49 protein-coding genes (2 of these 49 running past the window's edge) are annotated in these 55,905 nt (G+C 74.9%); 28 read left to right on the top strand and 21 right to left on the bottom strand.

Going from position 1 to position 55,905, the window contains the following annotated elements:
• Positions 1–336, bottom strand: partial view of a Crp/Fnr family transcriptional regulator gene (locus J3A75_RS11490; protein ID WP_012318423.1) — the beginning only. The gene continues 396 nt to the left of window position 1, outside the view; 336 of the gene's 732 nt are visible here — the first part of the coding sequence; its start codon is at positions 334–336; its stop codon lies off the left edge, out of view.
• Between the two features lie 424 nt (positions 337–760).
• Between J3A75_RS11490 and J3A75_RS11485 the strand changes: the two genes are divergently transcribed.
• Genes J3A75_RS11485 through J3A75_RS11465 form a run of 5 tightly spaced genes read left to right on the top strand, consistent with a single transcriptional unit; the run spans position 761 to position 5,843 of the window.
• Entirely contained in the window at positions 761–1,693 is a 933-nt protein-coding gene (locus J3A75_RS11485; RefSeq protein ID WP_209650207.1) for an ABC transporter ATP-binding protein, read from the top strand.
• Positions 1,690–2,583 carry a branched-chain amino acid ABC transporter permease gene (locus J3A75_RS11480; RefSeq protein WP_012318421.1) on the top strand — a complete coding sequence of 298 codons (894 nt, stop codon included), beginning with the start codon at positions 1,690–1,692 and terminating at the stop codon, positions 2,581–2,583. The genes J3A75_RS11485 and J3A75_RS11480 overlap by 4 nt, the downstream gene beginning before the upstream one ends.
• Positions 2,584–2,590: 7 nt before the next feature.
• Positions 2,591–3,625: a branched-chain amino acid ABC transporter permease gene (locus J3A75_RS11475; protein ID WP_209650206.1), complete on the top strand. Its 1,035-nt coding sequence runs from the start codon at positions 2,591–2,593 to the stop codon at positions 3,623–3,625.
• Positions 3,626–3,659: 34 nt separating this feature from the next.
• Positions 3,660–5,027, top strand: coding sequence for an ABC transporter substrate-binding protein (locus J3A75_RS11470; protein WP_012318419.1), 1,368 nt, complete (start codon positions 3,660–3,662; stop codon positions 5,025–5,027).
• A gap of 18 nt (positions 5,028–5,045) precedes the next feature.
• Entirely contained in the window at positions 5,046–5,843 is a 798-nt protein-coding gene (locus J3A75_RS11465; protein ID WP_029360587.1) for an ABC transporter ATP-binding protein, read from the top strand.
• A gap of 15 nt (positions 5,844–5,858) precedes the next feature.
• On the opposite strand, the gene J3A75_RS11460 is transcribed toward J3A75_RS11465, so the two are convergent.
• The 3 genes from J3A75_RS11460 to J3A75_RS11450 form a co-directional block, all read right to left on the bottom strand.
• Positions 5,859–6,080 (bottom strand): hypothetical protein, encoded by a 222-nt coding sequence (locus J3A75_RS11460; protein ID WP_012318417.1) that lies wholly within the window; start codon positions 6,078–6,080, stop codon positions 5,859–5,861.
• A 99-nt stretch (positions 6,081–6,179) separates the two neighbouring features.
• Positions 6,180–7,430 carry a hypothetical protein gene (locus J3A75_RS11455; protein WP_076730330.1) on the bottom strand — a complete coding sequence of 417 codons (1,251 nt, stop codon included), beginning with the start codon at positions 7,428–7,430 and terminating at the stop codon, positions 6,180–6,182.
• A 55-nt stretch (positions 7,431–7,485) separates the two neighbouring features.
• Positions 7,486–7,761 (bottom strand): hypothetical protein, encoded by a 276-nt coding sequence (locus J3A75_RS11450; RefSeq protein WP_012318415.1) that lies wholly within the window; start codon positions 7,759–7,761, stop codon positions 7,486–7,488.
• A 597-nt stretch (positions 7,762–8,358) separates the two neighbouring features.
• Between J3A75_RS11450 and J3A75_RS11445 the strand changes: the two genes are divergently transcribed.
• From J3A75_RS11445 to J3A75_RS11430, 4 genes are all read left to right on the top strand, one after another.
• Complete coding sequence (locus J3A75_RS11445) at positions 8,359–8,565, top strand: hypothetical protein (protein WP_209650205.1); 207 nt, start codon at positions 8,359–8,361, stop codon at positions 8,563–8,565.
• A gap of 13 nt (positions 8,566–8,578) precedes the next feature.
• The gene (gene cysE / locus J3A75_RS11440; RefSeq protein WP_012318413.1) at positions 8,579–9,451 is read left to right on the top strand and encodes a serine O-acetyltransferase; all 873 of its coding nucleotides are present in this window, start codon (positions 8,579–8,581) and stop codon (positions 9,449–9,451) included.
• Positions 9,452–9,880: 429 nt separating this feature from the next.
• A complete protein-coding gene (locus J3A75_RS37025; RefSeq protein ID WP_209650204.1) occupies positions 9,881–11,320 on the top strand; it encodes a family 2B encapsulin nanocompartment shell protein in 1,440 nt (479 codons plus the stop codon).
• Entirely contained in the window at positions 11,307–13,301 is a 1,995-nt protein-coding gene (locus J3A75_RS11430) for a family 2A encapsulin nanocompartment cargo protein cysteine desulfurase (RefSeq protein ID WP_209650203.1), read from the top strand. Before J3A75_RS37025 ends, J3A75_RS11430 begins: the two co-directional genes overlap by 14 nt.
• 48 nt (positions 13,302–13,349) lie before the next feature.
• On the opposite strand, the gene serA is transcribed toward J3A75_RS11430, so the two are convergent.
• The gene (gene serA, locus J3A75_RS11425) at positions 13,350–14,573 is read right to left on the bottom strand and encodes a phosphoglycerate dehydrogenase (protein WP_209650202.1); all 1,224 of its coding nucleotides are present in this window, start codon (positions 14,571–14,573) and stop codon (positions 13,350–13,352) included.
• A gap of 235 nt (positions 14,574–14,808) precedes the next feature.
• Here serA and J3A75_RS11420 point away from each other — a divergent pair, with 235 nt between their 5' ends.
• Positions 14,809–15,828: a zinc-dependent alcohol dehydrogenase family protein gene (locus tag J3A75_RS11420; RefSeq protein ID WP_012318409.1), complete on the top strand. Its 1,020-nt coding sequence runs from the start codon at positions 14,809–14,811 to the stop codon at positions 15,826–15,828.
• Positions 15,829–15,876: 48 nt separating this feature from the next.
• Here J3A75_RS11420 and J3A75_RS11415 read toward each other — a convergent pair whose 3' ends face one another.
• Positions 15,877–16,104: a DUF1127 domain-containing protein gene (locus J3A75_RS11415; protein ID WP_041372544.1), complete on the bottom strand. Its 228-nt coding sequence runs from the start codon at positions 16,102–16,104 to the stop codon at positions 15,877–15,879.
• A gap of 219 nt (positions 16,105–16,323) precedes the next feature.
• Between J3A75_RS11415 and J3A75_RS11410 the strand changes: the two genes are divergently transcribed.
• Positions 16,324–17,081 (top strand): IS5 family transposase gene (locus J3A75_RS11410; protein ID WP_209650201.1). Its coding sequence is split into 2 segments (ribosomal slippage): positions 16,324–16,660 and positions 16,660–17,081, totalling 759 coding nucleotides; the frame shifts between segments, so codons are not numbered across the junction.
• 13 nt (positions 17,082–17,094) lie between these two features.
• Here J3A75_RS11410 and J3A75_RS11405 read toward each other — a convergent pair.
• From J3A75_RS11405 to J3A75_RS11375, 7 genes are all read right to left on the bottom strand, one after another.
• The gene (locus J3A75_RS11405) at positions 17,095–17,778 is read right to left on the bottom strand and encodes a helix-turn-helix transcriptional regulator (protein WP_209650200.1); all 684 of its coding nucleotides are present in this window, start codon (positions 17,776–17,778) and stop codon (positions 17,095–17,097) included.
• 70 nt (positions 17,779–17,848) lie between these two features.
• Complete coding sequence (locus tag J3A75_RS11400; protein WP_076730241.1) at positions 17,849–18,679, bottom strand: anti-sigma factor family protein; 831 nt, start codon at positions 18,677–18,679, stop codon at positions 17,849–17,851.
• On the bottom strand, positions 18,676–19,218 hold the full coding sequence (locus J3A75_RS11395; RefSeq protein ID WP_012318405.1) for a sigma-70 family RNA polymerase sigma factor: 543 nt from the start codon (positions 19,216–19,218) through the stop codon (positions 18,676–18,678). The genes J3A75_RS11400 and J3A75_RS11395 overlap by 4 nt, the downstream gene beginning before the upstream one ends.
• A gap of 173 nt (positions 19,219–19,391) precedes the next feature.
• On the bottom strand, positions 19,392–19,592 hold the full coding sequence (locus J3A75_RS11390; RefSeq protein ID WP_245297860.1) for a hypothetical protein: 201 nt from the start codon (positions 19,590–19,592) through the stop codon (positions 19,392–19,394).
• A gap of 243 nt (positions 19,593–19,835) precedes the next feature.
• A complete protein-coding gene (locus J3A75_RS11385) occupies positions 19,836–20,102 on the bottom strand; it encodes a GCG_CRPN prefix-to-repeats domain-containing protein (RefSeq protein WP_012318403.1) in 267 nt (88 codons plus the stop codon).
• 157 nt (positions 20,103–20,259) lie between these two features.
• Positions 20,260–21,264 (bottom strand): SDR family oxidoreductase, encoded by a 1,005-nt coding sequence (locus tag J3A75_RS11380; RefSeq protein ID WP_209650199.1) that lies wholly within the window; start codon positions 21,262–21,264, stop codon positions 20,260–20,262.
• Positions 21,265–21,305: 41 nt separating this feature from the next.
• Positions 21,306–21,518: a hypothetical protein gene (locus tag J3A75_RS11375; RefSeq protein ID WP_012318401.1), complete on the bottom strand. Its 213-nt coding sequence runs from the start codon at positions 21,516–21,518 to the stop codon at positions 21,306–21,308.
• Between the two features lie 244 nt (positions 21,519–21,762).
• On the opposite strand from J3A75_RS11375, the gene J3A75_RS11370 reads away from it, so the two are divergent.
• On the top strand, positions 21,763–22,326 hold the full coding sequence (locus J3A75_RS11370) for a hypothetical protein (RefSeq protein WP_209650198.1): 564 nt from the start codon (positions 21,763–21,765) through the stop codon (positions 22,324–22,326).
• Between the two features lie 202 nt (positions 22,327–22,528).
• Here the strand turns inward: J3A75_RS11370 and J3A75_RS11365 are convergent, their stop codons facing one another.
• Entirely contained in the window at positions 22,529–23,359 is an 831-nt protein-coding gene (locus J3A75_RS11365) for an outer membrane protein (protein ID WP_012318399.1), read from the bottom strand.
• 1,014 nt (positions 23,360–24,373) lie between these two features.
• Between J3A75_RS11365 and J3A75_RS11360 the strand changes: the two genes are divergently transcribed.
• On the top strand, positions 24,374–24,856 hold the full coding sequence (locus J3A75_RS11360; RefSeq protein ID WP_012318397.1) for a DUF2721 domain-containing protein: 483 nt from the start codon (positions 24,374–24,376) through the stop codon (positions 24,854–24,856).
• Positions 24,857–25,045: 189 nt separating this feature from the next.
• Positions 25,046–25,225, top strand: coding sequence for a hypothetical protein (locus J3A75_RS11355; RefSeq protein WP_024830557.1), 180 nt, complete (start codon positions 25,046–25,048; stop codon positions 25,223–25,225).
• A gap of 7 nt (positions 25,226–25,232) precedes the next feature.
• On the opposite strand, the gene J3A75_RS11350 is transcribed toward J3A75_RS11355, so the two are convergent.
• From J3A75_RS11350 to J3A75_RS11330, 5 genes are all read right to left on the bottom strand, one after another.
• On the bottom strand, positions 25,233–25,493 hold the full coding sequence (locus tag J3A75_RS11350) for a hypothetical protein (RefSeq protein WP_029360827.1): 261 nt from the start codon (positions 25,491–25,493) through the stop codon (positions 25,233–25,235).
• 249 nt (positions 25,494–25,742) lie between these two features.
• Entirely contained in the window at positions 25,743–25,955 is a 213-nt protein-coding gene (locus J3A75_RS11345; RefSeq protein WP_209650197.1) for a hypothetical protein, read from the bottom strand.
• Positions 25,956–26,061: 106 nt separating this feature from the next.
• Positions 26,062–26,427: an energy transducer TonB gene (locus J3A75_RS11340; protein WP_076730238.1), complete on the bottom strand. Its 366-nt coding sequence runs from the start codon at positions 26,425–26,427 to the stop codon at positions 26,062–26,064.
• Positions 26,428–26,578: 151 nt separating this feature from the next.
• Positions 26,579–26,821, bottom strand: a complete 243-nt coding sequence (locus tag J3A75_RS11335) for a hypothetical protein (protein ID WP_012318392.1) — start codon at positions 26,819–26,821, stop codon at positions 26,579–26,581.
• Between the two features lie 36 nt (positions 26,822–26,857).
• Positions 26,858–27,064 carry a hypothetical protein gene (locus J3A75_RS11330; RefSeq protein ID WP_209650964.1) on the bottom strand — a complete coding sequence of 69 codons (207 nt, stop codon included), beginning with the start codon at positions 27,062–27,064 and terminating at the stop codon, positions 26,858–26,860.
• Between the two features lie 176 nt (positions 27,065–27,240).
• On the opposite strand from J3A75_RS11330, the gene J3A75_RS11325 reads away from it, so the two are divergent.
• The 5 genes from J3A75_RS11325 (at position 27,241) to J3A75_RS11305 (ending at position 33,892) form a co-directional block, all read left to right on the top strand.
• Entirely contained in the window at positions 27,241–27,420 is a 180-nt protein-coding gene (locus J3A75_RS11325) for a hypothetical protein (protein WP_020095106.1), read from the top strand.
• A 231-nt stretch (positions 27,421–27,651) separates the two neighbouring features.
• Positions 27,652–28,692 (top strand): helix-turn-helix domain-containing protein, encoded by a 1,041-nt coding sequence (locus J3A75_RS11320; protein WP_209650196.1) that lies wholly within the window; start codon positions 27,652–27,654, stop codon positions 28,690–28,692.
• A 63-nt stretch (positions 28,693–28,755) separates the two neighbouring features.
• Positions 28,756–29,127 carry a hypothetical protein gene (locus J3A75_RS11315; RefSeq protein ID WP_012318388.1) on the top strand — a complete coding sequence of 124 codons (372 nt, stop codon included), beginning with the start codon at positions 28,756–28,758 and terminating at the stop codon, positions 29,125–29,127.
• A gap of 134 nt (positions 29,128–29,261) precedes the next feature.
• The gene (locus J3A75_RS11310; protein ID WP_209650195.1) at positions 29,262–30,641 is read left to right on the top strand and encodes an efflux RND transporter periplasmic adaptor subunit; all 1,380 of its coding nucleotides are present in this window, start codon (positions 29,262–29,264) and stop codon (positions 30,639–30,641) included.
• A gap of 11 nt (positions 30,642–30,652) precedes the next feature.
• Positions 30,653–33,892, top strand: coding sequence for an efflux RND transporter permease subunit (locus J3A75_RS11305; protein ID WP_209650194.1), 3,240 nt, complete (start codon positions 30,653–30,655; stop codon positions 33,890–33,892).
• A 29-nt stretch (positions 33,893–33,921) separates the two neighbouring features.
• Here the strand turns inward: J3A75_RS11305 and J3A75_RS11300 are convergent, their stop codons facing one another.
• Positions 33,922–34,065 (bottom strand): hypothetical protein, encoded by a 144-nt coding sequence (locus tag J3A75_RS11300; protein ID WP_209650193.1) that lies wholly within the window; start codon positions 34,063–34,065, stop codon positions 33,922–33,924.
• A 408-nt stretch (positions 34,066–34,473) separates the two neighbouring features.
• The gene (locus tag J3A75_RS11295; protein ID WP_012318383.1) at positions 34,474–34,755 is read right to left on the bottom strand and encodes a hypothetical protein; all 282 of its coding nucleotides are present in this window, start codon (positions 34,753–34,755) and stop codon (positions 34,474–34,476) included.
• A 631-nt stretch (positions 34,756–35,386) separates the two neighbouring features.
• On the opposite strand from J3A75_RS11295, the gene J3A75_RS11290 reads away from it, so the two are divergent.
• The 9 genes from J3A75_RS11290 to J3A75_RS11250 form a co-directional block, all read left to right on the top strand.
• Positions 35,387–36,496 (top strand): ATP-binding protein, encoded by a 1,110-nt coding sequence (locus tag J3A75_RS11290; protein ID WP_209650192.1) that lies wholly within the window; start codon positions 35,387–35,389, stop codon positions 36,494–36,496.
• A gap of 8 nt (positions 36,497–36,504) precedes the next feature.
• Entirely contained in the window at positions 36,505–38,805 is a 2,301-nt protein-coding gene (locus J3A75_RS11285; protein ID WP_245364334.1) for a DUF5682 family protein, read from the top strand.
• A gap of 47 nt (positions 38,806–38,852) precedes the next feature.
• Entirely contained in the window at positions 38,853–42,728 is a 3,876-nt protein-coding gene (locus J3A75_RS11280) for a DUF4132 domain-containing protein (protein WP_209650190.1), read from the top strand.
• A 14-nt stretch (positions 42,729–42,742) separates the two neighbouring features.
• A complete protein-coding gene (locus J3A75_RS11275) occupies positions 42,743–46,636 on the top strand; it encodes a DUF4132 domain-containing protein (RefSeq protein ID WP_209650189.1) in 3,894 nt (1,297 codons plus the stop codon).
• A complete protein-coding gene (locus J3A75_RS37240; RefSeq protein WP_053621397.1) occupies positions 46,633–47,763 on the top strand; it encodes a VWA domain-containing protein in 1,131 nt (376 codons plus the stop codon). The genes J3A75_RS11275 and J3A75_RS37240 overlap by 4 nt, the downstream gene beginning before the upstream one ends.
• A gap of 9 nt (positions 47,764–47,772) precedes the next feature.
• Positions 47,773–49,752 (top strand): hypothetical protein, encoded by a 1,980-nt coding sequence (locus tag J3A75_RS11265; protein WP_209650188.1) that lies wholly within the window; start codon positions 47,773–47,775, stop codon positions 49,750–49,752.
• A 186-nt stretch (positions 49,753–49,938) separates the two neighbouring features.
• A complete protein-coding gene (locus J3A75_RS11260) occupies positions 49,939–53,058 on the top strand; it encodes a hypothetical protein (RefSeq protein WP_209650187.1) in 3,120 nt (1,039 codons plus the stop codon).
• Complete coding sequence (locus J3A75_RS11255) at positions 53,055–54,719, top strand: SWIM zinc finger family protein (protein WP_024830568.1); 1,665 nt, start codon at positions 53,055–53,057, stop codon at positions 54,717–54,719. The genes J3A75_RS11260 and J3A75_RS11255 overlap by 4 nt, the downstream gene beginning before the upstream one ends.
• Positions 54,720–55,029: 310 nt before the next feature.
• Positions 55,030–55,905 carry the beginning of a reverse transcriptase family protein gene (locus tag J3A75_RS11250; RefSeq protein ID WP_209650186.1) on the top strand. Its footprint extends 1,023 nt past the window's final position, so 876 of the gene's 1,899 nt are visible here — the first part of the coding sequence; the start codon lies at positions 55,030–55,032; the stop codon falls past the right edge of the window.

The raw sequence follows: 55,905 nt of genomic DNA, 5'->3' as shown, positions 1-55,905 counted from the left end.
ATCCCGCATCGCGGGGCCGGAGATCTGGCCGAGGAGCACGGGCGTGATCGCGCCGATCGCGTGATCCATCTCGTCGAGGAGGAAGACGTGTGGGTCGCACGGGTCGCCCGGGAGCAGGAGCGAGACGATCTGGCGGCGCCCGTTGGCGAACTGCCGGTACCGGCAGGCCCAGCCCTCGAGGATCACGTTGATCGCGCGCGGATCGTCGCCCACGTGGATGATGTCGGTGCGGGCGGCGACCATGCGGCTCGGGCTCATGGCGTCGGCCAAGCACATCCGGTCGTCTTCGGAGAGCCGGACATAGCAATTTAGCTTGTGCGCGAGCGGGTTTGGCATGGCGGCGACTCCACGACGGCGTGGGGGCGCGAACCTACATTTTGTTTCAAGCCATGAATACTTATGCAGATTAGTTTATGCTACCGTAAGGTGTCTTTCCGCCCGCCGCGCCGGGCCGATCCGCCCGGATCCGGGCCCGTCACCGTCCCGGGGCGGCAAGATCTGGGTGGTGTGCGCGGACCCTCGGCACGACTAGGGAAGTGATCCCGCGCCGGCGCGTCCCGGAAGGAGAATGTTCGCGCGCCATATCGAAATTGAAAAGACTGTGCCTTTGACTTCGTGTGCGCCGCACAGCAGGATTTGACCGGCGGGAACATCGGAATGTTCGCCGGGGACGTGTCGTCGTCCTGTCTCTCGCCTTCTCTCAACGGGTGCCGCCGGTTCGCGCCGCAGCGGACGACCTATCGTGGACGGATCCTTGCCCATGCAGCCTGCGCTGCGCCTCGTCCGCCCCGTTCTGGACGGGCGGACCCCCATCCCCCGCCCCGCCGCTCGCCCGGCGGCAGGGCCCGGCGGCAGCCCGCACCGGGATGGGGCGGACGCGATCCTGTCGGTCGAGGGACTGTCCCTCGCCTTCGGCGGCACGGTGGCCTTCGCGGAGATCGACCTCGCTGTCGGGGCCGGCGAGATCCACGCCGTGATCGGGCCGAACGGCGCCGGGAAATCCTCGCTCATCAACGCGATCACCGGCCTCTACGCGCCGCGGGCCGGGCGGGTGCGGCTCGGCGCGGAGACCTTCGCCCGAGTGCCGGCCGGACGGCTCGCCGCGCTGGGCGTCGCCCGGACCTTCCAGAACCTCGCCCTGTTCGCGGGCCTGAGCGTGCGCGACAACGTCCTCGCGGGGCTCTCGGCCGCGCGGCGCGCCGGGCTCGGGGCCCAGATCCTGGGCCTGCCCTCCGCCCGGCGGGAGGCGCGCGCGCACCGCGCCGCCGCCGAGGCGGTGATCGGGCGCCTGGGCCTCGGGGCAGTGGCCGACCGCCCGGCCGGCAGCCTCCCCTACGGGCTCCAGAAGCGGGTCGAGCTCGGCCGAGCCCTGGTGGCCGAGCCGCGACTCCTGCTCCTCGACGAGCCGATGGCCGGCATGACGGCGACCGAGAAGGCCGAGATGACCGGCTCCATCCGTGCGGCGCGGGAGCGGTCCGGGGCCGCGATCGTGCTGATCGAGCACGATATCGGCGTCGTCATGCGCCTCTCCGACCGGGTGACCGTGCTCGACCACGGCCGCCGCATCGCCACCGGCACGCCGGCGGAGGTTCGGGCGGACCCGGCGGTCATCGCGGCCTATCTGGGGCTCGCGGACGGGGATGCGGAGGGAGATGCGGACGCGGATATCGACGCGGACGCGGCCGCCGCATGAGCCCGGACCTCGCCTTCCTGATCGAGGTCGTGGTCGGCGGCCTCCTCTCGGGCGTCATGTACGCCCTCGTGGCGATCGGCTTCGTGCTGATCTACAAGACCTCGGGCGTGCTCAACTTCGCGCAGGGCGCGATGGTGCTGCTCGCCGCCCTCACCTTCGTGAGCCTGACCGAGCGCGGGCTGCCCTTCCCGGCGGCCCTGGCGGCGACGCTCGCCGCGATGGTGGTGGTCGGCCTCGCGGTGGAGCGGGCGGTGCTGCGGCCGCTGGTCAACCAGCCGCCGATCACCCTGTTCATGGCGACGCTGGGCGTCGCCTACGTGATCGAGGGCGCGGCCCAGCTCGCCTGGGGCACCCAGGTCCATGGGCTGGACCTCGGCATCGACGACACGCCGATCGACCTCGGCGGCGTGCTGGTCAGCCGGTTCGACCTGTTCGCCGCCGCGGTCGCGGGCCTGATGGTGGCGCTCCTCTCCGCCTTCTTCCGCTACACCCGCACCGGCCTCGCCTTCCGGGCGGTGGCGGACGATCCGCTCGCCGCCCTCAACACCGGCCTGCGCCTGCCCCGGATCTGGTCGGCGGTCTGGATCGCCGCCGGGATCGTCGCCCTGGTGGCGGGGCTGCTCTGGGGCGCGCGGCTCGGCGTGCAGTTCTCCCTGTCGCTGGTGGTGCTGAAGGCCCTGCCGGTCCTCGTGCTCGGCGGCTTCGACTCCATCGCCGGGGCGATCGTGGCCGGGCTGATCGTCGGCGCGGCGGAGAAGCTGTCCGAGGTCTATCTCGGGCCGGTCATCGGCGGCGGGATCGAGGGCTGGATCGCCTACGTGGCGGCCCTGGGCTTCCTGCTGGTCCGGCCGTCGGGCCTGTTCGGCCTGCGCGCCGTCGAGCGGGTCTGAGGACACCATGGACGCCCTCCCCCTCGCCGCACCGCGCCTCGGCCTGTCCGCCCGCACCCTCGGTCTCGGCGCCCTGCTGGTCCTGGCCTACGGGATCGTGCCGCTCACCGGCACGAGCTACGTGTTCGAGGCGCTGCTGACGCCGTTCCTGGCCCTGGCGCTGGCCGGCCTCGGGCTCAACCTGCTCACCGGCTATGCCGGGCTGCTCTCCCTGGGCTCGGCCGCCTTCATGGCGGTCGGAGCCTACGCGGCCTTCAACCTGTCGCTGCGCCTGCCCGGCCTGCCCCTGCCGGTGTCGCTCCTGCTCGCCGGCCTCGTGGCGGCGCTCGCCGGGCTGGTGGCGGGGCTGCCGGCCCTGCGGCTGCGCGGCTTCTACCTCGCGGTCTCGACGCTCGCCGCGCAGTTCTTCGTCGCCTGGGCGCTGAACCGGATCGGCTGGATCTCCGACGACAGCCCCTCCGGCGTCATCACCGCCCCCCGGCTGGTGGTGGCCGGCCTGTCCTTCGACGATCCGCGCGGGCGCTACCTGTTCTCGCTGAGCGTGGTCACGCTGCTGACCGTCCTGGCGTGGCGCCTCGTGGCCTCCCCCACGGGCCGCGACCTCGTGGCGATCCGCGACAACGAGACCGCCGCCCGCCTCGTCGGCGTGAAGGTTGCCCGGACCAAGCTCCTGGCCTTCGCGGTCTCGTCCTTCGTGATCGGGATCGCCGGGGCGCTGTGGGCCTTCGCGTATCTGCGCACCGTCGAGCCGGCGGGGTTCAACCTCGACCGCTCCTTCCAGATCCTCTTCATCGTCATCATCGGCGGCCTGGGCACCCTGCGCGGCGCCTTCCTGGGCGCGGGCTTCATCGTGGTGCTGCCCCTGCTCCTCGCGCGCCTCGGCGCGGCGCTCCTGGGCGACGGGTTCGATTCCGGCACCCTGGAGATGGTCCAGCGCATCGTGCTCGGCGCCCTGATCGTCGCCGTGCTGATCCGCGAGCCCGCCGGCCTCGCCGCCCTCCTCGACCGGGCGGGCCGCCGCCTCGGCCGCCGCGCCGCCTGATCCCCCTTCCCGTCTGACCAACCCCAGGACGACCATGCCCCTGACGACCCGTCTCCGCGCCGCGCTCCTCGCCGGCACCGTCGTGCTCGCCGGCGCGGCCCCCCGGGCCGGACGGGCCGACGAGCAGTATTTCCCGCTCCAGAGCTACCGGGTCGGCCCCTACGCGGCCGGCGGGACCGGCTTCTTCGGCGGCTTCATCGACTATCTCAACCTGATCAACGCCCGGGACGGCGGGGTGAACGGCGTCAAGCTCACTTGGAGCGAGGGCGAGACCCAGTACGAGGTCGAGCGCGGCGTCGAGGTCTACGAGCGGCTCAAGTCCCGGCCCGGCATCGCTGCCTGGAACCCGCTCTCGGTGGGCATCGCCTACGCGATGATCGACCGCATCACCGCCGACAAGGTGCCGCTGATCACGATCAACCACGGCCGCACCGATTCCACCGACGGGCGCGTCTTCCCCTACGTGTTCCCGCTGCTGCTCAACCCCTACAGCGAGACGAGCGGCATCATCCAGTATCTCGGCACCCGCGCGGGCGGCCTCGACAAGCTGAGGGGCAAGACCGTCGCGGTGCTCTATCACGGCTCGCCCTACGGCAAGGAGACGATCCCGATCTACGCGCAGCTCGCCGCGCGCTACGGCTTCACCGTCGCGCAGATCGAGGTGCCCCATCCCGGCAACGAGCAGCAGTCGCAGTGGCTCACGATCCGGCGCCTGCGGCCCGACTTCGTGGTGCTGCGCGGCTGGGGCGTGATGAATCCGGTGGCCCTCAAGACCGCCCAGAAGACCGGCTTCCCGGCCGACCGGATCGTCGGCAATGTCTGGTCGAACTCGGAGGAGGACGTCATCCCGGCGGGCGACGCCGCCAAGGGCTACGTCGCCATCACGACCCAGGCCTCGGGCACGGCCTACCCGGTGATCCAGGAGGTCGTCGGCAAGGTCTACGGGGCCGGCAACGGCAACCTCGCCGACCGGAGACGCATCGGCAGCGTCTACCACAATCTCGGGGTGCTGAACGGCATCCTCAACGTCGAGGCGGTGCGGATCGCGCAAGGCAAGTTCGGCCAGCGCACGCTCACCGGCGACGAGGTGCGCTGGGGCTTCGAGCACCTGCGCCTCGACGAGGCCCGGGTGGCGGCGCTCGGCGCCAAGGGCCTGTTCCACTCGATCAACGTCACCTGCGCCAACCACGAGGGCGAGGGCCGCGTCACCTTCCAGCAATGGGACGGGGCGAAGTGGACCGTGGTGTCCGACTGGATCGCCCCCGACTGGGCGAGCCTGCGCCCGATCATCGAGGCGTCCGCGACCGCCTACGCCAAGGAGCACGGCATCACCCCGCGCGACTGCGCGGCGGAGGAGGCCGCGGACGCGGGCGGCAAGCACGCCGCCGCGGCGGCCCGGTGAGCGCCCGGTGAGCGCCCGATGAGCGCCGCGCCGACCCTCCTGGAGGTCGAGGCCCTGGAGGTCGTCTACGGCGGGGCGGTGCACGCCCTGCACGGCGTCGACCTCGCGGTCCGGGCGGGGGAGATCGTCGCCCTGGTCGGCGCCAACGGCGCCGGCAAGACGACCCTGCTGCGGGCGGTGTCGAACCTGCTGCCGGCCCTGCGCGGCCGGGTCACGGCCGGGCGCCTCGCCTATGACGGGCGCGACGCGACGCGGACCCGGACCGACGCCCTCGTCCGCGCCGGTCTCGTGGGCGTGCTGGAGGGGCGCCACTGCTTCCGGGGCCTGAGCGTCCAGGAGAACCTCGTCGCGGGCGGCCTCGGGCGCGGCTCGGGCCGCGGCGGCCTGCGCGCCGATCTGGAGCGGGTCTACGGCCTGTTCCCGCGGCTCGCCGCGAAGCGGGGCGTCGCCGCCGGCCTGCTCTCGGGCGGCGAGCAGCAGATGGCGGCGATCGGTCGGGCGCTGATGGGGCGGCCGCGGCTGCTCGTCCTCGACGAGCCGTCCATGGGACTCGCCCCCCGCGTGGTGGAGGAGATCTACCGGGTGCTCGCCGGCCTGAACCGCGCCGAGGGTCTGACCCTGCTGGTGGCCGAGCAGAATCTCCGCCTCGCCCTGCGCCACGCCCACCACGCCGTCGTGCTGGAGAACGGCCGCAGCGCGCTCGCCGGCACCGCCGCGTCCCTGCGAGGGCGGGACGACGTCCGGTCCCTGTATCTCGGCGGCGCCGATGAGCCCGACGCGGCGCTGCCGGAGACGCGCCGCCGCGCGCCCGCCTGACGGCGCCGGCCTGCGTCAGGACTCCCGGTCGGCGCGGCGCAGGGACCAGAGCAGGGTGCCGTGGGCGTCGACCAGCCACAGGGCGTTCACCGCGTCGTCCTCGATCGTCAGCGAGCGGCCGTTGGCGAGGCGGACCGCCTCCTTCGCGTCCGCGGCCGTGAGCACCTCGTCGACGCGGGGCGCGCCGATCTCGCCATCCTCGCCGCGGACCGCCCCGCGCAGGCGATAATCCGGCATCCGTCGAACCCCCGTCTCCCCGCGGCCGGCGCCCGTCCGGGGCGTGCCGCGGGTGCGAAGATAGGCGCCGGCGCGGCGTGTCGAGGGTCGGCGGCGTCGCTACGGTCCGGCGCGGCTCGCCAGGATCTGCTGCGGCTCCGCGAGGAACAGCGCCCGCAGCGCGGCAGCCGACGCGCGGGGCGGCAGGTCGAGGGCGTGCCGCGTCGCGGCGATCCGGGCGGCGCAATCGCCCGACGGGAAAGCCGCTTCGGCCGTCGACCGCGCGGCGCCCGGGCCCGTGGCGGGCGGGTCCGCCCAGACCGCTCCGTCCGGCCGCGCGGCCCGTGCCCGGGCGAGGAGCGGGGCGAGCCCGTGGGACGCGGGCTGCTCGGCCCGCAGGCGCGCGTCGAGCGCCACGAGGTCGCCGGCCGCGAGGAGGCCGCAGGCCGCCGCGTCCCCCCGCTCCAGCGTCGCCAGGATCCGCTGGCCCAGGGCGCGGACGACGCCGTCATCGGCCGCCCGGAAGCGCCGCTGCAGGTAGCCGGCGGCCATCCGCCTCAGGCCCGCGGCGGCCTCCGCCTCGGGCCGGCCGGCGGCGTAGCCGTCCCGGTACCACCGGGTGATCGGGGCGAGCCCCGCCGCCTCGGCCCGGCGCAGGATCGGCAGGCTCCGCAGGATCGCGGCCCGCGCCCCGGCCGCGCTCGGATCCGCGTCCAGGGTCGAGTCGGGGAAGCGGTCCGTTCCGACGACCTCGGTGACGATGCCGGCCGCGCGCAGCTCGCCGTCCGTCGGGATCCAGATCCCGGCCGGGGGCACCGCCAGCGCCCGCGTCACGAAGGCCGCCGGCAGGCCAGCGGCCCGGTAGGCCGCCCGCTCCGGCGCGGAATCCACCGGGCGCATCCGCCCCCGCGCCCCGATCTCGTAGGGCGCGTGGAAGCCGAGCCGCGCGCCGGTCGCGAGGTAGCGCGTCCGGCCGCGGACGAAGATCAGCGTGCAGGCCGAGGCGCAGGCGTCGGGGACGTAGGTGGCGAGCCCCCGCGCCGCCACGAGCGCCCCGATCGCCGCCCCCTCCTCCACGAGGCCGCCGTCGCTCGTGAGATGGATGCGCGCGATCCGCGGGTGCGCGGCGAGGATGGCGGCGGCCCGCGCGGCGACGCCCGCCGTGAGATCGCCCGCGAGCCGCAGGTCCCGGCCGCCCGGCCCGACCGTGAGCCGGGCCGGGACGTCCGGTCCGCCGGCCGCGGTGGCGGCCGCGGCGCGGCCCTTCGGCGTGTGTCCGGCCGCGGCCGGGCCGGCGGCACCGAGCGCCAGGGTGAGCGCGCAGGCAGCCGTCCCCGTCCGGCGCCTCCACCCGCGGGGGAAGACCGACATGACAGGTTCCCATCGTTCGTGGTCGGAGAGGCCGGCGCGGCCGGCAGCGGCGCGCCTACTGGAGGTAGGCGACGAACATCTCGGACACGGCCCGGGACGCGTAGGCTTCCGGGCTCTCGCCCCAGCGGATCGGGAAAGCCTCCGCCACCCGGCGGCCGGCGAGGATGCGGGCGACCTCGTCGGGCATCAGGCCGTCGTCGAGGGCGCTCGCGAGGGCGGCGCGTTCGTGGGAGGGATGGGAGCGGATGCTCCGGGACAGGGCTCGGCCGAGGGCGGCCGGTTCGGGGCTCAGGTCGGGACGGGTGTTCCGGGTCGTGTCATAGGTCAGCATCGATGGTCGCCTCTCGTGTCTGATATCGTGCGCTCTCCTCCTCCTGGACGCGGCAACACGGCAGACACGGCGCAATCATCCGGGCGATCCGTTCCTTGCTGGCGATCACGGCAAACCTCCGTTCGGCTCCGCTTCGACTGCGTGTCGGCGGGGCCACGACTGGGCCACGACTGGGACACGACTGCGCGTCGACACCGTCAATGTAGGGGGCGGTCCCGAGAATGTGCTGCCAAATTGGCGAGGACTTGCAGCGCAGGTTGTTCGTCGAAGCCGCGTCGCGGAGCAGAAGCACGGGGCCGGCGGGGGCGCGCCGGCGTCGCGGCCGCGATCGACGGCCCGTGCCGGCCGGGGTCTGGCCGCGCCCGGAGCATGCCGGAGACCGGGCTTGCCAAAGACGGGGCGATGCTTAAATATCGTTCTGTGACAGAGGCTTAGCGAAGACGATGCTCCGGTTTCGGGCCCGCGCGGCCGAAACCTTCTCCGGCAAGCCGGGGTGTCCGGAAAAGGCTTCTCGCCGGCGGCGCAGGCCCCGGCACAGGCGCCCCCCGGCGGCAGAATCAGCCCGCCACAGACGGCCGATCCAAGGGGAACGACACCATGGCCTCAGGGACGATGATGCAGGGCGACGCGGTCGTGTTCGCGCGCCCCGACCTCGCCGAGATCCTGGGAATCTGGCGGCACGCCCGGGGCCGGGTGGTGGGCGTCCACCGCGCGGGCGACGCCCCGGCGATTGTGGACGTGACGTTCCAGGGGCACGGCACCCTGGAGCGCTACCTGCCCAACCTGTTCCGCCCCGTGCCGTGATCGGCGGCGACCGATGCATCACGCCGCCCTGCCCGCCGCGGGTGCCACGATGGCCGTGGTCCAGCCGCCCCTGCGCATCACGAGCCGCGGCACGGGGGAGGCCGAGGTCTGGGCGGCCCTGCGCGCCGAGGCCGAGGCGGCCCTGATCGAGGAGCCGCTCTATGCCGGGATCATCCAGGCGACGATCCTCGACCAGCGCTCGCTGGCCCAGGCCTTCGCCTACCGGCTCGCCCACCGCCTCGGGGACGGCGACCTCGCCCGTCTGTCGATGCGCGACCTGTGCCTCTCGGCCTTCGAGGCCGACCCGCAGGCCGGCGCCCACGCGGTGCGCGACCTCGTGGCGATCCGCGAGCGCGACCCGACCTGCCGCCGCTACCTCGACCCGTTCCTGTTCTACAAGGGGCTGGCGGCGCTCGAGGCCTACCGGGTCGGCCACTGGCTCTGGCACCGGGGCCGGGCGACCCTGGCGCTGCACGTCCAGAGCCGGATCTCCGAGGTGTTCGGCTGCGACATCCACCCGGCGGCCCGGATCGGCTCGGGGGTGTTCATCGACCACGCCACCGGCGTGGTGATCGGCGAGACCACGGCGATCGCCGACGACGTCTCGATCCTCCAGTCGGTGACGCTCGGGGGCAACGGCAAGGAGAGCGGCGACCGGCACCCCAAGATCGAGCGCGGGGTGCTGCTCAGCGTCGGCGCCAAGGTGCTGGGCAACATCCGCGTCGGGGCGGGCGCCAAGGTCGCGGCCGCCGCGGTGGTGCTGCAGGACGTGCCGCCCCACACGACCGTGGCGGGCGTGCCGGCCCGGGTCGTCTCGCGCCTGCCCGTCGGCGAGGAGCCGGCGCTCAGCATGGACCAGTCCTTCGGCTACGGGGATGGCATCTGAGACGCGCGAAAGATTATTCCTGACAACAAAGTCGTCCGGCCGCCGCCGCGGCGCGCGGCGTAGTAAAATGAAATTCTCTGACCGGACGGTCTGAGGATGATCATGTCCTATGTGCCGTGCATGCCAGGGTGCCCGCTTCCAAGAAGGCGCGGAAAATAGGGATATCCTTTCGTTGACCATCGGGCGAATCAGACCTTATCCAGACCTCGCCGGAGAAGCGATGACGCGAGACCGGTTGAGCGGCCTGACGATGGCTGTCTGGCCGCGGAGAATGCGTGCTTTGATTGACGACTCGGTCGCTCAGGTCGCGGTCGTCGTCAGATCTTGATCGAAACGTCTTGCGCCCGCCTCGCACAACCTGCGGGGCGCACCGCCGCCGCGCGGAACGATGCGGCGCGCCTGCAATCTTGGATGGAGTGAGGACGAACGATGAGCGGACCGGGTCTGAGCGTGAGCGCCACGGCGGCACGCAATCTTGCGACGGCGACCGTCACCTCGGTCCAGAACGCGGCCAACACGCCGCGCTGGCTGCTCCGGCTCCTGCCCTTCGTGGACGTTGCGGGCGGGGTCTACCGCGTCAACCGCCGCGCCGTCGTGCTGGCCAAGCCCGGCCGGATCGATCTCGTCGCCGAGGACAAGGGGGATGGCAAGGGGGATGGCAAGGGGGATGGCAAGGGAGATGGCAAGGGCCGGGTGATCCGCCCGTCCTCCCTGCGCGCCGTGCCGCTGTTCAGCCGGCTGGGCGATGCCGAATTGGCCACGCTGGCGGCCAAGTTCACCGAGAGCCGGCACCAGGCCGGCGCGGTGATCCACGAGGAGGGGTCCGCGGGCCGCAGCCTCACGGTCGTGGCCGACGGCACGGTCGAGCTGACCCTCTCGGGTCCCTACAAGGGCCGCCTGCGCCAGGGGCTCGCCACGAAGGGCGACTATTTCGGCGATGCCGGTCTCGCCGGCGAGAGCGCGCCCGCCCCGGCCGTGAAGGCCCTGTCGGCCGTGACCCTCCTGACCCTCGATGCCGCCGCGGTGGAGAGCGAGGAGATCCGCGCCAAGATCGCGCAGTACCGCGAGGAGCGCGACCGCCTCAAAGGGCACACCAATTCCTACGGCGAGCAGGGCATCGAGCTGCTGGCGGTCCATACCGGCGAGCCGCGCCTGCCGACGACCTTCGTCGACTACGAGGTCGATCCGCGCGAGTACCACCTCTCGACCATCCAGACGATCCTCAACACCCACACGCGGGTCACCGACCTCTACTCCAACGAGATCGACCAGCTCCGCGAGCAGATCCGCCTCACGGTCGACGCCGTGAAGGAGCGCGAGGAGTGGGAGCTCCTGAACAACGCGCAGTTCGGCCTGCTCCACGAGGTCGGCCCGCGCCAGCGCATCCCCACCCGCGGCGGCCCGCCCACCCCGGACGACCTCGACGAGCTGCTGACCCTGGTCTGGAAGAAGCCCGCCTTCTTCGTGGCCCATCCCCGCGCCATCGCGGCCTTCGGCCGGGAGGCGACCCGCCGCGGCGTGCCGCCGGTCGTCGTCCACCTGTTCGGCGCGCCGTTCATCACGTGGCGCGGCGTGCCGCTGGTGCCGAGCGACAAGCTGCCGATCGACATCGACCCGGTGACCGGGGCCGAGACCACCGCGATCCTGCTGCTGCGCGTCGGCGAGGGCGAGCAGGGCGTGGTCGGCCTGCAGAAGTCGGGCGTGACCGGCGAGATCGAGCCCGGCCTGTCGGTGCGCTACATGGGCACCAACGACCACTCGATCGCCTCGCACCTCGTGACCCGCTACTTCTCGGCCGCCGTGCTGGTCGAGGACGCGATCGCCCGCCTCGATAACGTGCTGCTGGGCAACTACCATGACTACGCCTGAGGCCTTCGCCCTCGGGCTGCCCGGGGCGAGCCCGGGCGAGCTGGCCCACGCGGATCTCGTCGGGCGCCTCGCCCGGGAGATCTACCGGCAGGGGCAGGCCGCGAGCCAGCCGTTCGCGCCGGAGATCCCCGCCGGCCCCCAGGTCCCGCAGGCGCTCGAGGGCCTGCCCCAGGGCCCGGGCGGGGCGCCGCTGCCGGGCGCGCCCGTGGGCGTCCCCTCCGCTCCCGCGGGCGGCCAGCCCGCCGGGCTGCAGCCCGACGCGTCGGCGCTGCCGGCGCGCTCCTTCGGGGCGCCGCCGGTCGGCCTGCCGGGCCTCTCCGGCCCGACCCTGCCGAACCGCGCACCCGCGAGCCCGGCGTTCCCCGACGCGGCGGCGATCCCGCCTGTCCACCCCGCGAGCCCGCGCCCCGTCCTGCCCGATTTCTCCCTCGCCGGCGCCCCGGCGCTGGCGGCCGCCCTCCCCGGCGGTCCGGAGCTGCACCGCCAGATCGCCGCCGACCACCCCCGCGCCAACGCCTTCGCGCACGCCCTCGTCCCGGACCTCGTGCCCGCCGACCCGTCGAAGGCCGGCCGCGATGAGGCGCCGGAGAGCCTCGCCCGGACCGGTCGGCGGTCCCGGGCGCCCGAAGCGCCGGCTGGCGACTACTACTTCCTGCCTCTCGGCCCCGGGCCGGCCCGCGGGGCGGCGGCGAGCCCACGGGTCGAGCCGACCCGCTATCCCGGTCCGGCGCCGCGCCTCGCCGCCCAGGGATCGAGCCCGGTGGCGGCGCCCTTCGATGTGGAGCAGGTCCGCCGGGACTTCCCGGCCCTGCATCAGAGCGTCAACGGCCACCCGCTGGTCTGGCTCGACAACGCCGCCACCACCCACAAGCCCCAGGCCGTGATCGACGCGACCGCGGCGTTCTACGCCCGGCACAACTCGAACATCCACCGGGCCGCCCACACCCTGGCCGCGCGCGCCACGGACCTGTTCGAGGGCGGCCGCGAGGCGGTGCGCCGCTTCCTCAACGCCCCGTCGAAGGACGACATCGTCTTCCTGCGCGGCACCACGGAGGCGATCAACCTCGTCGCCAATTCCTACGGCCGGGCCCAGATCGGCCCGGGCGACGAGATCATCGTCTCGACCATCGAGCACCACGCCAACATCGTGCCCTGGCAGCTGCTGGCGCAGCAGACCGGGGCGACGCTCCGGGTGATCCCGGTGAACGACCGCGGCGAGATCATCTTCGAGCAGTACGCGGCGCTCCTGTCGGGCCGCACCAAGATCGTCTCGGTGACGCAGGTGGCCAACGCGCTCGGCACCGTGAACCCGGTGCGGGAGATCATCCAGCTCGCCCACGCCTACGGGGTGCCGGTGCTGGTCGACGCGGCGCAATCCTCGCCGCACATGCCGCTGGACGTGCAGTCCCTGGACGCGGACTTCCTGGTCTTCTCCGGCCACAAGGTGTTCGGGCCGACGGGCATCGGCGCGCTCTACGGCAAGACGCACCTGCTCGAGGCGATGCCGCCCTGGCAGGGCGGCGGCCACATGATCGAGGACGTCACCTTCGCGAAGACCGTCTACAAGGGCGCGCCCGAGAAGTTCGAGGCCGGCACGCCCGACATCGCCGGGGCGGTCGGTCTGGGGGCGGCGCTCGACTACCTCGCGGGCATCGGCATGCCGGCGATCGCCGCCTACGAGCACGACCTCCTGGACTACGCGCAGGGCGGCCTCGCCGACGTGAAGGGCCTGCGCCTGATCGGCACGGCCCGGGAGAAGGCGAGCGTGATGTCCTTCGTGATCGAGGGGCAGACGAACGAGGCGGTGGCGCACCACCTCGACGCGCACGGCATCGCGGTGCGCTCGGGCCATCACTGCGCCCTGCCGGCCCTGCGCCGGTTCGGCGTCGACCAGTCGGTGCGGGCCTCGCTCGCCTTCTACAACACCCGCGCGGATGTCGACGCCTTCCTGAGGGCGCTGCACACCCTGCCGCGGCCTTGAGCAGAGGGCGCCGGCCGCGCGCCGGCGCCCCGTTGCGGGCCGGGCTCTCTACCCCGCCTTCGGCCGCAGGTGCCGGGTCCTCACGGTGCCGTCGATGGCCCGCAGCGCGTGCAGGACCCCGTCCGCCTCGCCCGGCGGCACCGACGCGTCCACCACGACGTAGCCGAACTCGCCGTCCGTCTGCAGGTACTGCGCGTCGATGTTGAGCGACCGGCCCGAGAAGATCGCGTTGATCTGCCCGAGCACGCCGGGCACGTTCCGGTGCACGTGGAGGAAGCGCGCGCCGGACAGGCGCGGCGGCAGCTGGACCTGCGGGAAATTCACCGCGCCGAGCGTCGATCCGGTCTGGATGTAGTCGACCAGCTTGCGGGCCACCTCCGCGCCGATGCGATCCTGGGCCTCCTCGGTCGAGCCGCCGACATGGGGGGTGAGGATGACGTTCGGCAGGCCCTGCAGGGGCGAGACGAAGCGCTCGGCGTTGGACGTCGGCTCCACGGGAAAGACGTCGATCGCGGCCCCGGCGAGATGCCCGTCGCGCAGCGCCGCCGCGAGGGCGTCCAGGTCCACGACCGTGCCGCGGCTGTTGTTGATCAGGTAGGCGCCCGGCTTCATCGCGCGGATCCGCTCCGCGCCCATCAGCCCGTGGGTCAGCGGCGTCTCCGGGACGTGCAGGCTGACCACGTCGCTGGCGGCGAGCAGGGCCTCGAAGCTCTCGGTCGGCTCGGTGTTCCCGTGGCGCAGCTTGTCGGTGAGATCGTAGAAGATGACGCGCATGCCCATCGCCTCGGCGAGGTTCGAGAGCTGCGCGCCGATATTGCCGTAGCCGACGATCCCGAGGGTCTTGCCGCGCACCTCGAAGGCGCCGGTGGCCGACTTGTCCCAGCCGCCGGCATGGGCGGATTCCGAGCGCGGCAGGATGCGCCGGAGCAGCATCACGATCTCGCCGATCGTGAGTTCGGCGACGCTGCGCGTGTTCGAGAACGGCGCGTTGAAGACCGGCAGGCCGCGGGCGCGCGCCGTCTCGAGGTCGACCTGGTTGGTCCCGACGCTGAAGCAGCCGATGGCGGCGAGATTGGGCAGGGCGTCGAGAAGCGCGGCGGTGACCTGCGTGCGCGAGCGGATGCCGAGGACGGTGACGTCGGCCAGATCGCGGGCATCCTCGGGGCTGACCGCGCGCGGCAGTTGCCGGATGGCGCCGATCCCGGCCTGGGTGAAGATCTTGGACGCCGTTGGCGCTATGCTTTCGGTCAGAACGACGCGCTCGGTCGACACGGTGTGTCCTCCTTCCACGGACGGGATGCGATCCGTGACCTTGGCGCCGGCGCGGCACAGCGGCAAGGGCGGGAAGGGCTGCGGACGCCGGTGGCGGGCCCCTGTCGCGGGCCCTTGTCGCGGGTCCCTCCCCCGCACCCGCGGCGGACTGCTCCGCTCCGTCGTCTCGACGCGGCGCGCCGGGCCTGCCAGTGTCCGCCCCCGGCGGCCGAGGCCGCGGAGCGACAGGTGCGTCATGACCGGATCGACAGCCCGTGCCGTCATCGTCCAGCCCGGCGGCGGCTTCGACAAGGTGACCTTCGGCGAGCGGCCCGTGCCGGAGCCCGGGCCCGGCGCGATCACCGTCCGCCTGCGGGCGAACTCCCTCAACTACCACGACTACGCGGTGGTCAGCGGGATGTGGGGGCCGAGCGAGCCGCGCATCCCGATGTCCGACGGCGCCGGCGAGGTCGAGGCCGTGGGGCCGGGCATGACCGAATTCGCCGTGGGCGACCGGGTGGTCAGCACGTTCTTCCCGACCTGGCTGGAGGGCACCCCGCTCGTCGAGGGCTTCGCCACCGTGCCGGGCGACGGGGTCGACGGCTACGCCCGCGCGCGCGTCACCGCGCCCGCCACCGCCTTCACCCGCGCCCCGAAGGGCTGGGACCACGCCGAGGCGGCGACGCTCACCACCGCCGCGCTGACCGCGTGGCGGGCACTGCACGCCGATGCCGGTCTGAAGAGCGGCGACGTGGTGCTGGTGCAGGGGACCGGCGGCGTGTCGCTGTTCGGCCTGCAATTCGCCAAGGCGGCGGGCGCCACGGTGATCGCCACCTCCTCCAGCGACGCCAAGCTGGAGCGCCTGCGCGGGCTCGGCGCCGACCACGTCATCAACTACCGCGCCGACCCGGCCTGGGGCGAGACCGCCCGGCGCCTGACCGACGGGCGCGGCGTCGACCACGTCCTCGACGTCGGCGGGCCGGCGACGCTGGAGCAGTCCATGGCCGCCGTGCGGGTCGCCGGCCACATCTCGGTGATCGGTATCCTCTCGGGCGTCGCGGGCGAGCTGCCGCTGGTGCCGGCGCTCCTGAAGCAGATCCGGCTGCAGGGCGTGCTGGTCGGCAGCCGGCGCCACCAGATCGAGATGATCCGCGGCATCGACGCCTGCGGGCTGCGGCCGGTCATCGACCGCCGCTTCCCCCTCGACGACCTCGTCGCGGCGTTCCGCCACCAGGAGAGCAACCGCCACTTCGGCAAGATCTGCGTCGAGATCTGAGCGTTCGGGCCGGGCCTGGGGCGTCGCGGCGGGCGGTGCGGCGGGCGTTCAGCGGAAGGCGATCCCGAGCGCTCCGGGCATCGCGACGACCCGGGGCGCCTCGGCCTGGCTCGGCGGCGGCGGCACGTGCGAGCAGCCGTTCTCGCAGAAGGCGCGGAGCGTGCGCCGGTCGAGGCCGATGTCGCTCAGCATCTCGTCGTCGAGGGCCGACAAAATGCGAAGATTTCGCGCCGCGATGCGGCTCTTTCGGGCAGATTTCAGGAACGAGAGGATCATGATCCAGTCTCCGTTGCGCCGAGAGATCCGTGTTTCGTCCACGATCGGCCGGATCAGCGTCGCTTTGTCGTGGACTGTGCGCATCCTCCGTTCGGATTAATCGTGGCTCGCGGCGCGAATATTTTTGCCGGATCGCGCTAGGGTGTGAACCGAACCAAGCCGTTGCGGGGTCTGTCGTTTTGTGATTCCAGGCGGCCGTTTTGCGGCCTGGAGGCGGTGATGGCGGACCTGTTCTGGCTCTCGGATGAGCAATGGGCGGTGATCGGACCGTTCATGCCCAAGGATCAGCCCGGACCCGAGCGCAAGGACGACCGGCAGATCATCTCTGGCATCCTGCACGTGCTGACGTCGGGCTGCCGCTGGCGCGATTGCCCGGCCGCCTACGGCCCGCGGACCACGGTCTACAACCGCTTCAACCGATGGTCGCGGCGCGGCTTCTGGAAAGCCATGCTCGCCGCGCTGGCCAAGGCCGGATGGACGGGCGATGCGGCTGCCCTCGACAGCAGCTACGTCCGCGCCCACCGCTCTGCCCATGGCGGCAAAGGGGGGCGACGGCGCAGGCCATTGGCCCATCGCGCGGCGGCCAGACCACCAAGATCCACGCGCTCACTGATGTCCTCGGCCGCCCCGGCGTCCTCCTGCTAACGCCCGGCAACGCCAGCGATGTGACCACCGCGCCTGCGGTGCTGGCCAAAGCGCCAGGCCGGATCCAACGTCTGGCAGCCGACAAGGGCTACAATGCCGACTGGCTGCGCGCTGACCTCCGCAAGAGCGGCATCACGCCGGTCATCCCGGGCAAGCGCGGCCGCAAGCGGAAGATCCGCCACGACAAGAGCCGCTATCGGGAGCGGTGGCGGATCGAGGCGACCTTCAACCGCCTCAAGGACTTTCGCCGGATCGCCACCCGCTACGACAAGCTCGCACGCAACTACGCCTCGGCCCTCGCTCTGGCCGCCGTCATCGCCTTCTGGTGCTGATCGAGTCCAAACCCTAAGCGTCCGCGATCGGCTGCGGGCACAGCAGGAGCAGCCGCACGAGCTCGGCCTGGCGGCGCGTCCCCGTCTTCTCGAACAGGTGGCGCAGGTGCACGCGCGCCGTGTTCCGCGTGATCCGGCGGCGCGTCGCGCTCGCCGCGAGGTCGTTTCCGGCCAGGATGTCGACGGCCAGGGCCGCCTCCGCGGGCGTGAAGCCGAACTGGTCCTGGAGAACGCCGGGATCCGGCAGGCGCGGGGTCCCGGGGTCCGTGAGACGCAGGAGAACCGCGCCCTCGGCGACCGTGCCGGGAAGCGCCGAGGCGGCGACCAGGAGCGTGCCGCCCGCGCCCTCCAGGCGCACCGAGCCGCCGCGATGGCCGGCGGCGCAGCGGGCGATGACCCGGCGCAGCGCCGCGCTGTCCTCGGGCGCCGCGCCGCGCAGGCCGCCCTGCTCGAGGCACAGCAGGCCGCGCGCGACGAAGGCCTGCGCGGCGCGGTTCAGGAAATGGGCCCGCCCGTACCGGTCGGTCACCGCCAGCCCCTGCTCGAGATGCTCAGCCAGGAGATGGAGCGCCGCCTCCACGAGGGACAGGTCCGGGAAGGCCGGGGCGGCGCCGGCCAGGGACCGCCGCTCCGGCGCGGGGCCGATCTCGGATCGTGCTTCGGCTCTGCGGGTGTTCAGGTGTGATTGACTGATCACGCTGGGATCCTCGCCGGATCGACATCACGATATCAGTAATAACCCGGCATTGACGGCCGTTATTCCCGCCTTATCCGGGCGGGGCCCCGGTCCGGGACTGGAACAGGTCGGCGAAAGCGCGCAGGTCGCGCCGGTTGAGATCCGAGACCGCCCAGTAGGTGAGGTCGCCGAGGCGCCAGCGCTCGATCGTCGAGCCGTCGCGCCGCTCCTCGCCGGCCCCGGGACCGTCGGCGGCCGGGATCACCGTGACGCTGATGACGTGCCGGTCGCGGCGATAGACCAGCGTCGGCACGGGCGCGCCGCCGACGATGTCGACCCGGCCGCCGACCAGCGGGAAGCCCTTGTCGGACAGGTCCGGCGCCTCGGGCGCGAGGGTGGTCCGGCCGTTGAACCAGGGCTTCACCACGTGCCGGTCCGAGGAGGCGATGTCGAAGGGCTGGGGGGCCGCGAGGCCGCGGAGGTGGCCGGCGAGCACGGCCGCGCCGGTATCCGGGGCGCCGCCGGGGCGGTCGAGATAGACGGCCCCGCCGCCGAGCGCGGCCCCGCCGACGAGACCGACGAGCAGCGTCGCGGCCAGTGCCTGCCGGGATCCGCGCCAGGATTTGAGCCAGGATTCGAGCCAGGTCTCGGGCCAGGACCCGAGCGCGCCTCCGAAGCGGCCGCGGGACGGGGGCGGGTCGGAGAAGCCGACCTGCTCGACCACGCGCGCCCGCAGGGATTCCGGGGCGGGCGGCCCCGCGAGGGTCTCGCGCAGGGTGCCGGACAGGGTGTGGAGGCGCTCCGCCAGGGCCCGCGCATCGGGGTCCGCCGCGAGACGGCGCTCCATGGCCAGGACCTCGCCGGGCGACAGCTCGCCGTCCGCGTAGGCGCTGAGGAGCAGGAGGGTCTCGTCGTCGGTCATCGCCCGTCCCTCGCGAGCCGTGCAAGCAGGTGCTGCCGCGCGCGGCCGAGGCGCGACATCACGGTCCCGATCGGGACCCCCGTCACCGTGGCGATCTCCCGGTAGCTGAGGCCGTGGTACTCGCGCAGGACCAGCGCCTCGCGGAAGGCCACCGGCAGGGCCTCGACGGCCCGGGCGAGCTGCCCCGCATCGTCGCGGGCGATGAGGGTCGCCTCGGGCGTCTCCGGAGCCTCGGTCAGGGCGCCCCCGATCTCCAGCTCGGCGCGGGCCTCGGGGGCGAGGTCGTCGGCGAAGACCACCGCCCGCGGCCGGTGCCGTTGCAGCCAGGAATAGCCGGTGTTGCGGACGATGGTCAGGAACCACGCCCGGGCATTGCCCTCGGCGAACCCCTCGATCGCCCGGTAGGCGCGCAGACACGCCTCCTGCATCACGTCCTCGGCGTCGGTGGCGTTGCCGGTGAGCCAGTGCGCGAGCCGGTAGCCCTCGTCCAGGCGCGGGAGAACGAGCTGGCTGAAGCGCGCCCGCGCCAGGGTCGTCATGCCGGCGGCCGGGCCGGGCCCGGCCCGTCGAGAGCCTGCGAAGCCATGGGGTCCCGCCCTGGTGCTCCTGCCTGCAGCCTTGTGCCACACAATCGGGAACCGGGCGGCGGCGGGCTTTATTCCCGCAGCCGGGCACGAGCACGTTCGCGCGCGTCTCGGCCCGTCGGGCGCCGCTAGCGGCCGCCGCGGGGCCGGACGGCGGCCCGGCGGTCCGGCCCCGCGGCCTTCATCCCGCTGGCCTGTCCGGTCGGCGATCGGGGGTCGGGCCCCGGCTCCGGGCAGCCGTCCGGGCCGAGGCGTTTGCGGGCGACGCGCTCGGCCGTCGCCCGCTCCGCCGCCGTGGGGTTCGCGCCGCCGCTCTGATCCTGGGCCATGGTCATGTCCAACCGGAGCGGGACCGTGCGCGGTCCCGGGCGTGGGGTCCCCGGCACCGCCGGAGGCCGGAACGGATGGGGGGCGGACGCGCCGTCCCGCCGCCCGATCCCGCCCGCCGCGCCGCCAACGGGAAGGGGCAGGCTGCCGCCTCCTCGGAGACGGGGCCTGCCCCTGGATCAACCCGCGGGCCGTGTCACGGTTCGGCGCCGGACCCTCGCGTCGGGACGCGTGCCTGCGCGTCCCTAGCGGCAGATGCGCCGCGGACCCCACGGGGTCGGACGGAAGAAGCAGCGCGGGCCGTAGAAGCGCGGCCGCCGGTACATCGGCCGGCAGCGTCCGTACGGGCCGGGCGCCCAGCCCGGGCCGCAGCCGAACGCGACCGTGCTGACCGCGGCGGGGCCGGTGATCGTATCGGCGCCGGCGGGCGCCAGGGGCGCCGCGCCGGCGGAGGCCAGGCCGAGGCCGCCGACGACAGCCGCGGCGGCCGCGATCATCTTCACGTGCATCATCATCAGACCTTCTGCTCGGTTTCGCGCCGGTTCGGCCCGGCGCAAGACCCGGCTAGGATGGTCTTCGGGCCTGAATGTGGGCTGACCTCCGCTATCATCGTCTAGAAACAAACAGTCCGGCCGGCGCCCGCGCGGGAGCGGGCGCCGCAGCGGCGTCCTAGCGGCGGTCGGCACGGCCCAGGAGCGCGGCCGCGGCGGCCGTGGCCCCCGCCAGCAGGATCCCGGTCAGGGCCGGGTTGATCGAGGCCCGGGTGTAGGCGCTGCGCATGACGTGGTGGGGCGAGCCGCCCCGCACGGCGCCGTCACGGCCGGCCGCGTGGAGGGCGCCGTCCCGCTGCCTGCCGGCCACGCCCGCGGTCTGGCTCCGCGACATCACCTGCGCGCCCATCCAGTCGGTCACCGCGGGCACCCGCTTGCGCATCGCGCTCATCAGCTTGCCGCCGCCGCCGACATAGAGGTCGCGGGGGCCGTGCTCCGCGGCGTACAGGATGGCCTCCGCGACGTCCGCGGGGGCGTAGACCGGTGGCGGCAGCTTGGGCGCCTGCGCCATGTAGTTCCGGGCTTGCTCGGGGAACGGCGTGTCGATCGAGGCCGGCTTGATGAGCGTCACCGAGACCGGGGCACCCTCCTCCTGAAGCTCCATCCGGAGCGCGTCCGTGAAGCCTTTGATCGCGTGCTTGGAGGCGGAGTACATGCCCTGGATCGGCAAGGCGAGGTCGGACGCGACGGAGCCCAGGTTGATCAGCGCGCCGCCGGCCTTCTTCAGGTGCTGCAGCGCCACGGTCGACCCGTAGACGATCCCCCAGAAATTGACGTCGAACAGCCGGCGGTGATCCGCGTCCGAGACCTCCTCGAGGCGGCCGAAGATCGAGAGACCGGCGTTGTTGACCCAGGTGTCGAAGCCGCCGTAGGCGCGCACGGTCTCGGCGGCCAGCGCCTCGACATCCTCGCGGCGGGACACGTCGGTCACCACGGCCCGGGCCTCGCCGCCGCGCTCCTGGATGTCGCGGACGATGTCCTCGAGGGCGGCGCCGTTCCGGGCCGCCAGCACGACGCGGGCGCCGCGGCGAGCGGCCGCCCGGGCCGTGGCGAGGCCGATCCCGCTGGAGGCGCCGGTGATGACGATCACCTGCTCGCGCAGGGGCTTGTGCCGGATCCGCATGCTGCGTCTTCCTCTCTCGTGGGCTGTCTCGTCGGCGGCGCTCAGCGCCCGCCGCCCGGCCGGTCGCGCTCCGCGCCGAGGCTGGTCCCGCCCCGGCGCGCCTCCTCCTTCTCGGTGCCGGCCCGCTCCATCGGGCCGTCCTGCGGCCTGACCGTGCCGGTGGCGGTGTCGCGGGGGCTCTCGGCTAAGCCCGCGCGCTCCGGTTCGCCGCGCGGCATCCGCTCGGCCTGGGTGTCGTCCGGCGCGTCGGCCATGCTGCATCCCTCGCGATGGACCTGGTTTCCGGGCGCCGCCGCGTGCCGCGACGGAGCCCCCGGCGGATCGGACCACGCGGCCGATCCCCTGAGGGCCAACCCGTCAGGCGCCCGGCGTATCCGGCGGCCCCAGTCGCGGCGGCAGCGGGCCTCGCGTGCGGGGCGGCGCGAATTGGGCGAACGCGCCGCAGGAACACGGCCGCGGGGCTCGTGTTGTCTGCCAAATCTTTTTCACGAGGCGCCGATGTCAGGAACCGCCAAGAAGACCGACCCCAAACTCTGGGACAAGGTGAAGACGCGGGTCACGAAGTCCGAGAAGGGCGGGAAGCCTGGTCAGTGGTCGGCGCGCAAGGCGCAGATCGCGACTGCCGAATACAAGAAGGAAGGTGGCGGCTACGCCGGCAAGAAGGCGGCCGACAACCATCTCCAGCAGTGGACCGACGAGGAATGGGGCACGAAGTCGGGCAAGGAGAGCGGCAAGACCGGCGAGCGCTACCTGCCCAAGAAGGCCCGCGAGAGCCTGACCGACGAGGAATACGCCGCCAGCACGGCCAAGAAGCGCGCCGATACCCGGAAGGGCAAACAGTTCTCGAAGCAGCCGAAGGCGGCCGCCGAGAAGGCCGCCGCGGCGCGCGACGACGGCAAGTCCGCCAAGGCGTCCGGCAAGGGCGGCAGCAAGGGGGGCGGCAAGGGGGGCGGAAAGTCGGAGACGACGAAGGCCGAACTCATGCGCAAGGCCCGGGCGCAGAACGTGCCCGGCCGGTCGCGGATGTCGAAGGCGCAGCTGGAGCACGCGGTCCACGCCTGAGGCGTGGCGCGGCGGGCCGTCGCCCCGACGCAAGACGTCCCGGGAATGGCTCCCGGGACGCTCCTCGGCTCAAGCGGCCAGTTTGATCGGGCTGGGGATGCTCAGGTCGAGAGAGGGTGCGGCCTGTCCAGAGGCTCGCGCGCCATCCCGGTGAGCGGGACGCAGCCCCCCGCGGCGCGGGGGGCGTCGACGCGCGGGCTTCTCAGTACGAGCCGAACTTGTAGTTCAGGCCGGCGCGGATGACGGCGAACTCGTCGTCGCGGCGGCCGATGTTGTTGTACACCACCGGGAAGTTGTTGGCGGCGTTGATGACGAACGCACCCTGGTTGCGGGTGTTGCGGTCGAGGTTGACGTACAGGCCTTCGACCTTGAGCGTCACGGCGTTCGAACGGAAGAAGTTCAGGAACGAGTCGGTGGGCAGGGCGTACTCGATGCCGCCGCCGACGGCGTAGCCGGTGCGGAAGCTGTCGTTACCGGCGAAGCCGCCGAAGGAGCGGTCGGCGCTGCCCGAGCCGTAGGCGAAGCCGCCGGTGCCGTAGAACAGCACGCGGTCGAAGGCGTAACCGATGCGGCCGCGCACGGTGCCGAAGAAGTCGAGGCTGGAGAGGCCGCGCGGGTCGGTCACGTAGTAGCCGGGAGCGAGCGGGCCGACGAGGAAGGCGTTGTTCCGGCTGCGGCCGAAGTCGAGGTACTGGGCGTCGGCCTCGACACCGACGACGATGCCGGAGCCGGGGGTGAACTGGAAGTTGTAGCCAACCTGGCCACCGCCGGTGAAGCCTTCCTGGTTGCGCTGGCTGAAGAAGGCGGTGGTGCCGTTGCCGTAGGGGGCGGGCACGCCGAAGCTGTTGGTGTTGTTGCTGCTGGCGTCGAAGGCGTAGCCGGCGTTGATACCGAAGTAGGCGCCGGTCCAGGTGAAGACCGGGACGGGGGTGAACACCGGCGGCGGGGCGGCGCGGCGCGGCAGGTCGGCGGCCGAGGCGGCGCCGGTCAGGAGGGCCGTGGCGGCGCTCGCGAGCAGAAGCTTCTTGATCATCTGGTCCTCTGTCTCCCGTTGGACGGGATGTGTGCGGGGCGGACAGAACGCCAGGATGCGCCGGGGCGATAGTGCATCGCTGCAACAGCCCGGAATCGGGTCCTCGGCGTCGAAACGGCCGGGTGCGCTGGAGCACATCGCGAAATCGACCGGTCAAAGCCAAGAAGAGGATTTGTATCCGAGTGTTTCCGGAAACAAAATGCCCCGTCGCGCGGGGGGCGGACGGGGCTTCAGTTTGTCGGTGAACGTTCCCAGGACCAACCAGGAAGCTTCGAGGTTTAATAAATCCTACCGGCCGGCGCCCCGCAAGCCCGCTCGCGATCCCGCGAGCGGTTAACATTAATTCACGGCCGTTCCCGCCGATGCCCCGGCCCGCGGCTGCGGGCTGTGCCGCAGATCTCGTGCGATCCGGTCCCGTATCGCAGAGGGTCTGGACGCGTCCGCGCACCTGCGCCGCGCCTATTCGCGATGCCGGTCGCGGATCCGCGCAGATGTATCCTGCGTCCGGTCCCGTCCGAGTCTTGATCCTGCGCCGCCGGGTCTTGTCGCCCGGCCCGTGCCGGATCGATGTCCTGGGGAGCGGCAGATCTCGCGGGGGAACGGCGCCGGCGCGGCGCCGTTCCCCCGGCCTGTGGAGAAGACGCCGCCACGGCCGGGCGGCGCGGCCGTCGCGGCTTTTCCGGTGCGCCGCGGGCCCTATGTGCCGGCCTCGTCGTCGGTGGAGATCTCAGGAGACGCGCATGCACCCCGTCGCGCTGCCTTCGATGCCGGCCCTCCGGGTCCGGATGGACGGTGTCGGCCCCGCGCCGGCCGGGAGGCCTCGATGACCGACACGCCGGCCCCGTATCTCGCGGTGGCGTTCCTCTCGGCGCTGTTCCTGCTGGTGGCCGGGCTGCAGGCGGAAGGCCTCCTGTGGTGACGCCCCGGGTCCGCATCGGTCGCGCCGCCGCGCGGCCGTCCGGCCCGGTCACCGGCGGGGGCGGCGCTTGACGCGTCCGCGCGCGTAGCCCGCCGATGTTCGGCTTCTCCCTCAGCGCCACCGAACCGGACAGCATCGCCCACATCATCCAGGTGGCGCTCGCGCCCGCCTTCCTGCTCTCGGCGCTGGCGACGCTGCTCAACGTGTTCTCGACCCGCCTCGGCCGGATCTCCGACAAGGTCGACAGCCTCTCGGCGGAGGCCGCCCGGGCGACGGACGCCGAGGCCGCTCGCCTCGCCCGCCGCCTGACCTTCCTGCGACGGCGCTCCTTCGTGCTGGACGTGGCGGTGGTCCTGGCCTCGCTGGCGGGCGGCCTGATCGGTCTGGCCGTGCTCACGCTGTTCGTCGGCGCGCTGCGCGATGCGGCGACCGCGTCCGTCCTGTTCGCCTGCTTCGGGGCGGCGCTGGTCTGCACCGTCGCGGCGATCGCGGCGTTCATGACCGAGATCCTCATGGCCGGCCGCGGCGTCCGCGACGCGGTCGACCGCCAGAAGGACCAGGTGGCGACGCCGCGGTGAAGCCCTCGAATCGCCCGGTCCTCCCGGAGATCGCGGGGGCGATCCTGCGGCGCCCGCTCGGGCGCGCCCGCGGTGCCGGTGGGGCGATCGGGACCGAACCGGCGGCGATTTCGATTGCGGCGCCCGGGAACCGGGCCTTAGTCTGCCGGTGGCCTGATTCCGCCGCCGGCCGCGCCCGAGTGTTCCGCCATGAGCATCGCGATCCTGATTGCCTTCGTCGCCGGCGCACTCTGCCTCGGAATCCTGTCCGCGCTCATCCCGTTCGGGCGGCGCGAGGCCGAGGAACCGGACGAGGCGCTCCCGTACGAGGACGAGTTCCTCGACCTCGGTGGCCCGGTGATCGATCTGGAGCCGCGCCACCTCACCTGACGGGAACCTACCGGGAGGCGGATCCCGCGGTGCCGGGCGTCGCGGCGTCCTGCCGGGCCGACCAGACGACGCGCCCGGCGGCATCCCGCAGGGCCGCCGAGCCCGCGCGGCCGGCACGCAGCGCCGCGAAGCGGGCCTTCGCGGCGGCGACCGCCGCCTCCTCGAGGGGGCCGGCAATCTGCTCGTCGTGGATGATGATGCCGCCAGCGCTCTCGCGGTGGATCATGCATTGCAGCCGGTAGGGCGCGGTGGTCTCGGGCGGAGCCATGGCGCTGTCCCGTCCGGTCACGGGGCCGGCCCTGTGCCGGTTCGGATGGCGGGCACGCCGCGAAACATCCGGCCCTCCTCGGTTCGACGCGTCGAGCGCGATCCATACCAGATTCGTCCGGCCCGGGGCGATCTCGCGCGGCGCCTCGCGCGCGGCGCCTCACGCGTTTGCCCCGAGCGCCCCCGTGGGCCGCCCGCGCGGCGTGCGCGGGCGGCCGTCGTCCGGCGGTCGGAGCCGCCCGCGCTCCGCTCAGGCCGCCTCGCCCTCCGCGTCGTCGGCGTCCAGGATCGTCTCCAGGTCGCCCACGAGGGCGTCGAGCTGGTCGGCGGTCGCGACGAGCTTGAGCTTCGTGCCGTCCTGCGCCTCGACCGCGATCTCGATTTGGTCGGCCACCTTCGCGGCCAGGGCCTGCTTCACCGTGTAGGTCGTCACGTTTGACGTGTCGGCGGACTTGTCGGCCATGCTGATCTCCTGAGTGGCTGCGGGCAACGCGGGGAGACCGGGATCGGCGGTGCGGCAGAAGCTCGCGACCGTGGCCGACAGCCAAGCGGGGCGTGTTCGACTGCGGCTAGCCGCGCCTGCGCGTGTAGCGCTCGACCACGCGCTGCCGGTGCGTCGGAACCTCCGGCAGCCGGGCGAATCCCGCCGGGGCGCGGTCCCGGGCCGCCGCGGGACGCGGTGCGGGCAGAAGCTCCGGCGGTGACCGGGGTGTCTCGACGACGACCGCCTCCAGCACGATGGGCCGCCTCGCCGGCGCGGGCCGCACCGGGCGCTCCGACCGGGCCGCGAGGGTCCCGAGGGCCCAGAGCCCGAGGCAGAACAGGCCGATCAGGATCCCGTCCCCGGACGGCTCGGTCCGGCACATCAGGATCCCGGTGCCGGTGAGGGCGGCCGCGGCCGCGAACAGGCGCGGGGTCGGATCGGCGGAACGCATGCGGCACCTTCGGTGCGGCGCCCCTAGGGACCCGTGAACGGCGTCGCTCCAATTGTCCGCACCGCCCGGTTCTCCCCGCTTCTCGCCACTTCTCCCCGGTCCACACCGGTTCAGGCGGCCGGGATGGGCTGGGCGGCCCGGGGGGCGCGTCTCAGCCCGCCAGGCTGGACGGGGCCTGCCACGCGACGCCGGGATGCTCGCGGATGTCCCCGGCCCGGGATCCGGTATCGGCGTCGCTCGTCCAGTCGCCGGGCTCGGCGACGTGGGCGATCTCGGCCTCCGGATAGGCGGCCGACAGGAACAGGCGCGCCTCGCCCTCGGCCTCGGCCCGGACCGTCACGAGCGGCCGCTCGCCGCCCCCGTCGCGCACCTGCGCGATGAACAGCTTGGTCATGGTCTCCCTCCGGATGGGTCCGCCGGCGCGGCGGGATCAGGCCCGCAGTTCCTCGACGTGGAGGCCGCCGGCCCGCAGGTGGTCCGGGATCCGGGTGCGGTCGCGGAAGCCGGCGGCGCGCGCCATCGCGTCGAGGGCCGCCAGGGGATCGAGCGCAGCGCCGCTCCAGAGAACTGCGCCCGTCGCCGCCTGCATGATCCGGAACACCTTCACGCCACGCCCCCAGTCTCGACTCTCGGACAAGCTCGGGGGAGTCGCGGGTGTTCCCGACGAACGGCCGTGGGCGGCTGCGGCCGATTCGCGCCGGCTCTGCCCCGGCGGGAACGGGGGCGCCGGGCGGCGGTTCTCCAGCCAACGCCGGCACGGGCCGGCACGGCGAGAACCCACGTCGAGAACCCGATCGGGATACAAGGAGAGCCATGACCAGCCGCACCGTCCAGTCCGCCCTGCTCGCCCTCGCCCTCGTCGCCGGGAGCGCCGGGATGGCCGCCGCGCAGAGCACGCCCAATGGCAACACCTCGTCCCCCGGCGCTCCCGCGGGCGACAACAGCACCGGCAACGGCGCCACCGGCAGCGGCGCGGCCCCGAGCGGCCGGTAACGGTCGGTTAACCGTCAGGATCGAAGCCCCCGATCCTCACAACCGTGCAACTCTCCGTCCCGCGGCCACCCGGCCTGCGGGACGTTCTGTTTCCGGGCCCTTGCCGACCCCGCCGGGACGGGGCGCGGCCCAGAGTCCGGTGATTGGAACGGAGTGCCACTTTTCTGGGCAGGCAGAATCGCCATACTGTCGGCGTGACCGGGCCGCGCCCGGTCGGGACCGACACGGGCGATGCGACCGAAACCGATCCTGGAGCTCACGGGCGAGAGCCCGGGCCCTCGTCAGGCCGACGACTGGCGCGACGCCGTCGCGCCGTTCTGGGATTTCACGATCCGCCGGGAGGACCTGTCCGATTTCCGCGGGCAGTCCCGGGTCCGACACCTCGGCACCGCGATCGTCTGCAGCGCCCGCGCCTCCGGGCTCCAGTTCGTGCGCGCGCGGGCCCTGACCGCCCGGATGGGCGTCGATCACATCGTCGCCCACATGCGCGTCTCCGGGCAGTCGAGGGTCACGATCGGCGGCCGGGAGCGGGACTGCGCCCCCGGCGACATCTGCCTGTTCGACCTGTCGCAGCCGCTCTCCGCGGCCTCCACGGATTACGAGGCGATCACGGTGGTGCTGCCGCGCCCGCTCTTCGGAGCCCGGCAGAGCGCCCTCGACGCCCTGCACGGGTCGGTGATCCGGGGCGCGACCCCGTTCGGCCGGATGCTCAACGACCACCTGCGCTCCCTGAGCGCGCACGCGACGGGGTTCTCGGAGCCGGAGGCCGCGGCGGCGGCCGAGGCCACTGCCGCACTGCTCGGGGCGGCGACCCTGGGCCTGCCGCAGGACGAGGGCGGCACGCAGCCGCCCGAGCGGGCGCCGCTGCTCGTCGCGATCCGGCGCTTCGTCGAGGCCGAGCTCGCCTCCGCGGACCTGTCCGCCGAGACGATCGGGCTGCGGTTCGGCGTCTCGCGCAGCGCCCTCTACCGGCTGTTCGTCCCCCTCGGCGGCGTGTCCGGCTACATCCGGCAGCGCCGGCTCGCCCGCGCCTATCGCGACCTCGCCGCCGGCGACGGGCGCTTCGCCCGCATCTCCGAGGTGGCGTATCGCTGGCGCTTCGAGAGCCCCGCGCACTTCACCCAGGCCTTCCGCGCCGAGTTCGGCTGCGCCCCCCGGGATGTCCGCGCCCAGGCCGCGGCCGAGCCCGCCCGGTTCCCGGCCGCGGAGCCGCCGGCCCAGGCCGAGACCTGGACCGACTTCTACCAGTGGGTCCTCAAGCTGGCGGCCTGAGCGGGTCCGGGGCCGGAACCCGGACCTTGTGCCCCCGGCGTCGGATGGACCATAAGGGCCGCGATGACCTTCGGGGTTCGGCATAGGCGCCCGGCCGGGGCGCGGCGCTGGTGGGCGCTCGTCGCCCGCACGCTCGCGCTCGTCCTGGCGCTGACCGTCGCCGCCCCGGGCGTCGGCCTCGCGGCGGATCTCGCCTTCCACGCGGGCGGCCATCACGATCGGAGCCAGGGCCCGGCCCTCGACGCGCCGGCGGCCCCCGCGACCGTCGATCCCGGCCTCTCGGAGCACCTCCATTGCGGCTGCCATCAGGCGGCCCGCCTGGAGGCGACCGAGATCGCGCCCCCGGCCGCCCCGGGCCGGTTGCGGCCGGGCGCGCTCGCCCAGGGCCGCCCCTCCGTGAGTCCCGACCGGCTGCCGCGGCCCCCGCGCGCGTGAGCTGACGCCGCCCGCGGGCGGCGCTCCGCCCGGATTCCGAACAGGCTCCGGGTTCGCCCTCACGTGTCACCTGAACGGGACCTCCCGGGACCGCCGCGCGCGGCACCCCGCCGTCCCGGCCGAGCAGCTTCCCCATGCGCATCGTCCCGTCCGTGGCCGCCGCCGCGGCACTTCTGGCCGCCGGCTTCGCCCTCGGCTCCGCCGTTCCCGCCGTCCCCACCCTGCCCGACCGTCTCTGGCAGACCCTCGCGGCCGCCGGGCTCGCCCGCCCTCCGGCCGACGATCCCGATCATCGCGCCGCGGCCGCCGCACCGGGCCGGCCGGAGGCCGCGCCCGATCCGCACGCGGGCGACGATCACGCCGACCACGGCCACGCGCACGACCACGCGCACGGCCACGCGCACGGCGCCGACGAGGCCCACGAGCGGGGCACGATCCGGATGCGGCCCGACCAAGTCGCCGGCCAGGACATCGTCACGCGGACGGTCGGGGGCGGCACGCTGGCGCGCCACCTCCTCGTCCCCGGCACGATCACGCCCGACACCGACCGGATCGCCCGGGTCCCGGCCCGGGTGGTCGGGACCGTGGCCGAGATGCGCAAGCGCCTCGGCGACGCCGTGCAGACGAACGAGGTCGTCGCCATCCTCGACAGCCGCGAGGTCGCCGACGCCAAGAGCGAGTACCTCACCGCCCAGGTCCAGGCCGAGCTGCAGACGATCAACTTCGAGCGCCAGCAGAAGCTGCTCGCCTCGCGCAGCGCCTCGGAGGCGGCCTTCGAGACCGCCCGCGCCGCCTATCTGGAGAACCGGCTCCGGGTCGACCTCGCCCGCCAGAAGCTGTCGGCGCTCGGCCTCGACGCCGCCGAGGTGGCGGCCGCGCAGAAGCGCGACGAGGCCACGCCGAACCAGTCGACCCTGCGCCGCTACCCCCTGCGGGCGCCGCTCGCCGGGCGCATCGTCGAGCGCAAGGTCGATGTCGGAACGGCGGTCGGCAAGGAGGGCGATCCGGCCGACCTCTACACGGTGGCCGACCTCTCCACGGTCTGGATCGAGCTGTCGGTGCCGACCCTCGACCTCGCCCAGGTGCGGGAGGGCGCCCGCGTGACGGTCACGCCCGGCCGGACGGGCGAGGCCGAGCGCCGGGCCGAGGGCCGGGTGATCTTCGTCAGCCCCTTCCTCAACCCCGACACGCGCTCGGCCCGCGTGGTGGTCGCCCTGCCGAATCCCGACCTCGCGTGGCGGCCCGGCACCTTCGTGACCGCCGAAGTCGAGATCGCGCAGGACGCGGTCCCGGTCCGGATCCCCAAGGCGGCCGTCCAGACCATCGAGGGCCGGAGCGCCGTCTTCGTGCGCACGGCCGAGGGGTTCGAGAAGCGGCCGGTCACCCTCGGCCGGTCCGACGACGAGGCCTACGAGGTCACCGCCGGGCTCCAGCCCGGCGCCGAGATCGCGGTCGGCAACGCGTTCCTGCTGAAGGCCGAGCTCGGCAAGGCCGACGCCGGCCACGACCACTGAGGAGACGGACGATGATCAGCCGCATCCTCGCCGTCTCGGTCCGCCAGCGCTGGCTGGTGCTGCTCCTCGTGCTGCTGGCCTCGGGGTTCGGCGCCGCCGCGCTCACGCGGCTGCCCATCGACGCGGTGCCCGACATCACCAACAACCAGGTCCAGATCAACACCCTGGCCCCGTCCCTGTCGCCGGCCGACGTCGAGCGGCAGGTCACCTACCCGGTCGAGACGGCCCTCGCCGGCATCAAAGGCCTCGAGTACACCCGCTCGCTCTCGCGCAACGGCTTCTCGCAGATCACCGCGGTCTTCGCCGAGTCCCTCGACATCTACTTCGCGCGCCAGCAGGTCGCCGAGCGCATCGCCCAGGTGCGGGAGGACCTGCCCTCCGGGGTCGAGCCGCGGATGGGCCCGATCTCCACGGGCCTCGGCGAGATCTACATGTGGTCCGTCCAGTACGCGCCCCCGGCCGCGCGCGCGACCGTGCCGGCGGGCCGGCCGGGCTGGCAGCCGGACGGGAGCTACCGGACCCCGGAGGGCCAGGCGCTCAGGACGGAGCTGGAGCAGGTCGCCTACCTGCGTACGGTGCAGGACTGGATCGTGCGGCCGCAGATCAAGTCCGTCCCGGGCGTCGCCGGCGTCGACGGGATCGGCGGCTTCGAGAAGCAGTACCACGTCCAGCCGGACCCCACGAAGCTGACCGCCCTCGACCTCTCCTTCTCGGACGTCGCCCGGGCGCTCCAGGCCAACAACGCCAACCAGGGCGCCCGCTACCTGGAGGATAACGGCGAGAGCTACGTGGTCCGCGCCGCCGGCCGCCTGGAGAGCCCGGAGGCGATCGCCGACGTGGTCGTGGCGAGCCGCGGCGGCGTGCCGGTGCGGATCCGCGACGTCGCCACGGTGCGGATCGGGCGCGACCTGCGCACCGGCTCGGCGAGCGAGAACGGGCAGGAGACCGTGATCGGCACCGCCCTGATGCGGATCGGCGAGAACAGCCGCACGGTGGCGGCCGCCGTCGACGCCCGCATGGACCAGATCCGGCGGGCCCTGCCCCCCGGCATCGTCGTCCAGACCGTCCTCGACCGGACGCGGCTCGTCGAGGCCACGATCCGCACGGTGGGCCGGAACCTCGCGGAGGGCGCGGCCCTCGTGATCGTCGTCCTGTTCCTGCTGCTCGGCAACATCCGGGCGGCGCTGATCGCCGCGCTGGTCATCCCGGTCGCCATGCTGATGACCGTGACCGGCATGGTCGAGGGCAGGATCTCGGCCAACCTGATGAGCCTCGGAGCGCTGGATTTCGGGCTCATCGTCGACGGGGCGGTGATCATCACGGAGAACGCGCTCCGCCACCTCGCCGAGCGGCAGCGCGCGATCGGGCGGCCGCTCGTGCTGGAGGAGCGCCTGGAGACGGTGCGGGACTCGGCCGAGGAGATGATCAAGCCGTCCCTCTACGGGCAGGCGATCATCATGCTGGTCTACGTCCCGCTCCTGACCTTGACGGGGGTCGAGGGCAAGATGTTCCAGCCGATGGCGCTGACCGTCATCCTCGCCCTGGCGGCGGCCTTCGTGCTGTCGCTGACCTTCGTGCCGGCCCTGATCGCCGTCGCCCTCACCGGCCGGGTCACCGAGGCGGAGAACCCCCTCGTCCGGGGCCTGAAGGCGGTCTACCGGCCCGTCCTCGCCGCGGCGATCCGGACGCCCACCCCGTTCGTCGGGGCGGCGCTGCTCCTCCTCGCGGGCGCCGGCCTGCTCGCCACCCGGCTCGGGACCGAGTTCATCCCGCAGCTCGACGAGAAGAGCATCGCCCTCAACGCCACCCGGATCCCGTCCACCTCCCTCACCCAGTCGCAGGCGATGCAGCTCAAGGTGGAGCGGGTGATCGCCAAGTTCCCGCAGGTCGCCTACGTGTTCTCGAAGACCGGCACCGCCGAGGTCGCCACCGACCCGATGCCGCCGAATTCCTCCGACACCTTCGTGATGCTCAAGCCGCAGGCCGAGTGGCCTGACCCGGGCCTGTCGAAGGCCGAACTGCAGGAGCAGATCGAGGCGTCCTTGAGCGAGCTCGCCGGCAACGTCTACGAGTTCTCCCAGCCGATCCAGCTGCGCTTCAACGAGCTGCTCGCCGGGACCCGGGGCGACCTCGCCGTGAAGGTGTTCGGCGACGCCTTCGAGCCGATGCTGGAGACCGCCAACAGGATCGCCGCGATCCTGCGCGGGATCCCGGGGGCCGACGACGTGAAGGTCGAGCAGATCGCCGGCCTGCCGGTCTTCGAGATCCGGATCGACCGGACCGAGGCGGCCCGGCTCGGCCTCAGCACGGGGGCGATCCAGGACGTGATCGGCGCCGCCATGGGCGGCCGGGACGCCGGGGTCGTGTTCGAGGGCGACCGGCGCGTGCCGATCGTCGTGCGCCTGACCGACCAGGTCCGCGAGGACCGGGAGGCTCTGGAGAACCTGCCCGTCCCCCTCCCCCCGGGCGCGAACGGCCGGGCCGCCTCTGTGCTCCTGCGGCAGGTGGCGCAGTTCTCGGTGAGCGAGGGCCCGAACCAGATCAGCCGCGAGAACGGCCGGCGCCGGGTCGTGGTCACCGCCAATGTCCGCGGGCGCGACATCGGCTCGCTGGTGGCGGAGGCGCAGGGGAAGGTCGCCGCGCAGGTGACCCTGCCGCCGGGCGCCTCCGTGACCTGGGGCGGCCAGTTCGAGAACCTCGCCTCGGCTCAGGCGCGGCTCACCGTGGTGGTGCCGGTGTGCTTCTTCCTGATCTTCCTGCTGCTCACCTCGGCGCTGGGCAGCGCGCGGGACGCGCTCCTGGTGTTCAGCGCGGTGCCGCTGGCGCTCACCGGCGGCCTCGCGGCCCTGTGGCTGCGGGGGATGCCGCTCTCGGTGCCGGCCGCGGTGGGCTTCATCGCCCTCTCGGGCGTCGCGGTCCTGAACGGCCTCGTGATGCTGACCTTCATCAAGCAGCTCGTCGCCGAGGGGCGGCCGCTGCGGGCGGCGATCCGCGAGGGCGCCCTCACCCGGCTGCGGCCGGTGGCGATGACCGCGCTGGTCGCCTCCCTGGGCTTCGTGCCGATGGCGCTCGCCACCGGCACCGGCGCCGAGGTGCAGCGGCCGCTCGCCACCGTGGTGATCGGCGGCCTGATCAGCGCGACGCTCCTGACCCTGGTGGTGCTGCCCGCGCTCTACGCGCGGTTCGGGCGCGCCGGACCCGCCGTCCGGAGCGCGGTCGGGGCCGAGCCGCTGACGGACCGTGCGGCCTGACGGCGCCCGCGCCGCCGCCGCGCCCTTCGTCAGGCGGGGAGGATGTGCAGCATCCCGCCGACCATCCCGAGGGCCCCGATGCCGATCAGCCCCACGGCGATGTAGAGCCGCATCCGGCTCTCGTCGGCCGGCGATGACGGGCGGGTGTCTTCGGGCAGGTCGAACCAATCCATCGGGTGAGCGCAGCCGGTCGGGTGAGCGGGAGGCGCCGCCCTAGGCCAGCCCGATGACGACGGGATGACGGCGGGATGACCGCGGCCCCGCGCCCGGCGGCTGCGGCTTCACCAGCAGCGCGCACCGCCTCGGCGAGCGCGTGGACGGTGTCGCCCTCCTGGGGCGGTCCGGCTCTTCCAGCGAGTCGACCCTCATGACCGAGGCCACGCGGTGGGCGGTGCCGACCGGCTCCACCTCGATCCGGGCCATCACATCTCCGCGCTCGATCGCCGTCACCGTGGCGGGGATGTCGTTGCGCGCGCCGTGTCTCCGGGGGCTTTCCGCGTTGCGCAGCCCGTTCGGCCGCCGTCGAGGCCGATCGATGCCGGGGCCCCGGCATCGATCGCGACGCCGGGGCCAGGACCCGATCAGCGACGGCCCGAGGCTCCGGCCGCGCCGGCGTCGCTGCCGCCCGGCTGGAAGCCGGCCGCGTTCGGCGGCCCCTTCATCCGGCCATCCTGCTTCGGCATCTCCGAGCCCGGAGATCCGGTCGTGGTGCCCGTCGTCTCGCCCTTGCCCGTCTCGCCCTTGCCCGTGTAGCCGGCCGCGTTGGGCGAGCCCTGCATCCGGGGACCGGTATTCTCCGCGGCCGTGGCGGCCGCGCCCGTTGCCAGGAGGCCGGCGACGGTCAGGCTGATCAACGTCTTCATGTGCGAACCCTCGAACGTTTCCCCAGGCCGCCTCTTCGGGCGTATCGGGGCAACGCGGCCGGACGGATCCCGTTCACGCCACCGGGATCGGTCCGGCGCGGGCGGCGCGTTGCGGGACAATACTTGCTGCGATGCGATAATTCCGCGTCGAAGCAGGCGGGAGCGCATTTCTATGGCAATGTATTGATTTATGTTCGCGCTCGCGCGGGCGCGGACAATTGCAATCCGTTGCAGAACCTGTTTAAATATTCATTCGCGTTGCATTTCATCGTGGTGACTGAATTCGCTTGCGGCCTATCGGGCTCCGCGAGGAGGTCGAACATGTACGCTTTGGCTAAGACTGGAGAGAGAACCGATTGGGAGCTGGTCGTCGTCTTCGGCGGATGGATCGTCTTCGAGGTCGCGATCCTGACGCTGTGCTTGGTGTCGATGTAGGCCGTCTTCGGGACTAGCCCGATCCTGATCGTCCGCCGGATCGCCCGGACCGGTGAATGCCCGCGGCTGGGCCGCCAATGCTTGGCGACGGGATCGCGGATAGGCGGAACCGCTTGAGAGACCCGCGCGTGCCGGGGCATGATCTGCCGATCGCAGGACACGTCGACCGAGTCGGCGCGACGGCAGGGGCGGGTGCATGGCGAAGGCGGTGCGGGCGGGCGGCGGGCGCGAGGCGCGTCAGAGACCCCCGGCCGAGGACGTCCACGCGGCGGAGCTCGCGCGCCTGCGCGCCGAGGATACGGCGCCGCGGCCGCCCGGCTGGCAGCTCTCGCTCCAGGCCGTCCGGCGCTTCATCTGCGGCGACGGCGCGACCCCCGCCAAGGTGGTCTGCGCCCCGGCCCTGGTGGAGCGGGCCATGGTCACCCTCGCCACCTCCCGCGCTCTCCTGCTGATCGGCGAGCCCGGGACCGCCAAGAGCCTGCTCTCGGAGCTCCTCGCGGCCGCGATCAGCGGGTGCTCGACCCTGACGATCCAGGGCGGCGCGTCGCTGACCGAGGACCAGATTCGCTACGGCTGGAACTACGCGCTGCTCGTCGCCGAGGGGCCGAGTCCGCGCGCCCTGGTCCCGGGCGCCCTCCATACCGGCCTCAGCGAGGGGCGGATCGTCCGCTTCGAGGAGCTGACCCGTTGCCCGCTGGAGGTGCAGGACAGCCTGCTCTCGGTCCTGTCCGACCGGGTGCTCGCGGTGCCCGAACTCACCGGCGCGGACGGGATGGTCTACGCCCGGGAGGGCTTCAACCTGATCGCCACGGCCAACACCCGCGACCGGGGCGTCAACGAGATGTCGGCGGCCCTCAAGCGCCGGTTCGGCTTCGAGACCGTGTTCCCGATCGCCGATCTCGAGGCCGAGCTCGCCCTGGTGCAGCGCGAGGCCACCGCGCTGCTCGCCCGCTCCGGCGTGCCCCGCGCCCCGGATCCGGAGGTGCTCGAACTGCTCGTGACCTGCTTCCGGGAGCTGCGCGAGGCCGTGGACACGGAGGGCACCGGCATGGAGCGGCTCTCGTCCGTGATGAGCACCGCGGAGGCGGTCAGCGTCGCCCACGCCATCGGCGTGAAGGCCCATTTCCTGCGGGGTGACGCCGGCCAGCCGGAGGACATCGTCGCCTGCCTCGCCGGCACCGCCGCCAAGGACGACGCCGAGGATCTCGCCCGCCTGCGCCGCTACCTCGACCAGCGCGTCAGCCGCCGCTCCGGCGCGGCGTGGCGGGAGTTCTACGCGGCGCGGCACCTCCTCACCCCGCAATGAACTCCGCAATGAGCGGTCCCGCGCCGGATCCCGGCCGCCTGACCGTCATCGGCGTGCGCCACCATTCCCCGGCCTGCGCCGGGCTCGTCCGGCGCACGATCGCGGCGCTGCGGCCTGCCTGCGTGCTGATCGAGGGGCCGGTCGACTTCAACCCGCACCTGCCCGACCTCGCCCTCGGTCACGACCTGCCGGTGGCGATCTTCTCGTTCCGGGCCGACGCGGCGGGCAGCGCCGCCTCCTACACGCCGTTCTGCGCCTTCTCGCCGGAATGGCAGGCCCTGGAGGCGGGCCGGGCGGTGGGTGCGCGGACGCTGTTCTGCGACCTGCCGGCCTGGGATCCGGCCTTCGGGCGCCGCGCCAACCGCTACGCCGACCCGCACGGGGCCCGTGCGGAGGCGGCCGAGCGGGCGCTCGCCGCCGCCCTCGGCGTCGCCGACCAGGACGCCCTCTGGGACGTCCTCGCCGAGGCGGCGCCCGAGGCGGAGCTGCCGGCCCGGCTCGACCGCTACTTCGCCCTGCTGCGCCCGCCGGGCACGGACGATCCCGCCGAGGAGGCCCGCGAGCGCTTCATGGGCGCCTACGCGGCCCACGCCCTGCGGGCGGCCGGCGACCGGCCGGTCGTCCTCGTCTGCGGCGGCTGGCACGCGGACGCCGTCCGGCGCCACGCCGCGCGGGCGGACGGGACCCGGCCCGAGCCGGCGCCGCCGGGGCCGGACCTGCGCACCGGCAGCTACCTGGTGCCCTACGCCTATCCCCGGCTCGACCGGTTCTCGGGCTACGCGGCCGGCATGCCGGCGCCGGGCTACTACGAGCGCGTCGCCTCCGCCGGCCTCGCCCCCGCGGCCGACTGGGCGATGACGGCGATCACCGCGGCCCTGCGCGAGGCCGGGCAGGTCGTCTCCACCGCCGACCGCGTCGCCTGGCGGGTCCACGCCGAGGCCCTCGCCCGGCTGCGCGCCCATCCCGCGATCCTGCGCGCCGACCTGATCGACGCGGCCCTCGCCGCCCTGGTGAAGGACGCCCTCGACCGCCCGCCCGCCTGGGCGGCCGGCGGCGCCGCGCCCGGCCACCCCGCGCTCGCCGCGATGCTGCGGGCGCTCACCGGCCGGCGCGAGGGACGCCTCGCCCCCGGCACCCGGCAGCCGCCCCTCGTGGCGGACGTCGCCGAGCGCCTGCGCGCCGCCGACCTGGAGCCGGGGCCTGTGCGCCGCCACGTCGACCTCGACTGGGCCGAGCCGGCCGACCGGGCGCGGGCGCACCTGCTGCACCGGCTGGTGCTGCTCGGGCTGCCGGGGATCGCCCGCGAGGGGCCGGACCGGGCCGAGCCCGGCCTGCCGCGGGAGCGCTTCACGCTCGCGCGCCACCCGCACTGGCTGGGCGCCCTGATCGAGGCCTCGCTCTGGGGCGGGACCCTGGAGATGGCCGCCTCCGCCCGGATCACCGCCCGGGTCGAGGCGGCGCCCGACGCCCTCGGTGTCCTCACCCGGGCCCTGTCCGACGCGCTGTTCGCCGGCCTCACCCTGGAGGGCGAGATGCTGGCCCGCCTCAGTGCGGGCATCGCGGCGGCGCACGACGCCGCGGCCCTGGGCGCCGCCGGGGCCGGGATCGTGCGGCTGTACCGGTTCGGCGACGCCTTCGCGCCGGCGCGGCCGGCCCTCGCCCGCCTCTGCGCCGTCCTGGCGGCCCGGGCGCTCTTCGTTCTCGAGGGCATCCGCGAGCCGCGCGCGGGGCTCGGCGCCATCCCCCTGGTCCTCGCCTGCCGCGACCTGTTCCGCGAGGCCGGCGCGGAGGTGCCGGGCCTCGACGACCTGCGCGCGCCCTTCGCCGCCATGCTCGGCCGGCGCCTCGCCGACCCGGAGACGCCCCCGGCCCTCGCGGGGGCGGCGCTCGGCTTCCGGGTCGCCTGCGGCGCGGCCGGATCGGACCCGGAGGCCGCCCTCGCCCGGCTGCGCCGCTTCGGCCTGCCCGCGACGCTCGGCGACTTCCTCGCCGGCCTGTTCGCCCTCGCCCGCGAGGAGATCGCCGCCGACGCCACCCTGGCGTCCGTCGAGGGGCTGGTGGCGGCCTGGGGCGACGACGACTTCCTGCGGGCGCTGCCGTCCCTGCGGATGGCGTTCGCGTGGTTCCCGCCCCGGGAGCGCGAGCGCATCGCCGTCGCGATCCTGCGCCGGAGCGGCCTCGGCGCCGCCCGGGCCGAGGTCGAGGCCCTGGCCTGGATGCGCCAGCGCGCGCGCCCGGCCGATCAGGCCGAGGCCCTGGCCCGCGAGGCGCGGGTGGCCGCGCGGCTCGCCCGCTACGGGTTGACCTGAGACCCGACAAGGAAAATTTTACCGCCGCGCCACCGGGAGAGGACTGCATGCAGCGTTACGAGCTGACGGCGGGATCATCGGCGAAGTTCTGGGAGGCCGGAACCGAGGACAGCGTTCTCATCGTGAGATTCGGGCGGATCGGCACGCAGGGGCAGTCCAAGACCAAGCTCTTCCCGAGCGCGCAGGCGGCGCAGGCCGAGCGCGACCGGCTGGTGCGGGAGAAGACCGGCAAGGGCTATCGCCCGGCCGGCGACCCGGCGCCCGCCGGGCCGGACCCGGCCTCCCGGGTCGGCAGCGCGGCGACGGCCCGGGCCGCCGGAACCCGGGTCGCCGATCCGGAGCCCGCCGAGGTCCCGCCCGCCCCCGCCGCCCGGGCGGAGGCGCGCCGCGCCCCGGACGCCGGCACGGCCCCGATCTTCTCCGGCACGCCCCTGCCCACGCGCAGCCGTCCCGGCGCGCCCCTCGACGCCGCGGCCGACTGGGCCGCCTTCGCGGCGCGGATCCGCCCGCTGCTGGCGGCCGCCCCGGACGAGGCCCGCGCGCAGGCCGAGGCCCTCGCCGCGCGGCTCGACGGCGCGCCGCCGGCCCCCGATCGGGCCGAGGCCCGGCGCTGGCTGGAGCAGCTCGAGGCGGCCTGCCCGGCGCTGCATCAGCGCCTCTGGGGTGACAAGCCCGGACCGCACGGGCCGGCGGCCCGGGCGGCGTTCACGCATTTCGCCCGCTGGCTCGTGGCCCGCTCCGGCACCGGGACGCTCGTGGCCCTGTTCGACCGGCTGCGGCCCCGCCCCTCCGGCCGCTACGGCTCCCTGCCGGTCTCGCCCTGGGACCTGCCCACCGCCTGCGGGGTCCGGGCCGCCCTGACCGCCGCCCCCGAGGCGGAGTACGCGGAGGCCCTGGAGGCCGCCCTCCGGCTCGCCGCGGCGGAGCCGGAGCCGACCCTCGCCCGCTGGCTCGCGGCGGTCTTCGCGGACGACCGGCCGGGCGCCGACCACGCCCTCTGGGCCCGCGCGGTGCTGGCGCGCTGCGACCCGCCGGATCCCAAGGCCTACGGCACGTCCCACGCGGCCCTGCCGCTGATCGTCGACCTGCCGCCCGCGCTGGCGGCGCCCTGGTACGCCGCGCCGTATCACCGGGCGACGCTGGCGACCTGCGACGTGGCGGCCGACGAGGCCGCCGCGACCGCGATCGCCGCCGCCGAGGCGGCCGGCGAGGCGGCCACCCCGGCCCTCGTCTGGCTCCTGGAAGGGGCGGTCGGCCCCGAGCGCACGCTCATCGCCCGGGCGCTGCTGGAGACCCGTGCCGCCGACGCCCTCGACGCGCTCCTGCCCTTCGTCGGCACCAAGCTGGTCCGCGACGCCCTCGACGCCGCCGACGCGGCCTTCCCCGACTGGATGCTGCGGGCCTATCTGGGCGCCCTCCACGGCAAGGGGGAGCTCGCCTACGGCCCCAGGGCCGTGACGCTCGCCGAGCGCCACGGGCACGAGACCGCCCGCGCCTGGGCGGCGGCCGAGGGCGGCCGGGGCGCGGGGCGCCTGGATCGGCTGCTCGCCGCCGGGAGCGCGCCGCAGGCGGCGCCGGAGGCCCTGCCGCCCGTGCTCCGGGACCCGCCCTGGCGGCGGCGCGGGGCCGCGCGCGCCCGGCCGGAACGGGCGGTGGCGCCGATCCCGACGCCCTTCGCGCACGGTTTCGACCCCGATCAGGCCCTCGACCGCGGCACCTTCTACTTCGAGGCCGGAACGCTGGTGGAGTCGATGTCGGACCTCGCGGCGCGGATCCGCGCCACCGAGGCGGAGGCGCTCTACGACATGCCGATCCCGCCGCCGGCCGAGCCCGTCCCGGCCGCCGACGCGGAGCCCGGGGCGGCCCTGGCCTGGCTCGACCGCCGGCTCGACCTGGACCGCGACGCGTTCACCGGCTTCTTCTACTTCAACTACGGGCCGTGGTTCCGGATGGTCGGGTGGCAGCCCGAGCCCCTGGCGCTGATGCTGTGGGAGAAGACCGGGCCGCAGCGCGCCCATTACGTGGCGTGGCGGCGCACCATCGCGATGATGCTGTGCCGCTTCGGGGCGCGGGCCGTGCCCGGCCTCGTCCGCCTCGTCGCGGCGGATCCGGCGCAGCTCCTGCCGGAGGTCGAGCCCGTGGACGCCGCCGACCTCGCCCCGGTCTCCGCCCGGGCCTTCCACCGCACCCGCAAGCTCCGGCCGGCCGCGGCCGCGTGGCTGCGCGCCCATCCCCGCACCGCCGCGCTGCGGCTCCTGCCCGAGACCCTCGGGCCCGCCGGCCCGGACCGCGACGCCGCCGACGCGGCCCTGCGCTTCCTCGCCGCCGAGCCCGCGGGTCGCGCCGCCCTCGACGCCGCCGTCGCGGCCTACGCGGAGCGGGATCCCGGCGTGCCCGAGGCGGTGGCCGCCGGCGTCGACAGCGACCCGCTGGAGCAGGTGCCGTCCAAGCCGCCGAAGCTCCCCGACTGGGTGGTTCCGGCCGCCCTGCCCCGCCCGATCCTGCGCAGCGGCGGCGCCCTGCCCGACGCCGCCGTCACCGCCCTGTGCGAGATGCTCGCCTTCTCGGACCCGCTCGCGCCCTACGCCGGCGTCGCGCAGGTCCGCGCCGCCTGCACGCCGGAGAGCCTCGACGCCTTCGCGGTCGCGCTGTTCCAGTCGTGGATCGCGGCCGGCGCCAAGGCGACGGGGGAGTGGGCCCTGCAGGCGCTCGCCCTGATCGGCGGCGACCACGCCGCCCGCGACCTCACCCGGCAGATCCGCGCCTGGGGGCAGGCGGGCCTGAAGCCCCGCGGCAAGGCCGGCATCGCCGTGCTCGCGGGGATCGGCACCGACGTGGCGCTGATGAACCTCAGCGCCATCGCCGAGAAGAGCCCGCTGCTGCAGCTGCGGGAGGCCGCCCGCGCCGCCATCGTCGAGGCCGCCGAGGCGCGCGGCCTCGACGAGGTGGACCTCGCCGACCGGCTCTCCCCCGATCTCGGCCTCGACGCCCGGGGCGGGCTCGACCTGTCCTTCGGGGCGCGCCGGTTCCGGGTCGGCTTCAACGAGACCCTAAAGCCCGTCCTGCGCGACGCCGAGGGCCGGCGACTCGCTGCCCTGCCCCGTCCGACCAAGGCGGACGATCCCGAGGCGGCGAAGGCAGCGTCCCGGCACTGGGCGGCCCTGCGCAAGGACGCGGAGGCCGCGGCCGGCCTGCAGGTCACCCGGCTCGAGGCCATGCTGGCGTCCCAGCGCCGCGTCGCCCCCGGGGTGTTCTGGCCGTTCTTCGCCGCCCACCCGCTGATCCGCCACCTCGCCGGGCGCCTCGTCTGGGGCCTCTACCCGGACGGCGCGCCCGCGACGCCGCCGGGGCGCGTCTTCCGCCTCGCGGAGGATCTCTCGCCGACCGACGCCGCGGACGACGCCCGCGGCCTCGACGTCGCGGCGGCCGAGGGCGTGGTCGGCCTCGTCCATCCCCTGCACCTCGGCCCGGACGCCCTGGCGGCCTGGAGCGGCCTGTTCGCCGACTACGAGATCGCCCAGCCCTTCCCGCAGCTCGCCCGCGAGACCTTCGCGTTCACCGCGGCCGAGCGGGACGGCGCCGAGACCCCGCGCTTCGACGGGGTTCGGGTGGGTGGCCGCCGCCTGCGGGGTCTGCGGCCCCAGGGCTGGTCGACCGACACGGGGGGCGAGCACGTCCAGGCGGTGCAGCGCCCGGTCGCGCTGCCCGACGGCACCCGCCTCGTCGCGGTCCTGCGCTTCGAGGACGGGTTCTGGCACCGGCCCGGACCGGAGGGCGACGGGATCCAGACGCTGCGGACCCTGACCCTGTCCGACACCGGCTGGCGCGCCGCGGCGACGCACCGGTTCGGCGACCTCGACCCGGTGACCGCGAGCGAGGTCCTGCGGACGCCGAGCCTGCTCGCCGCCGCCGGCGACGCGTGAGAGGGAGACAGCCCATGGAACGCTACGAGCTGGTCGAGGGCAGCGCGGCCAAGTTCTGGGAGGTCGGCGTCTCCGGCCCGACGCTCACCGTCCGCTTCGGGCGCCTCGGCACCCAGGGCCAGAGCAAGGACAAGACCTGCGCCGACGCGGCCGCGGCCGTGAAGGAGAAGGACAAGCTCGTCCGCGAGAAGACCGCCAAGGGTTACGTCCGCGCCGACGGGGCGGCCCCCGCGCCGGCCCCCGCCCCGGCCGCGGCCCGGAAGCCCGGCGCGGCGCGGGCGTCCGGACCGGCCGCCGAGACGGTTGCCGGGACGGTTGTCGAGACAGCCGCGGAGGGAGCCGTCGAGCCGGCCGTCGCGCCGCCGGCCGAGTCCCCGCCGGCCCCGGCCGCCCCGGCGGAGCCCGTCCAGCCCCCCGCCCCGGCCGCGGTCTTCGAGGCGGTGCCGCTGCCGACCCGCCTGCGCCCCGGTCCGCGCCCGGACGCGGCGGCGGCGTGGCGGCCGGTCGCGGCGCCGCTGGCGGCCGCGCTCGGCGACGCCGAGGCCGCGCGCCTCGCCGGAGCGCCGCCCGACCGTGACGGCCTCGCCGCTTGGCTCGACGCGGTCGTCGACGCCGCGGAGGCGCGCCGCCAGGGGAATCCGTCCCGGGCCGCCACCGGCGACGCCGTCCTGCGGCGGGCGCTGGAGGCGGTCCTGCGCTACGCCGTGTCCGAGGGCGGGACGGAGGCCGTCGCCCGGCTGGCCGACCGGCGGCGCCCGACCGCGAAGACGCCGCGCGCCTACCAGCGCCTGGCCTGGGCGGAGCCGCTCCACCTCGCCCTGCGGGCGGCCCTCGTGCACGCGCCGGAGTCCGATTACGACGCCGCGGTGGCGTTCCTGAACGCGCGGATCGCCGAGGACCACGACTGGCCGGCGGCCTGCGCCTTCGCGTTCATCCTGGCCGACGACCGGGCCGCCCCGCACCCGCTCCAGCCCGTCGCGGTGATCGAGGCCGCCGCGTCGGCGGGGATCGACGTGACGGCCGACACGGTCTACCTGCCGCTCCTGGCCGACGCCCCGCCGGAAGCGGTCGCGGCCTGGCGCGCCAAGCGCAGCTACCACCTCTACTTCGTCTACTGCGCCCTCGACGCGGCCGAGGCGGCCGCGACCCTCCTGGCGGTGGCCCGCGCCGCCGGGCAGCCGGCCCTGCCGGCCCTCGACTGGCTGCTGCACTACGCCCTCGACGAGGAGCGCCGCACGGTCGCCCTGGCGATCCTGTCGACGGGCGAGGCCGGGGCGCTCCCGGCCCTCTTGCCCCATCTCCACGAGAAGCCCGTCGCGGCGGCCCTCGACGCGGCGCTGGCGGCCGACCCCGCCGCGATCCTGCCCCGCTGCCTCGCGGCCCTCGCGGGCGGCCGGTCCGAGCCCGCCCTGCGCGCCCGGGTGAACCGGGCGCTCGAGGCCCACGGGATCGACCGGGTCCGCGGCTGGCTGGCGGCGTCGGGCGGGCGCGGAGCCGGCATCCTCGATGCCCTGGCCGAGGCCCGCGCGGTGCCCCTCGCGGAGCCCGCCGCCTGGCCGCGGGTGCTGCGCGCGCCGCCCTGGCAGGCCAAGGCCCGGACCCGGGACGACCTCGTCCTCGCCCTCGCGCCGCTGTCGACGCCGTTCGCGCACGCGGTGCCGGAGGTCGCGCCGAGCTACTGGCGCGCGCGGAACGCCGTCACCCTCGACGGCCCAGAGGCTCTGCGGGCCTTCGTGGCGGCCGCGGAACTCGCCCACCCGACGCAGGGCTGGAGCCGGATCCCGCCCCCGCTCTCCGAGCCGCCGCGCGACGACCCGCCGGCCCTGATCGCCTGGGTCGCCGCCCGCGTCGCCCAGATCGACGGGGCCTGCCATTACTGGTCGAACTCGCCCTATCACCAGCTCGTCGGCAGCCTGGAGCGTCAGCCCGAGCCCCTGGCGCTCGCCCTGTGGGCGCAGCCCCGCGTCGTGACCGGATGCTTCCACGTCTCGCAATGGCCGGAGATCGTGGGGGCGATGCTGGCGCGGTTCGGCGCGGGGGCGGTGCCGGGCCTCGTCGGGCTGGTCGAGGCCGATCCGGTCGGGCTGCTGCCGGCGGTCGCGGCGGTGGACGATGCCCGCCTCGCCGCGCCCGCCGCCCGCGCCCTCACCAAGCTCAAGAAGGCCCGCGAGCCGGCCCTGGCGTGGCTCCGCCGCCACCGCGAGACCGCCCTCACCCGCCTGCTGCCCGACGCCGTCGGCCGGTCCGGGGCGCTGCGCGACGCCGCCGAGCACGCCCTGCGGGTCCTGTCGCAGGATCGGCCGGACGGCCGCGCCGCCGTCGCGGCCGTGGCGGCGCGCTACGCCGACCAGGCGCCGGAGGTGACCGAGGCGGTCGCGCAGGTGCTCGACCGCGATCCCCTCGCCCGCGTCCCCGCCAAGGTCGGCAGGCCGCCCGCCTGGATCGTGCCGTCCATGCTGACCCGGCCGCGTCTGCGGGACGGGACCGCCCTGCCGGACGCCGCGATCCTGACCCTCTGCGAGATGCTGTCCTTCACCAACCCGGACGCCGTCTACGCCGGCGTGCCGATGGTGCGCGAGGCCTGCACCGAGGAGAGTCTCGCGGCCTTCGCGTGGGACCTGTTCTCCGCCTGGATCGCCGCCGGGACGCCGTCCAAGGACGGCTGGGCCCTGCGCGCGCTGGGCTGGTTCGGTACCGACGCCACGGCCCGCGACCTGACCCGGCTGATCCGCCGCTGGCCCGGCGAGGCCGCCCATGCCCGCGCGGTCACCGGCCTCGACGTGCTGGTCGACATCGGCACCGACGTGGCGCTGATGAACCTCAACGGCATCGCCGAGAAGCTGAAGTTCAAGGGGCTCCAGGAGAAGGCCCGGCAGAAGATCGCCCAGCTCGCGGAGGCCCGCGGCCTCACTCCCGAGGAGCTGGCCGACCGGCTCGCCCCCGACCTCGACCTCGACGCCCGCGGCGGCCTCGACCTCGATTTCGGCCCCCGCGGGTTCCGGGTCGGGTTCGACGAGACCCTGAAGCCCTGGGTGCGCGACGCCGCCGGCCAGAGGCTCAAGGACCTGCCCAAGCCCGCCAAGGCCGACGAGCCCGCCAAGGCCGCGGCGGCGGTGGCCCGCTGGAGCGCCCTGAAGAAGGACGCGCGGGCCGTGGCGAGCCTGCAGGTGGCCCGCCTGGAGGCGATGCTCGCCGGCGCCCGCCGGGTCCAGCCGACGGTGTTCGGCCCCTGCTTCGCCGCCCACCCGCTCGTGCGCCACCTCGCCCAGCGCCTCGTCTGGGCCACCTTCGCGGATGCCGACCCGCGGACCGGCCCGGGCCTGACCTTCCGGGTGGCCGAGGACCTGACCTTCACGGATGCCGACGACGCGCCGCTCGACCTCGACCTGACCGGAGCGGCCCCCGGCCTGATCGGCCTCGCCCATCCCCTGCAGCTCGAAGCCGGGGCGCTGGCCGCCTGGGGGGCGCTGTTCGGCGATTACGAGATCGTCCAGCCCTTCCCGCAGCTCGCCCGCGAGACCTACGCCTTCACGGAGGCCGAGGCGGCCGCCGCCACGACCGACCGCTTCGCCGGGACCGTGGTGGAGGCCAACCGCCTGCGCGGGATGGCCGCAAGGGGCTGGCCCCTCGGGGCGCCCCAGGATGCCGGGGTGGTGTGGTGGATCGAGCGCGCCGTCACCTTCCCCGGGGGCGCCGTCGGCCAGGCGTCGCTGACCTTCTCGGAGGGCCTGTTCACCGGCGCGGTGGAGTTCGAAGACCGGGAGCAGACCCTCGGCGAACTGACCCTCGGCTCGCCCTGGAGCAGCCGGACGGATCCGGGCCAGCGGACCTTCGGGGAGCTCGCGCCCGTGACGGCGAGCGAGCTCCTGCGCGGGCCGAGCCTCCTCGCCGGGACGCGGCTGCGGTGAGCCTCGACCCGGTCACGCGCTGGCGGCTCATCCTCGGCGAGGCGGCGGACTCGGCCTGTGCGGGGGCCGGCTGCGCCCTCTCGGGGGAGGCGGCCGCCATGGATCAGGCGCTCGACTGGCTCTACGGCCGCGACGCCGAGGGCGCGGCGCGGGGAGAGCGGCGCCAGGGCGGCCGCGAGGGCTCGAGGCTGACGGTGCCGGGCTGGATCAACGCGGTCCACACGCTCTTCCCCCGCGAGACGATCGAGCGGCTGGAGCGCGACGCGATCGAGCTCTACGCCATCGACGACGTGGTCACGAATCCCGAGGTGCTGGCCCGAGTCGAGCCGAACGAGACGCTGCTGAAGGCGGTCCTGCGCACCAAGCACCTGATGGCGCCCGACGTGCTGGTGATGGCCCGCAAGCTCGTCCAGGAGGTGGTGCGGCAGCTGATGGAGCGGCTGGCCCGGGACCTCGCGGTGGCCTTCTCGGGAGTGCTCGACCGGCGGCGGCACACGCGCCTGCCCGGCGCCCGCGACCTCGACCTGAACCGGACGATCCGCGACAACCTGCGCCACTACGATCCCGAGAGCCGGCGGATCACCGTCGAGCGGCTGCACTTCTTCGCCCGGAACCGGCGGCAGATGCGGCCGTGGCAGGTGATCCTGCTCGTCGACCAGAGCGGGTCGATGCTCGATTCGGTGATCCACGCCTCGGTGATGGCCGCCTGCCTGTGGAAGCTTCCCGGCATCCGCACACACCTCGTCGCCTTCGACACCGCGGTGGTGGACCTGACCCGCGACTGCGACGACGCCTGCGAGCTGCTCATGAAGGTGCAGCTCGGCGGCGGCACCGACATCGGCGGCGCCCTGCGCTACGCGGCCGGCCTGATCGCGGCGCCGGAGCGGGCGATCGTGGTGCTGGTCTCCGACTTCTACGAGGGCGCGAGCGAGGCCGCGCTGGTCGAGCAGGTGCGGGCGCTCTCCGGCCAGCGGACCCGCGTGCTCGGGCTCGCGGCCCTCGATTCGGAGGCGCGGCCGGCCTACGACCGGGCGATGGCGCAGCGGCTCGTGGCGGCCGGCGCCGAGATCGGCGCGATGACGCCCGGCGAGCTCGCCGGCTGGCTCGCCGCCGCGATCCGGGCCTGAGCGGCGCCGATGGCCCGCCCCGACCTCCGCGCCCTCACGGATGACGGCCTGATCCAGCTCGCCAATGCCGGGCTGGTGAAGCGCGCGCTGCGCGAGGTCGCCGCCGGCGCGGGGCCGGCCCTCGCGGAGGCCGGGGACGGCACCGTCGAGGCGCGCTTCGCCGACGGCACGGTCACGCGGCTCGGCCCCGGCCGGCCCCCCGACGCGGCCACCTGCACCTGCCCGGCGAGCGGGATGTGCCGCCACCGGGTCGCCCTCGTCGTCGCCTACCGGGCGGCGGCCGTCGCGGACGGGCCGGTCGAGGGGGCCGCCGAGGGACCCACAGAGGAGACTGCCGAGCGGACTGCCGTCCTGGCTGCGGCGGCGGTCGCCTGGGATCCCGGCACCCTCGACGGCGCCACCGTCGAGGCGGGGCTCGGCGGCGCGGCGGCGGCGGAGCTGCGGCGCCTCCTGGCGGGTGGGATCACGGTCGGGCTGGAGCGGGGCGCCGTGCCCGCCGCGCGGCTCCCGACCGCGACCGTGCGCTTCCTCGTGCCCGACGCCGTCGGCTACGCCCGCTGCGACTGCGCGGCCGGGGGCGGCTGCGCCCACGTCGCCCTGGCGATCCGCGCCTTCCGGGAGGCCGCGGGCGCCCCCGAGATCCGCCTGGGCGGCGCGGTGCCGGCCAGGACCGCCACGGCCGCGACGCCCGCGGAGGACGGACTCGCGGAGGCCGTCGACCGGGTGGTCGCCGGCCTGCTGGAGGCCGGGGTGGTCTCCGGGCCGGAGGCCCACGACGCCGCCCTCGTCCGGCTGCGGCGGGCGGCCGAGAGGCGGGGCGCCACGCAGGTTCTGCTGGCGGAGGCGGAACTCACCGATCAGCTCCCGGCCTATGCCGGGCGCCACGCCGCCTACGACGCGGCCGTCGTCCTGGCGCTCGCCGCGGAACTCCTCGGCCGCGTCCGGGGCGGGGCGGTCGCCCTCGGCCTCGGCCAGCCCTACGAGACCGCCATGGGCAAGACCCGCCTCGTCTCGCTGGGCGCGAGGCTCCTCGCCCGCGGGCGCGGCGCCGCCGCCCGGGTGGCCCTGGCCGACACCGACACCGGCGCGCTCCTGGCGCTGGAGCGCGCGTTCGCGCCGGGCGAGGCCGAGGCGGACGTCGTGGCCGGCCTGCCCGGGCGCCTCCTGAGCCCCGGCCTGTCCGTCGCGGGCACCGGCCAGGGCCAGATCCTGACCAGCGTCGCCCGGCGCCGGGCCGACGGGCTCCTCGCCCTCGGCCAGGGCGCGCGGGGCCGGACGGCGCTGCTGCCGCGGGACGCCCGCGTGCGGCTCCCGGCCCCCCTGGCGGCGCGGGACGTTTCGTCGGTCCTGCGCCGCCTCGCCGACCGGCCGCCCGCCTTCCTGCGCCCGCGCGACCGGCTGGAGGCCTTCCACGTCTTCGCCGTCGAGGCGGTCCTCGGACAGGCCTGGGCGCCGGGCGCCCAGACGTGGCAGGCCGCCGTCGAACTGCCGGAGGCGGGCGGCACGCTCCATCTCGCCCGCGCCTACGACCCCGCCGCGCCGCACGCGCTGGACGCCCTCGCGGGCGCCTGCTCGGGGCGCTGGGGACCGGTGCGGCAGGTCGCCGGCCCGGTGCGGATCGAGGACGGCGCCCTGGTCTGCGATCCCTGGTCGGTGTCGGCCGACCGGCTCGTCGTGCCCGACCTCGCCGCCCCGGACGGCGCCGGCCACCCGATCCCGCCGGCGCCGGACCTGGGGCCGGCCACGCTCCTCGACGAGGCGGCCGCGCTCCTGGCGAACGCCCTCCATGCCGGGCGGCGGGCCTTCGCGGCCAGCGCCCGCGCCGGCGGCGCCGACTTGGTCGCACGCCTCGCCGCGGCGGGCCATCCGGCCACCGCCGCGCGGCTCTCGGCCTTCCTCGCCGCCCCGGCCGCGGAGCCCGGCCCCTTCGCCCGGGCCGCCCTCTGGGTCGCCGCCATGCGCGACGATCCCGGGCCGGCGGAGGGCTGATCACGGAACCGTGTGGATGCGGTTGCCCCTGCGGCCCCGCTGGGGCAGGTTGCCGCGCCATCGGGCGCCGCGATTCGCCGGCCGGCCCGTCCCGGTCGTTTCGCGAGGAGCCCGGATGCGTGGACCCGTCGACCGTCGCGCGCGCGCGACGCAGCCCTGCCCGACCGCGCGGGCCGGCACGGTGGCATGAGGGTCGTCCGCGCGGCGCGCCTCCATCTGCGGGACGCCACCTCCGACAAGGTCTACGACGTCGATCTGATCGAGAACGAGGCCCTCGGGACGCCCGAGCGCTACTTCGTCAACACGCGCTACGGCCGGCGCGGCGCGACCCTGCGCGAGGGCTCCAAGACGCCCCAGCCCGTGACCGCCGAGGCGGCGGCCCGGGTGTTCGACAGCGTGGTGGTCTCCAAGATCAACGGCGGCTACCGCCGGGTCGACGGCCCGGAGTCCGCCGCACCTGCGGCGACGGCCGACGGGCGCGCGGGCGTGCTGCTGGCGCGGCTCTCCGCCTGCCTGCGCGGGAGCTGGACCGAGCGCGACCGCGACCGCCTGCTCTGGCGGATCGGCGAGTTGCGGCTGGCCGCGGCCGCTCCGGACCTGATCGCCCTGGCGCGGGCGCTCGGCCCGGCGCGGGCGAGCTACGCCCTGGTCTGGGCGCTCGCCCGGGCGGCGGGCGCCGAGGCCGGTCCGGTGCTCGCGGCGATCGCCGCCGACGCGCCCGGAAGCGTGGTCCGCGACCTCGCCCTTTTCGCCCTGGCCGCCCCGCTCACCGGGGCCTGCCGGCCGGAGGCCGAGCCGGACCTGCCCGGCATGGTCGCCCGGCCGGCCGAGGCGGGCGACGTCGACGGCCTGTGCGGGGCGCTGGACGGCCTCGCCCGGCACGATCCGGGCCGGGTCGGGCCGGCCCTCGTGGCGCTCGGCCGGCGGGCGCAGGCGGCGCCCGGCCTGCACGCGACGCTCTGCGCGGCCCTCCTCCGCCTGCCGGCGCGGCCGCCCTACCTGATCGGCCTGCGGCGCCTGTTCAAGCACGCCGAGATGGCCGACGACGCCGCCCTGTTCGGCGCCGCCGCCCAGCGCTTCGAGACCGCGCAGGCGATGTACCGGGCCGGCCGGAGCCACGCCTACGTCCCCGACCTCCGGCGCTACGTCGCCGTGGACGCGGCGCGCCAGGGCCCGGAGGCGCGGCTCGGCCTGTCCACCGCCACCCGCGCCTACATGAAGCGGCGGATCTGGCGCGCCCTGCGCAAGCGCGGCGCCGTCGGGGACCCGGCCTTCGCCCCGTTGGCGGCGGGCTTCCTGCTGGCCCTCGGGCCGGAGGATCTCGACCCCCCGGCGCGCTGGACCGCCTGGGGGCGGCAGCCGGACGGGACCTGGGGCCGGCAGGCGCGGGCGCGGGGGCCGCTCGCCCGCAACTGGACCGCGAGCCAGCTCCTGTACCGCCACGCCCCGGAGGCCCGGCCGCGGGCGGGATCGCTGACCTTCCTGGAGACCGGCGCCGTCGATCCCGACCGGCGCGACGAGGCCTTCCCGGACCTCTGGAGCGCCCGCCCGGACCTGGCGCTCCGCCTCGCCGCGGAGGGGCGGATCGAGGCGGTGGCGCGGCTGGGCCTGCGGGTGCTGCGCGCGGATCCGGCAGCCTGCGCGGCCCTGACGGCCGCCGCGATCGGGCGCCTCCTGGCGGCGGCGCACGACGCCGTGCGGACCTTCGCCTTCCAGACCGCCCAGGCGCGCCTCGCCGCCGGGATCGCCGACCCCGCCGACCTCGCCGCCCTGGTGGCGGCGCTGCTCACGAGCCCGGAGCCGGAGGCGCGGGCGCTGGCCCTGCGGCGCCTCGAGGCGGGGGCGCCGGCCGTCTGGTCGGATCCCGACCTCGCCGCCGCGCTGCTCACGAGCCCCGAGCCGGATGTCCGGGCGGCCCTCCCCGGCCTCGCCCGGGCGCGGGCGCTGTCCCCCGGGCTCGCGGCGCCGCTGGTCGCCCGGCTGGTGGCGTGGCTGCGGGCCATGCCGCCGGAGCCCGGCGCGGCCGCGACGTCCGCGATCCGGGGCCTGCGCGCCGCCCTGCCCCTCCTGTGGCCGGACCGCGACCTGCTGGTCGCGTCCGAGGACGCCGCGGCCCTGATCGCCCACCCGGCTGCCGCGGTGAGATCCGCCGGCCTCGCGCTCCTGGCGCAGTCCGAGGCCGGGGCCGCCGGCCTGCCGCCGGAGAGCTGGGACGCGCTGATCGGCGCGGAATCCGAGGACATCCGGGTCGCCGCCCTGGTCCTGCTGGCGCGCCTCGACGACGCGCGGCTCGGGCCCTGCGCGGACCGGATCGTCGCCTTCGCCAGCGGGCCCGGCAGCGCCGTCCGGCAGGCCGCCCGGCCCCTGGTGGCGCGCCTCGCGGCGGCGGATCCGGGTCTCGCCCCACGTCTCGCCCGGGAGCTGATCGGCAGCCTGTTCCGCGCGGCGCCCGACGACGCCTACGCGGCCGACGTCGTGGCGCTGCTGCGCGAGGCCCTGCCGGGGGAGTGCGCCGCCCTCGACGACGGCACCCTGTGGCGCCTGCTGCAGGCGCGGGCCGACGGCGCCCGCCGCCTCGGCGCCGCCCTCCTGCCCGACCGGCGCGCCGAGGCCCTCAGCGTCCGCCAGATCGCCCGGCTCGGCGGCCACCCCTACCGGGCGGTGCGGGACTGGGCGATGGCGGCCTTCGCGGCCGATCCGGCCCGGTTCCAGGCCGCGGCGGCCGAGGCCGTGCTCCTCGTCGAGAGCGACTGGCCCGACACCCTCGCCTTCGCCCGCGGCCTGTTCGCGTCCTGGCCGGAGGCCGCCTGGACGCCGGAGGCGCTCGCCGTCGTCACCGACAGCGTCAAGCCCGAGGTCCTGGCCTTCGCCCGCCATCTCCTGCGCGGCCGGCTCCGGCCCGAGGACGCGGAGGCGCAGGTCCTGCGCCTCCTGGAGCACCCCGCCCCGTCGATGCACCTCCTGCTCACCGAACTCCTGACCGAGCAGGCCGTGGCGAGCGAGGCGGCCTTCGCCCGGCTGATCCCCCTCGCCCGGATCGTGATGCTGCAGGTGCTGCGGGGCCGGGTCGCCAAGGACCGGATGGCCGCCTTCCTTCGGGCCGAGGCCCTGCGCAGCCGCGCCCGCGCCGAGGCGCTGCTGCCGCTCTTCGCCGACCTCACCCTGAGCGGCACGGCCCGGGACCGCAGCGCCGCGATCCTGACCCTGCGCGACGTCGCCGACGCGCATCCCGATCTCGCCGTGCCCCTCGTCCGGTGCCCGCCGGAGCCGCGGGGACCCGTCTCCGTCTCGGAAGGGGCTCGATGAACTTCGTCCATCGCTACCTCGGCGAGAGCCGGGCCGTCTCGGACGCGGACGCGACCCGGCTCGGCTTCGTCCCCGACACCTTGCGCGAGCCGACCTACTTCGCCGGGACCGTGGCGCGGCACCTGCCGTTCCGGGAGGCGATCTCGGCCCTGCACCACGTCGTCGTGTCGGACCTGCGCTTCGCGCCGAAGGACCGCACCGCCTACTTCGCGTGGCTCCAGGCCCACGAGCAGGAGCTCCTGGCCGAGGCCCTCGCCGAGAAGGACAGCCTGCGCGCCGAGATCGAGGCGCTGCGCGCCGAGAGCCGGGACATCGCGGCCCGCTCCGACGCCGTGATGCGGCCGTTCTACGACGCGCGGAAGCGGTACTTCGACCACCTCTACCGGGAGAACCTCGACGCCTGGATCGTGCTCGACCCGGTCATCACGGTCCATCCGGACGAGATCTTCTTCGAGGCGTTCAGCCTCGACGAATCGAGCTACGGGCGCCTGTCCTGCGACCACGACACGTTCGCGCGGATCGGCGACATGGCCTGCGGCACGACCAACATCGACTACAGCCACGCCCTCTACGACGAGTTCCAGAAGATCCGCAGCTACCGCGACACGGAGCTGGCGATCGACCCGACCGGCTTCGCGGTCCAGACCTCCGGCGAGGCCGCCTACCGCGAGGACAAGATCGAGCTGCCGGATTCCTGGATGCGGGGCTTCCTGCAGGTGTCGAGCGCCATGGCGCAGCCCGCCCACGTGGTGGATCTGCACCCGGTCGACATGCACGCGATCCTGACCCGCCTCGCCGCGCGCCGGGAGCGCCACGGCCCGCGCTCCCTCCGGTTCCTGCTCGAGCCCGACCGGCCGGTCAGCGTGCTGATCGAGCCCTGGAACGAGCGGCTGACTTTCCGGCGCTCGATCTACCGCGGGGGCGAGGCCGCGGAGATCCGCCTGTGGGGGCGGCGGCGCCTCGCGATCCTGGCCCGGACCCTGCCGCTCGCCCGGTCGGTGCGGCTGCACCTCCTCGGCACCGGGCTTCCGAGCTTCGCGGTCGTGGATTTCGGGGGCCTGCGCTTCACCCTCGGCCTGTCGGGCTGGACCGCCAACGACTGGTCCCGGGCCGGGCAGTTCGACCTGCTCGCGCCCCGGGCGGAGGTCGACGCCGGCACCGCCGCCCGGGTCTTCGCGGCGCTCCGGCGCCACCACGCCGCCGGGACCGGGCCGCTCGCCGCCGAGACCGGCCTCGACCGGGCGACCGTGGAGGCGGCCCTCGGCGGCTACGTGCAGGCCGGCCGCGCCATGTTCGACCTCGACAAGCGCGTCTACCGCCTGCGGGAGCTGACCCGGGAGCCGCTGGCGCCGGGCGCCCTGCGCTTCGCCTCCGAGCAGGAGGCCAAGGCCGACCGGTTCCTGGCGGCCGGGCTGGTCACCCTCGGGCCCGTCGAGCCGGCGGGCGACAGGCGGCGCCTGAGCGGGACCGTGCTGGACGACGGCCGGAGCCTGACGCCCGCGGTGGAGCTCGATCCCGACGACCGCATGGTCGGCGGCACCTGCCAGTGCGGCTTCTACACCCACAACCGGCTGACCCGCGGCCCCTGCGAGCACATGCTGGCCGTGCGGCGCTTCTTCCACGCCCAGGTCGAGGGCAGGCCCGCGCGGTGGCAGGCGTGAGGCGGGCCCGATTGATGCGGCCGCGCGCCTGGCCTATCCTGACCGCGACAGGGGGCGTCGGCCGGGGCGGACCTTGCATTTCGGGCGGCGATTCGCCGTCCCTGCACCCTGCCCGGCAAAGCGTCACTGGCCCGCTCTTCACTGGGCCGGCACTGACCACCGGTGCGCGTTCGCGGTTTGGGTTCGCTGAACCCAAACGCGCACCGGTGGTCGTGCCGGCGTCGAGTGGACCGGGCCAGTCCCGAGACTTGACGAAGGCATCCCGGCCGACGTCCCCCGTCACGCCTCCTGCCCGCGCCGGAGGCCGCCGATGAGCCAGCAGCCCGGCAGCCTGACCCGCCAGCAGCTCTACGACCGGATCCGCGAGAGCTCGAAGGACGAGGTCATCCTCGAGGAGATGATCCGGCTCGGCTTCTGGCCGGACGGGGAAGCGCAGCCCAACCCGCCGGACGACCTGATCCGCCGCCGCGGCGAGATCGCCCGCGCCCTCGCCGACCTCCACCGGCGGGAGGCGGCGTGGCGCGACCCCGAGGCCGCCCTCAAGGAGATGCATCGCCGCCGCAAGACGGCGGCGCTGGAGCGGCGGCGCGAGACGAGGCTGCGCAACGCCCGCGACCGCCACGCCCGGGCGCAGGCGTGGCACGCGCGCCGGGAGGCCGAGATCCTCCATCTCGGGGACGGCGTCTCGGCCGGACTCTCGGCCGGGCTCGCGCACGCGGCTCCGGACGCGGGCACGCCCGCGCGCGGGCCCGCCCCCGGGCTCCCGCCCCTGGCGAGCCCGAAGGCGCTGGCCGAGGCCATGGGGATCGGCCTCGGCGAGCTGCGCTTCCTCGCCTACGACCGGGCGCTCAGCACGGTGAGCCATTACCGGCGCTTCACCATCCCCAAGAAGGCGGGCGGGCTGCGCCGCATCTCGGCGCCGATGCCGCGCCTGAAGCGGGCGCAGTACTGGATCCTCGACGCGCTCCTCGCCCACGCCCCCGTGCACGCGGCGGCCCACGGCTTCGTGCCGGGCCGCTCGATCGTCACCAACGCCGCCGCCCATGTCGGGCGGGACGTCGTGGTCAATCTCGACCTCAAGGACTTCTTCCCGAGCCTCGATTACCGGCGGATCAAGGGGAAGTTCCGGGGCCTGGGCTACGCCGAGCCGGTGGCGACCGTGCTGGCGCTGCTCTGCACCGAGCCG

The sequence above is a fragment of the Methylobacterium sp. PvP105 genome (assembly GCF_017876975.1).
GTDB lineage: Bacteria > Pseudomonadota > Alphaproteobacteria > Rhizobiales > Beijerinckiaceae > Methylobacterium > Methylobacterium radiotolerans.
Note: the sequence above shows the minus strand (reverse complement) of the source record. Positions and strands in the feature narration are given on the sequence as shown.

Bases quoted from the DNA above. Each gene is read 5' to 3' on its own strand.
- J3A75_RS11485 (WP_209650207.1), top strand. From the start codon at position 761: ATGCAGCCTGCGCTGCGCCTCGTCCGCCCCGTTCTGGACGGGCGGACC.
- J3A75_RS11480 (WP_012318421.1), top strand. From the start codon at position 1,690: ATGAGCCCGGACCTCGCCTTCCTGATCGAGGTCGTGGTCGGCGGCCTC.
- J3A75_RS11475 (WP_209650206.1), top strand. From the start codon at position 2,591: ATGGACGCCCTCCCCCTCGCCGCACCGCGCCTCGGCCTGTCCGCCCGC.
- J3A75_RS11470 (WP_012318419.1), top strand. From the start codon at position 3,660: ATGCCCCTGACGACCCGTCTCCGCGCCGCGCTCCTCGCCGGCACCGTC.
- J3A75_RS11465 (WP_029360587.1), top strand. From the start codon at position 5,046: ATGAGCGCCGCGCCGACCCTCCTGGAGGTCGAGGCCCTGGAGGTCGTC.
- J3A75_RS11460 (WP_012318417.1), bottom strand. From the start codon at position 6,080: ATGCCGGATTATCGCCTGCGCGGGGCGGTCCGCGGCGAGGATGGCGAG.
- J3A75_RS11455 (WP_076730330.1), bottom strand. From the start codon at position 7,430: ATGTCGGTCTTCCCCCGCGGGTGGAGGCGCCGGACGGGGACGGCTGCC.
- J3A75_RS11450 (WP_012318415.1), bottom strand. From the start codon at position 7,761: ATGCTGACCTATGACACGACCCGGAACACCCGTCCCGACCTGAGCCCC.
- J3A75_RS11445 (WP_209650205.1), top strand. From the start codon at position 8,359: ATGGCCTCAGGGACGATGATGCAGGGCGACGCGGTCGTGTTCGCGCGC.
- cysE (WP_012318413.1), top strand. From the start codon at position 8,579: ATGCATCACGCCGCCCTGCCCGCCGCGGGTGCCACGATGGCCGTGGTC.
- J3A75_RS37025 (WP_209650204.1), top strand. From the start codon at position 9,881: ATGAGCGGACCGGGTCTGAGCGTGAGCGCCACGGCGGCACGCAATCTT.
- J3A75_RS11430 (WP_209650203.1), top strand. From the start codon at position 11,307: ATGACTACGCCTGAGGCCTTCGCCCTCGGGCTGCCCGGGGCGAGCCCG.
- J3A75_RS11420 (WP_012318409.1), top strand. From the start codon at position 14,809: ATGACCGGATCGACAGCCCGTGCCGTCATCGTCCAGCCCGGCGGCGGC.
- J3A75_RS11415 (WP_041372544.1), bottom strand. From the start codon at position 16,104: ATGATCCTCTCGTTCCTGAAATCTGCCCGAAAGAGCCGCATCGCGGCG.
- J3A75_RS11400 (WP_076730241.1), bottom strand. From the start codon at position 18,679: ATGACCGACGACGAGACCCTCCTGCTCCTCAGCGCCTACGCGGACGGC.
- J3A75_RS11395 (WP_012318405.1), bottom strand. From the start codon at position 19,218: ATGACGACCCTGGCGCGGGCGCGCTTCAGCCAGCTCGTTCTCCCGCGC.
- J3A75_RS11390 (WP_245297860.1), bottom strand. From the start codon at position 19,592: ATGGCCCAGGATCAGAGCGGCGGCGCGAACCCCACGGCGGCGGAGCGG.
- J3A75_RS11385 (WP_012318403.1), bottom strand. From the start codon at position 20,102: ATGATGCACGTGAAGATGATCGCGGCCGCCGCGGCTGTCGTCGGCGGC.
- J3A75_RS11380 (WP_209650199.1), bottom strand. From the start codon at position 21,264: ATGCGGATCCGGCACAAGCCCCTGCGCGAGCAGGTGATCGTCATCACC.
- J3A75_RS11375 (WP_012318401.1), bottom strand. From the start codon at position 21,518: ATGGCCGACGCGCCGGACGACACCCAGGCCGAGCGGATGCCGCGCGGC.
- J3A75_RS11370 (WP_209650198.1), top strand. From the start codon at position 21,763: ATGTCAGGAACCGCCAAGAAGACCGACCCCAAACTCTGGGACAAGGTG.
- J3A75_RS11365 (WP_012318399.1), bottom strand. From the start codon at position 23,359: ATGATCAAGAAGCTTCTGCTCGCGAGCGCCGCCACGGCCCTCCTGACC.
- J3A75_RS11360 (WP_012318397.1), top strand. From the start codon at position 24,374: ATGTTCGGCTTCTCCCTCAGCGCCACCGAACCGGACAGCATCGCCCAC.
- J3A75_RS11355 (WP_024830557.1), top strand. From the start codon at position 25,046: ATGAGCATCGCGATCCTGATTGCCTTCGTCGCCGGCGCACTCTGCCTC.
- J3A75_RS11350 (WP_029360827.1), bottom strand. From the start codon at position 25,493: ATGGCTCCGCCCGAGACCACCGCGCCCTACCGGCTGCAATGCATGATC.
- J3A75_RS11345 (WP_209650197.1), bottom strand. From the start codon at position 25,955: ATGGCCGACAAGTCCGCCGACACGTCAAACGTGACGACCTACACGGTG.
- J3A75_RS11340 (WP_076730238.1), bottom strand. From the start codon at position 26,427: ATGCGTTCCGCCGATCCGACCCCGCGCCTGTTCGCGGCCGCGGCCGCC.
- J3A75_RS11335 (WP_012318392.1), bottom strand. From the start codon at position 26,821: ATGACCAAGCTGTTCATCGCGCAGGTGCGCGACGGGGGCGGCGAGCGG.
- J3A75_RS11325 (WP_020095106.1), top strand. From the start codon at position 27,241: ATGACCAGCCGCACCGTCCAGTCCGCCCTGCTCGCCCTCGCCCTCGTC.
- J3A75_RS11320 (WP_209650196.1), top strand. From the start codon at position 27,652: ATGCGACCGAAACCGATCCTGGAGCTCACGGGCGAGAGCCCGGGCCCT.
- J3A75_RS11315 (WP_012318388.1), top strand. From the start codon at position 28,756: ATGACCTTCGGGGTTCGGCATAGGCGCCCGGCCGGGGCGCGGCGCTGG.
- J3A75_RS11310 (WP_209650195.1), top strand. From the start codon at position 29,262: ATGCGCATCGTCCCGTCCGTGGCCGCCGCCGCGGCACTTCTGGCCGCC.
- J3A75_RS11305 (WP_209650194.1), top strand. From the start codon at position 30,653: ATGATCAGCCGCATCCTCGCCGTCTCGGTCCGCCAGCGCTGGCTGGTG.
- J3A75_RS11300 (WP_209650193.1), bottom strand. From the start codon at position 34,065: ATGGATTGGTTCGACCTGCCCGAAGACACCCGCCCGTCATCGCCGGCC.
- J3A75_RS11295 (WP_012318383.1), bottom strand. From the start codon at position 34,755: ATGAAGACGTTGATCAGCCTGACCGTCGCCGGCCTCCTGGCAACGGGC.
- J3A75_RS11290 (WP_209650192.1), top strand. From the start codon at position 35,387: ATGGCGAAGGCGGTGCGGGCGGGCGGCGGGCGCGAGGCGCGTCAGAGA.
- J3A75_RS11285 (WP_245364334.1), top strand. From the start codon at position 36,505: ATGAGCGGTCCCGCGCCGGATCCCGGCCGCCTGACCGTCATCGGCGTG.
- J3A75_RS11280 (WP_209650190.1), top strand. From the start codon at position 38,853: ATGCAGCGTTACGAGCTGACGGCGGGATCATCGGCGAAGTTCTGGGAG.
- J3A75_RS11275 (WP_209650189.1), top strand. From the start codon at position 42,743: ATGGAACGCTACGAGCTGGTCGAGGGCAGCGCGGCCAAGTTCTGGGAG.
- J3A75_RS11265 (WP_209650188.1), top strand. From the start codon at position 47,773: ATGGCCCGCCCCGACCTCCGCGCCCTCACGGATGACGGCCTGATCCAG.
- J3A75_RS11260 (WP_209650187.1), top strand. From the start codon at position 49,939: ATGAGGGTCGTCCGCGCGGCGCGCCTCCATCTGCGGGACGCCACCTCC.
- J3A75_RS11255 (WP_024830568.1), top strand. From the start codon at position 53,055: ATGAACTTCGTCCATCGCTACCTCGGCGAGAGCCGGGCCGTCTCGGAC.